Genomic DNA, 47,305 nt, shown 5'->3' on the forward strand with positions numbered 1-47,305 from the left:
CGCTTACGGCCTTGGGCCACCGTCCGCACCTTGCGGATCTGGAACTCCATCGCACCCCTTGGGCTGGGGTGTTGCGACGACTCCTAGAACTCAAGCAACGAGCCGGGGCCTTCGGTGTGTCAGCCCTTCCAGCAGCGTCTGACCCGGCCGTCGGCGACCTCGAAGTTCAGCCGTCCCTCGACGTACTCCATGGTGATGATCGTGCCCGGCGCCAGCGAGCGGACCGTGCTCCAGCCGCGTTCGCGGGCCAGCCGCTCGGCGCGGTGCGCCTCCATGCCTACGTATGCCTCCGGGGAGTCCTCGCGTCGGGCGTCCGGAGTGGGAATGGGTGCCATGGCGCCACGTTAGGCCGCGGGCCCTCGCCGGGGAAGTGCGGACCGTTCACCCCACAGGTCACTCATCCCTCTCCGGTCACGCTTCTGTCACAGAATCACGACACCCGTTTCGCCCCGGAACCGTCACACGTACGAGGGGTTCCGCATGCGCCACGCACCACTTCGAACGCAATTCGGATCCGGTTCCCGCACGCTCGGAAGAAGTTCGTAATAACCCGGCGGAAAGCATGGTCCGCAGTTCACTCCCGGCTCTTTCCATTCGGATTCGGGAATCGCGCGCATCAGCTGACTCCGCATAAGAAGCACACGGCTTCGGCACAGAATCCCCGCACGCGCGCGGTCGCAGCGTGGGCGGGGACGCGCGCCATGGCGTGAGCCCGCGTGGGCGCCGGGCCGCGGGGCCCGGCGGGCCCGGTACGCGAGGAGCGAGGGGCAGCGATGGGGACGGACACCGCACAGTCGGCCGCCGGGGCCCTGCGGACGACGCCGCGGCAACGACGGGGGCGGCGGGTGGTCGACTGGCTGACCACCACCGACCACAAGAAGATCGGCCACCTCTATCTGGTCACATCCTTCGCGTTCTTCCTGGTCGGCGGGGTCATGGCGCTGCTGATGCGGGCCGAACTGGCCCGGCCCGGGCTCCAGATCATGAGCGCGACCCAGTACAACCAGCTGTTCACGATGCACGGCACGATCATGCTGCTGCTGTTCGCGACCCCGACCTTCGCGGGCTTCGCGAACGAGATCATGCCGCTGCAGATCGGCTCCCCCGATGTGGCGTTCCCACGGCTGAACATGCTCTCGTTCTGGCTGTTCCTGTTCGGCGGGCTGATCGTGCTGGGCTCGCTGCTGACCCCGGAGGGCGCCGCCGACTTCGGATGGTTCGCCTACGCGCCGCTCAACGACCTGAACCACACTCCGGGCGTCGGCGCCGACATGTGGATCATGGGCCTCGCGATGGCGGGGTTCGGGACGATCCTCGGCGCGGTGAACTTCCTGACGACGATCGTCGGGATGCGCGCGCCGGGCATGACGATGTTCCGGATGCCGATCTTCACCTGGAACACGTTGTTCACGTCCATCCTCGTCCTGATGGCGTTCCCCGTGCTGGCCGCGGCGCTGCTGGTCCTGGAGGCGGACCGGCGGTTCGGCGCCCAGGTGTTCGAGGCGGCGAACGGCGGGGCGCTGCTGTGGCAGCACCTGTTCTGGTTCTTCGGTCATCCCGAGGTGTACATCATCGCGCTGCCGTTCTTCGGGATCATCACGGAGATCCTCCCGGTGTTCAGCCGCAAGCCGCTCTTCGGCTATCTGACGCTGGTGGGCGCGACGATGGCCATCACGGGGTTGTCGGTGGTCGTCTGGGCGCACCACATGTTCGCGACGGGCGCGGTGCTGCTGCCGTACTTCTCCTTCATGTCGTTCATGATCGCGGTGCCGACGGGCGTGAAGTTCTTCAACTGGGGCGGCACGATGCTCCGGGGCTCCCTGTCCTTCGAGACACCGATGCTGTGGGCGACCGGCTTCCTGGTGTCGTTCCTGTTCGGCGGGCTGACGGGGGTGATCCTGGCGTCGCCGCCGCTGGACTTCCATGTCACCGACACCTACTTCGTGGTCGCCCACTTCCACTACGTCGTCTTCGGCACGGTCGTCTTCGCGACCTTCGGCGGCTTCTACTTCTGGTGGCCCAAGTTCACCGGGAAGATGCTGGACGAACGCCTCGGCAAGATCCACTTCTGGACGCTGTTCGTCGGCTTCCATGTCACGTTCCTGGTGCAGCACTGGCTGGGCGCCGAGGGCATGCCGCGCCGGTACGCGGACTATCTGGCCGCCGACGGCTTCACCCCGCTCAACACGGTCTCCACGATCGGCGCGTTCCTGCTCGGCATGTCGACGCTGCCGTTCCTCTACAACGTCTGGCGGACCGCGGCCCACGGCACCAAGGTCCAGGTCGACGACCCCTGGGGGTTCGGCCGGTCCCTGGAGTGGGCGACGTCCTGCCCGCCGCCGCGGCACAACTTCGTCACTCTGCCCCGGATCCGCTCCGAGTCCCCCGCGTTCGATCTGCACCATCCCCGGATCGCCCGCCAGGCCCCTCAGCCCGAGCCAAAGCGGCATCAAGCCGGTCACGAGCCGTCCTGAGGGCGTCGACGAGTTCGGCCGGCTCCAGCACCTCGAACGGCAGCCCGGTCATCAGGATGTGAACGACCATCACATCGAGGCTCGGGGCGCCCGTGCGCAGCAGACAGCTGCCGTCGGTCTCCGCCTGGAGCACGCCCGCCGACGGTGAGATCCGCTCGGCCGCCTCGGTCAGCGGCACCAGCAGCCGCACCACGGCATGGGTGGGGTACACGACCGTGGAGACGCCCTGCGAGACATACGCGGCGAGGTCGTCCGCCGGGGGTGTGCGCGGGGTGAAGCGGGGGCCGTGCGGCGGTTTGGGGGTCATGCGGTCGACGCGGAAGGTGCGCCAGTCCTCCCGGTCGAGGTCCCACGCGACCAGGTACCAGCGCCGCTCGGTGCACACGAGGCGGTGCGGTTCGACCGTACGGCGGGTCAGGGAGCCGGTGGCGCTCTTCCCGCCCGGGCCGGCGCGGTCGCCGTACTCGAAGCGCAGCCGCTCCGCGTCCCGGCACAGATGCGCGAGTTCCGTGAGGACGGCCGGGTCGACGGTGGCGGCCCGGGGGCCGCGCAGCATGGGCACGGTGAACGCGTTGAGGGCGGACACCCGGCGGCGCAGCCGGTCCGGCAGCACCTGTTCGAGTTTGGCGAGGGCGCGTACGGAGGACTCGCCGATGCCCTCGATCCCCTGCCCGGCGGCCGTGCGCAGCCCCACCGCCACGGCCACCGCCTCGTCGTCGTCCAGCAGCAGCGGGGGCAGTTCGGCGCCCGCGCCGAGCCGGTAGCCGCCGCCGGTGCCCGGACCCGCGTTGACCGGGTAGCCCAGCTCGCGCAGCCGGTCCACGTCCCGGCGCACGGTGCGGGCGCTGACGCCGAGGCGCCCGGCGAGCTCCGCCCCGGACCACTCGCGGTGGGTCTGGAGCAGGGACAGCAGGCGCAGCAGTCGGGCCGAGGTCTCCAGCATGGTCCAAGTCTGGCAGCCCTTGCGGACAACGACTGGCCGCAAGGAGGCTCAGCCCGTCGCGCTCACGGTCACCGACAGATCGTTGTCGACCGTGTAGTACGGCCAGGCCTCGACCGCGCCGTGCGCCGCCCGCACGGCAGCCCTCGGATAGCGGAAGACCGGCTTCTTGTCCGCCACGTCGTCGAGCAGCCGGGCGATCCGCACCTGTGGCCCCTCGGCGCCGGCCGGGCGCAGCCACAGATCCCAGATGCCGGGGCCGAGCGGTGCGTAGGGCACGGTGAAGCCGAACTCCGCCTCCCGCACGGTGACGTCGGCGCGCACCACGGACCGCGGGCCGCCCCGCTCGCGGACCTCGGCGTAGGCCTCCGCTGCCAGCCCGGTGCCGTACACCCGGCCGCTCACCCCCAGCTGGTCCTCGCCGATGCGGAGGTCGCCCGCCTCGGCGTGCGGGGCGCGCAGCCAGCTGCGCACGGCGAGGGTGCCGTCCTCGGCGGTGTACGGGATGCGGACGGCGATCCGGTCCGCCGTGTCGCCGGGCGCACGGTCCACCAGGGAGCGCAGATCGCTGACGCCGGGTGAGAGGCGGCACGGCTCGCCGTCGCCGAACCGCGCGTAGGCGTCCCAGCGGCCCTCGGGCAGGTCGACGCCGCTGGGCAGGGCGGCGCGCAGCCGGCCGCTCTCGGCGGGGGCCAGCGGCAGCGCGGTCTCCTCGCCGTCGCGGCGGCGCAGCACCAGATGGGCGGGGTCGGTCCCCCCGGTGCCGGCGATGTCGAAGGTCAGTCCGCCCGCGGTGTCCGCGACACAGTCGGCGCGCAGGGGCGTGGCGGGGTGTTCGTGCCGGGTGCCCGGCGTCTCGGTCATCATGCGGGGCGCCCCCTTCTCAGTGCCCCGCGCCCGGCGGTGCGGACGGCCTGGGCACCGCCGAGCAGTGCCGCCCGGGTGCGGTGCAGCGAGCCGCGCAGCCGGCTGCCGTGCCGGGCGGTACCGGTGAACAGGGACACAGAGCGTTCGGCGATACGGGCCGGGTCGAGGCGTGCGGAGGCGTGCAGGGCCGCCGCCGTCCGCTGCCGCAGCGCGTCGTCGTTGATCAGTTCCGGCAGCCCGGCGGCGACCGCGCTGCCGGACTCGACGAGGGGTCCGTCGACGCCGTCGTGGATGATCTCACGGGGCCCGTGCGGGCAGTCGGTGGAGACCACGGGCAGTCCGCAGCGCATGGCCTCCACGATCGTCATGCCGAAGGACTCCGTGCGGGAGGTGACGGCGGCGAGGGAGCCCTTGGCACATTCGGGCTCGATGGGGTGGGCGGGGCCCATGAGATAGACGTGGTTGTAGAGGCCGAGGCGGTCGACGAGGGCGCGCAGCTCCTCCTTCCGCGGGCCACTGCCGTAGATGCGCAGCCGCCGGTCGGGCCGCTCGGCGCGTACCCGGCCGAAGGCGGTGACGAGCAGGTCGTAGCGCTTGACGGGGTCGAGCCGGCCGGCCGCCACGACCCAGTTGGCGGTGCCGTCGGCGGGGGCGACGGGCGGTGCGGGCACGGGGTCGGGCAGGGCCTCGATCCGGACGCCGGGCAGCCGCATCCGGGCACGGTAGGCGCCCGCGTCGGCCTCGGTGGTCGTGGTGAGGGCGTGCAGGCTGGGGCAGGCGCCGCGCAGGACCACGCGCAGGGCCTTGGAGCGGCTGTCCAGGGTGAGATGCTCCTGGCCGGTGCGGAGCGGGCCGCGGCGGGTCTGGCGGGCGAGGCGCACATCGAGGCCGGGGCGGATGGCGACCACGACGTCGGCCTCGGTGGCCGCGAGGTGCTCACCGACACGGCGGTCGGTGAGGAGGCTGTACTGCCGGTAGCGGCCCTCCGGGCGGGGGAAGACCCGCGCGGGCCGCGCCAGCTCGGGGCGGCCGTGGTCGGGGCCGTCCGCGCGCAGGTCGACCAGGTGGCGCAGCCGGACGCGGGGGTCGGGCGCGAAGACGGGCTCCTCGCGGTGGCGGAAGACCGAGACGATCTCCACGTCGTGGTGCTCGGCCAGGGCGCTCGCGAGGTTGTACGTCGTGCGGTTCGTCCCTCCGATCCCGTAGGCGTGGTGCATCAGGAAGGAAATGTGCATGCGTCCCTGGATTCCTCGTGCGTTCCCTGCCGTTTCGATTAGACACCTGAGGCACGGGGGCCCGCTGGACAGCATGGCCATGTTGTGCCGCAACGGCTGTCCCGTCGGTAGCCGGTGCCGGGAACCTCGGGGCCGGGCATCGCATCAGGGTTCGTACGCCGGACGGGGCCGGAACGCCGCGGGGCCCCGACGTCGCCCTAGGGGACGTCGGGGCCCGGGAGCCGAGCCGGTCAGAGAGCGAGTCGCTGTCCGGGCACGATCAGGTCGGGGTCACCGCCGATGACCGCCTTGTTGCGCGCGTAGATCCGCTGCCAGGTGGTGCCGTGCCGCTCGGCGATGCCGCTGAGGGTGTCGCCGCTGCGGACGGTGTAGTCGCCGCGGGACGTCCCGCGACCGGTGTGTCCCGTCGAGCGCTCCGGCGCCTTCGACGACTGCTCCGACGGGGCGGACTCGGTGGTGGCGGACTCCGAGACCGAGCGCGAGGCGTGCGCGGTCCCCGAGGACGAGTGTGTGGTCGTGGCGCCCGAGGCGGCGGGTGCGCCTCCGCTCGCTCCGGCACGCCCGGAGCAGACGGGCCATGCGCCCCAGCCCTGCGCCTGCTGAACCTTGGTGGCGACGGCGATCTGGGCCTCCCTGGAGGCCTGGTCGGCGCTCTGGGCGTAGGCCGTGCCGCCATACGCGCGCCAGGTGCCGGCGGAGAACTGGAGTCCTCCGTAGTAGCCGTTGCCGGTGTTGATGTGCCAGTTCCCGCCGCTCTCGCACTGGGCGATACGGTCCCACACTCCGCCGTCGGCCGCGGCGGCGTTGCCGGTCGCGGCGAGCAGTCCGAGCGGGGCGAGCAGGGCCGCTCCGGCGAGGACCGCCGTCGTACGGGTCGTACGGGTCTTACGGGTGTTGTCGGCACATTCAGACATGTAATTCCCTCTCCACGTACCCGAGGTCCCCCAAGGCGGAGCACGTCGGCCGCGCGTGGAACGCGGTCGTCGCGCGCCGCCCCGTCCACCGGAAGTGGTGCTGCGCGCCGGCTGTGCGGCGCGACCGGTGGACGTTCCCGGGCGGTGCTAGTTGCACACGGCGGAGGAATGTAAGGAGGTTGGGCGCCTCGGATCAACCAACTCCCTGTCATTCCAGGCCAGTTAACTGTTACCGGGGGTATCGCAGATTTCCGGCCAACCCATTCATTCGCTGATTTCAGGATTTTTCGACCACCGCCCTCCGACTGCTGTGACTTACTTCACGCAACCAACTCCCTTGACCAACCGGGCAGTTAACGGTGAGTAACGCATTCCGGCCGCGCCCTCACCGTGTGCGTCGGATGGTTCGATTCCGTTCGCGCTCGGGCGTGACTCCGGCCACAGATCGTCCGTTGTCTTCTTCATGAGCCGGGAACCCCCGGGCTCATGGGCCGGGAGCCACCCGGCACTGTCACGCACCGCATCCCGAGGGAGCCACCCGTGCCGCGCATGCTCGACGTCAGCGACGCCGTACGCGCCGAGATCGGCGACGAAGAAGCCGACCGGCTGCTCGCCGGAGAGAACGCCCCGGGCAGTTACGACTGCACCTCCTGCCGCACCCCGGGCGACTCCGAGCAGGAGCGCACCAGCACCGTTCTGTTCATCGGCGAGGAGACCGCCGTCCTCGCCTTCGCCCATGCCACCTGCCTGCCCTCCCAGGTCGTCCAGGTCACGGAGGAGCAGTTGCAGGGCGCCGTCCGCTCCATCACCGCCGAGACGGGAGGCGTCCAGGGCGCCCCCGAGCAGGCGGTGCTGGGCGTCACCAGCGGACTCGTCCTGATCGCCGGGGAGTTGCACCCGGCGCTCGTCGTGGAGCCGACCGCGCCCATCGTGCGCCCCGGCGGCACCGGAATCGGCGACGACTTCCTGCCCCTGCTCATCGAGCAGGGCTTCATGCCCCTCACCCAGATCCTCTCGGTGCCGCCCGTGCTGCACGGCTGGTCGGTGCTGCTCGCCGTGGGCCAGCTGCACGCGGTGCTGCAGCCCGGCGGCAACGCCGGCCAGCCGATCGCCTGGTGGCAGGCGCACCAGCCGCTCCAGGTCACCGACGGCTGGCGGGCGGCCGCCAACAAGCACCAGCAGGTGCTGATGTTCGCGGCGCCGGTGGGCTCGATCGGCCGCCAGCCGCGGGAGGACCTGCTGAGGGACGCGCTGGACAAGGCGGCGGCCAACGGGAAGCTCGTCGCCGCCGCCCTGCCGCTCGCGGGCACCTGAGGCGCGGGCCCGTCCACCGGGCGCGGGGCCGCCGCGGCACTCGCGCGGCACCCCGCGCCCGGCCCCGTCCCGCGCCCGGAGCGGCGCGCCGCCCCTCGGGAGACAGACAGTGACGAACCGGACCAATCGACCGCATCCCTTGAGCGGCGGGGTCGTTGGCACCTACGTGCACGCATACGACGTCCCCCGCCGCCAGTCCTATCAGCCGATCTCCTCCGGGCGAGCGGCCCAGGACCCTTCGGTCGCCGCCTCGATCACGCCCATCTACGACGAGCTCTGCGCCGAGTACGTCCGGGCCTTCCGGGCCTGCCCGGGCGACCGCAGTGGCGAGGAGGACCTGGGCTTCGTGGCCTTCTCCAGTTCCCCGCACGACACGGGCGCGTACGGCATCGGGACATACGGCACGGGGTCCTACGGCACCCGCCACGGCACCCCCCAGCACACCACCGGTCAGCTGGCGGCCCAGCACGGCCACTCGGCCGCGGCGGAGACCGTCTGGCAGCAGGTGGCCCGGCAGGCCCGGGGCATGCACCCCATGCCGGCGCTGCCGCCTGCGCCCCGCAGAGGGCTCTGAGCGGCGTTCGGGCGCTGTGCGTGAGGGGCGGCCCGAAGAGGGCCGCCCCTCACGCACAGCGCCGTACCGGCGTCACATCACTTCTTCTTGGTGCCGCGCTTCTCCCGGACGCGCACGGAGATGTGGATCGGCGCCCCTTCGAAGCCGAACTCCTCGCGCAGCCGGCGCTCGATGAACCGGCGGTAGCCCGCCTCGATGAAGCCGGAGGCGAAGAGCACGAACCGCGGGGGCTTGGTGCCCGCCTGCGTGCCGAAGAGGATGCGCGGCTGCTTGCCGCCGCGGACCGGGTGCGGGTGTGCGGCGACCAGCTCGCCGAGGAAGGCGTTGAGCCGGCCTGTGGGGACACGGGTCTCCCAGCCCGCGAGCGCGGTCTCGATCGCCGGGACCAGCTTCTCCATGTGCCGTCCGGTGCGCGCCGAGACGTTCACCCGCGGCGCCCAGGCGACCTGGCCCAGCTCGGTCTCGATCTCCCGCTCCAGGTAGTAGCGGCGCTCCTCGTCGAGGGTGTCCCACTTGTTGTAGGCGAGGACGAGCGCACGGCCCGCCTCCACCGCCATGGTGACGATGCGCTGGTCCTGAACCGAGATGCTCTCGGAGCCGTCGATCAGTACGACGGCGACCTCGGCCTTCTCGACCGCGGCGGCGGTGCGCAGCGAGGCGTAGTAGTCCGCGCCCTGCTGGAGGTGGACCCGCTTGCGGATACCGGCCGTGTCGACGAACTTCCAGGTCTTGCCGCCGAGTTCGATCAGCTCGTCGACCGGGTCGCGGGTGGTGCCGGCCAGCTCGTTGACCACCACGCGCTCCTCGCCCGCGACCTTGTTCAGCAGCGAGGACTTGCCGACGTTCGGACGGCCGATCAGGGCGATACGGCGCGGGCCGCCGAGCCCGCCGTTGCCGAAGGTCTGGGCGGGCGCCTCGGGCAGGGCCTCCAGGACGGCGTCCAGCATGTCGCCGGTGCCGCGGCCGTGGAGCGCGGAGACGGGGTGGGGCTCGCCGAGGCCGAGGTTCCACAGATACGCCGCGTCGGCCTCGCCGCTCTGGCCGTCGACCTTGTTGGCGCACAGCACCACGGGCTTGCCGGCCTTGCGCAGCAGCCGTACGACCGCCTCGTCGGTGTCGGTGGCGCCGACCTTGGCGTCGACGACGAAGACGACCGCGTCGGCGGCCTCGATCGCGTACTCCGCCTGGGCGGCCACGGAGGCGTCGATACCGAGGACGTCCTGCTCCCAGCCGCCGGTGTCGACGACCTTGAAGCGGCGGCCCGCCCACTCGGCCTCGTAGGTGACGCGGTCGCGCGTGACGCCGGGCTTGTCCTCCACCACCGCCTCACGACGGCCGATGATGCGGTTGACCAAGGTCGACTTGCCGACATTGGGGCGGCCGACCACGGCGAGCACGGGCAGCGGGCCGTGTCCCGCCTCCTCGATGGCGCCCTCGACGTCCTCGACGTCGAAGCCCTCCTCCGCGGCGAGCTCCATGAACTCCGCGTACTCGGCGTCGCCGAGCGCCCCGTGGTCGTACTCGTGCTCCGCCGAGCCCTCGGGCTGGATGTCGTCGTTCATGAAGTCCGTACCTCGTTCATCGTGGTGATCGGTGGACACCGCGCCTACGGTGATCCACTACTCAAGTGTCGCCTAGCGCCCGGTGAGGCGCCTGGCGTTTTCCAGGTGCTCGGTGAGCCGCTGCTGGATGCGCACGGTCGCCTCGTCCAGCGCCTTGCGCGTGCGCCGCCCACTGCCGTCGCCCGCCTCGAACGGGTCGCCGAAGACGACGTCGATCCGGCTGCGCAGCGGGGGCAGTGCCTTTATCAACCGTCCGCTCCGTTCCGCGCTTCCCAGCACGGCGACCGGCACGATCGGCGCCCCGCTGCGGACCGCGAAGTAGGCGAGTCCGGCGCGCAGCGAGGCGAAGTCGCCGTCGCCACGGGTGCCCTCCGGGAAGATACCGAGGACACCCCCGTTCTCGAGCACGCCGAGCGCCTGGGTGACGGCCGTGCGGTCGGTGGTCGTGCGGTCCACCTTCAGCTGGCCGATCCCGGTCAGGAACGGGTTCAGCGGCCCGACGAACGCCTCCTTCTTGATCAGGAAGTGCGTCGGCCGGGGCGCCACGCCCATGACCATGGGACCGTCGACGTTGTGCGAGTGGTTGACCGCGAAGATCGCCGGGCCGGTCGCGGGGACCTTCCAGGCGCCGAGGACCCGCGGCCTGAACAGCCCGTGCATCAGGGGGACGCCGATGCGCCGCCCCACTTCGGCGCCCCGCTCGGAGGGAGCCTTGGTCACTTCGCCGCCCGCTTCTCCTCGACCAGGGTCACGACGCACTCGATGACCTGCTGGAGGGTGAGCTCGGTGGTGTCCACCTCGACGGCGTCGTCCGCCTTGGCCAGCGGGGAGGTCTTGCGGCTGGAGTCGGCGGCGTCCCGCTTGATCAGCGCCTCACGGGTGGCGTGCAGGTCCGCGCCCTTCAGCTCGCCGCTGCGGCGGGCGGCACGCGCCTCCGGGGAGGCGGTGAGGAAGATCTTCAGGTCGGCGTCCGGCAGCACGGTGGTGCCGATGTCACGGCCCTCGACGACGATGCCGGCCGGCGCGGCCGCGGCGAGCGAGCGCTGCAGTTCGGTGATCCGGGAGCGCACCTCCGGCACCGCGCTGACCGCGCTGACCTTGGAGGTGACCTCCTGGGTGCGGATCGGGCCGGAGACGTCCGTGCCGTCCACGGTGATGCCGGGCGCCGAGGGGTCGGTGCCGGAGACGATCTCCGGCTTGCCCGCCACGGCCGCGACGGCGGTCGGGTCCGTTATGTCGATGCCGTTGTTGACCATCCACCACGTGATCGCCCGGTACTGGGCGCCGGTGTCCAGGTAGCTCAGCCCGAGCTGCGCGGCCACGGCCTTCGAGGTGCTGGACTTGCCCGTGCCGGAGGGGCCGTCGATGGCGACAATCACTGCCGGGGCGGTCCGGGCGGCGCCGTTTTCCACGGTGGGGACACCTTCCTGGTGCGGGGTGGTGGTGTGGGCGGGGCGCGAGGGCGCCCCGCACAAGGTTACTGGCTCGCCGGACCCGGTATGACTGACGGACGTCGGGGACCGCCCGTCCCCCTACTGGCGGATCGTCCAGCCCCGCTCCCGCAGCGCCGCGCTCAGCGCCGGGGCCGCCTTCTGCTCGACCATCAGCTGGACCAGGCCCGCCTGCTGCCCCGTCGCGTGCTCGATACGGACGTCCTCGATGTTGATGCCCGCCATGCCCGCGTCCGCGAAGATCCGGGCCAGCTGGCCGGGCTGGTCGGAGATGAGGACGGCGACGGTCTCGTACGCCCGCGGGGCGCTGCCGTGCTTGCCGGGCACCCGGGCCTGGCCCGCGTTGCCGCGGCGCAGCACGTCCTCGACGCCCTGGGCGCCCTCGCGCCGCTTCGCCGCGTCGGCGGCCTGCAGGGAGCGCAGCGCCCGTACGGTCTCGTCGAGGTCCGCGGCGACCTCCGAGAGCAGATCGGCCACCGGGCCCGGGTTCGCGGACAGGATGTCGATCCACATCCTCGGGTCGGAGGCCGCGATCCGGGTCACGTCCCGGATGCCCTGCCCGCACAGCCGTACGGCGGCCTCCTCCGCGTGCTCCAGGCGCGCGGCCACCATGCTGGAGACCAGGTGCGGCATGTGCGAGACCAGCGCGACGGCCCGGTCATGGGCGTCGGCGTCCATGACGACCGGCACGGCACGGCAGTGCGAGACCAGCTCCAGGGCGAGGTTCAGCACCTCGGTGTCGGTGTCGCGGGTCGGTGTGAGGACCCAGGGCCGGCCCTCGAAGAGGTCGCCGCTGGCCGCCAGCGGGCCGGACTTCTCCCGGCCGGACATGGGGTGGGTGCCGATGTAGCGCGCGAGGGCGGCCGGGCCGACGCCCAGGGCCTCCAGTTCGCGGCGCGGACCGCCCTTGACGCTGGCCACGTCGATGTAGCCGCGCCCCAGGCCGCGCCGCATGGCGTCGGCGAGCGCGGCGGCCACGTGCGCGGGCGGAGCCGCCACGATCACCAGGTCGACGGGGCCGTCGGGCGTCTCGTCGGTGCCGGCGCCGAGTGCGGCGGCCGTACGGGCCTGCTCGGGGTCGTGGTCGGCGAGGTGCACGGTGACCCCGCGCGCGACGAGCGCGAGCGCCGCCGAGGTGCCGATCAGGCCCGTACCGATGACGAGTGCGGTTCTCACTGGGCGATGTCCTTGCGGAGGGCGGCCGCGGCACCGAGGTAGACATGGGCGATGTCGGCGCGCGGGCGGTCGGACTCGATATGGGCGAGGATGCGGACTACCCGGGGCATCGCGCCCTCGATGTCCAGCTCCTGGGCGCAGATCAGCGGTACGTCGACGATGCCGAGCTTGCGGGCGGCGGCCGCCGGGAAGTCGCTGTGCAGATCGGGCGTCGCGGTGAACCAGATGCTGATCAGGTCGTCCGCGGTGAGGCCGTTGCGCTCCAGGACGGCGGTGAGCAGGGCCCCGACCCGCTCGTCCATGTGCCCGGCCTCGTCCCGTTCGAGTTGGACGGCGCCCCGGACCGCTCGTACCGGCACGGTGATGCTCCTTGCTGATGGTCGGCAACGTCTGGTCACCAGCGTAGTCAGCCCGTGACGCGGGGATGCGCGCCGCCCGCCCGGCGAGACGCCGCCGCGGGCCGCTCACAGGTCCCAGAGCGCCCCGAGCGTCCGGAGCTCGCCCCCGTACTCGACACGGTCCGCCCACGGTCGCGGCCACGCCTCGGCGCCCAGGTGGGCGCCGGCGAAGGCGCCCGTGAGGCAGGCGATCGAGTCGGAGTCCCCGGAGGTGCAGGCGGCCCGGCGCAGGGCGGTGACGGGCTCCTCGGGGAAGAGCAGGAAGCACAGCAGTCCGGTGGCCAGGGCCTCCTCCGCGATCCATCCCGCGCCGGTCGCGAGGCACGGGTCGTCCTCGGGCGACACGGTCCCTACGGCGGCCTGGAGGCGTTCGAGGATCTCCAGGCACTCGTCCCAGCCGCGCGCGATGAAGTGCTCCGGGGTGGGGTCCTGGGCGCGGGTCCACAGATCGCCGAGCCATGCCGCGTGGTAGCGGCCGCGGTTCTCCCGCGCGTACGCCCGCAGCAGTGCCACCAGCTCTCCCGGCCCGGTGCCCTGCACCAGCAGGCGGACCGCGTGGGCGGTCAGGTCCGAGGCGGCCAGCGCCGTGGGGTGGCCGTGGGTGAGCGCGGCCTGCAACTGGGCGGCGCCGGCGCGCTGTTCCTCGCTCAGCCCCGGTATGAGCCCGACGGGCGCCACCCGCATATTGGCCCCGCAGCCCTTGGAGTCGATCTGACTCGCCTGCTGCCAGGGCCGGTTCTCGTCGTCCAGGAGCCGGCAGGCGACCAGACAGGTCCGGCCGGGTGCCCGGTTGTTCTCCGGGGAGTGGTACCAGTCGACGAACTCCTCGCGCACCGGCCGTTCCATCCGCTTCGGCGCCAGGACCCCGCGGTCCATGGCCGTGCGCAGCCCGCGCCCGAGCGCCAGGGTCATCTGGGTGTCGTCGGTGACGATCGCCGGCCTCGGCAGCTCCATCTCCCGCCACGGCCCGCACTTGGCGAGGATCGACGGCACATCGCTGAACTCGGTCGGGAAGCCGAGCGCGTCGCCGAGGGCGAGTCCGAGCAGGGACCCGGTGGCGGCAGTCCTGACGGGGGTTGTGGTGGTCATGCGGGCCGTCCTTCCGTGGCGGGGCGGAGCAGGGGCGGGTGCAGGGCGGTGGCGCCGCCCGCGCGGTAGAGCGCCGCGGGCTTGCCACGGCCGCCGGTCAGCCGGGCCGCGCCCGGGACCGGTTCGACGAAACCGGGCGTGGCGAGGACCTTGCGGCGGAAGTTGGGCCGGTCCAGGGCGGTGCCCCAGACGGTCTCGTAGACCTGCTGCAGCTCGCCGAGGGTGAACTCGGGCGGACAGAAGGCGGTGGCGAGACAGGTGTACTCCAGCTTGGCGCCGACGCGGTCGTGGGCGTCGGCGAGGATCCGGTCGTGGTCGAAGGCGAGCGGTCCGACGCCGGGGTACGGCAGCCAGCGCGCCTGTGCCGCGTCGCCGCCGCCGTGCGGCTCGGGAGGGTCGGGCAGCAGGGCGGCGAAGGCCACGGAGACGACCCGCATCCGGGGGTCGCGGCCGGGGTCGCTGTAGGTGCGCAGCTGCTCCAGGTGGAGCCCCGTGACGTCCGCCAGGCCGGTCTCCTCGGCGAGTTCCCGCCGGGCCGCGTCCTCCGCGGACTCCTCGGGCCGTACGAAACCGCCGGGAAGCGCCCAGCGGCCCGCGTAGGGCTCCTGTCCGCGCTCGACGAGAAGGGCGTGCAGCGCGCCCGCGCGCAGGGTGAGGACGGCGAGGTCGACGGTGACGGCGAAGGGCTCGTGGGCGTACTTGTCGTAGCCCTGCACGGCCCCCCCTTTAATAGTCGTCATGACTATAAACAGGGGAGGCGGCGGGGCACAAGGAAGCGGCCGGTTCCCGCACAACGGGAACCGGCCGCTCCGGTGTTCTTCGCGCTCAAGGCGCTCCGGGCGTCACGAGCGCCTAGAGGTCGACTTCCTGCATCAGCATGCCGACCTCGGTGTTCGACAGGCGGCGCAGCCAGCCCGACTTCTGGTCGCCGAGGGTGATCGGCCCGAAGGCGGTGCGCACCAGCTTGTCGACGGGGAAGCCGGCCTCGGCGAGCATCCGGCGCACGATGTGCTTGCGGCCCTCGTGCAGGGTCACCTCGACCAGGTAGTTCTTGCCGGTCTGCTCGACCACCCGGAAGTGGTCCGCGCGCGCGTACCCGTCCTCCAGCTGGATGCCGTCCTTGAGCTTCTTGCCCAGGTCGCGCGGGATCGGGCCCACGATGTGCGCGAGGTAGGTCTTCTTGACGCCGTACTTGGGGTGGGTCAGCCGGTGCGCCAGCTCGCCGTGGTTGGTGAGCAGGATGACACCCTCGGTCTCGGTGTCGAGCCGGCCGACGTGGAAGAGCCGGGTCTCGCGGTTGGTGACGTAGTCCCCGAGGCACTGGCGCCCCTCCGGGTCCTCCATGGTGGAGACGACACCCGCCGGCTTGTTCAGCGAGAAGAACTGGTACGACTGCGTGGCCACGGTCAGCCCGTCGACCCTGATCTCGTCCTTCTCGGGGTCGACCCGCAGACCCTGCTCGGTGACGATCTCGCCGTTGACCTCGACCCTGGCCTGCTCGATCAGCTCCTCGCAGGCCCGGCGGGAGCCGTAGCCGGCGCGCGCGAGGACCTTCTGCAGCCGCTCGCCCTCCTGCTCGGCGCCGGGGAAGGTCTTGGGCGGCTTGATGTCCTTCTTGCCCGCGTACCGCTCGCGGTTGCGCTCCTCGGCCCGCACGTCGTACTCACGGGAGCGCCCGGGAGCCGTACGGCCGCCGTGCTGCTGGGACTGCTTGGGGCCGCCCTTGGCACCGCCGCGCGCCGCGCCGCCGCGCCCGGACTTGGGGCCGTCCTGGGTCGCGCCGGGGCCCACGTCGTAGCGGCGCTCCTCCGGGCGGGGCTTGCGAGGACGGCCCTGACCCTGCCTGTCGTCCCTGTCGTTGCCGGCACCGCGGTAGTTGCCGCGCCCGCCGTTCCTGCCGCTGCCGCTGCTTCGCATCAAAGTTCCGTCGTCGTGTTCGTCGTGTGATCGTCGTCCGCGTCCGGAGCGTCCGGGTCGAACGACGGAACGCCCTCCTGGGTCTCGGCCTCGATCGCCTCCGCCTCCGGGAGGAAGGGCGCGAGCTCCGGAAGCTCGTCCAGGCCGCGCAGGCCCATCCGCTCCAGGAAGTAGTTCGTCGTCCTGTACAGGATCGCACCTGTTTCGGGTTCCGTGCCCCCCTCCTCGACCAGACCGCGTTGGAGCAGGGTCCGCATGACCCCGTCACAGTTCACTCCGCGGACCGCGGAGACCCTGCTGCGGCTGACCGGCTGGCGGTACGCGACCACCGCCAGGGTCTCCAGGGCGGCCTGGGTGAGCCGGGCCTGCTGGCCGTCGAGCACGAAGCGCTCCACGGCGGGGGCGAAGCCGGCCCGGGTGTAGAAGCGCCAGCCCCCCGCCACGAACCGCAGCTCGAACCCGCGCCCCTGCACGGTGTACTCGTCGGCGAGCTCCCGCAGCGCGTCGGCGATCTGCCGCCGGGGCCGCTCCAGGATCTTCGCCAGGTGCTCCTCGGTGGCGGGCTCGTCCACGACCATGAGCACGGCCTCCAGGGCGGGCTTGAGGTCGAGCTCCGCCACCGCGCTCAGGCCGGCGGGAGCCTCCGCGATGTCCTCGCTCACGCCTTCCTCTCCTCCTCGGGCACCTCGGGCGCCCGGTCGAACTCGTCCGTGACCACCGGTGTCTCGTCCCCTTCCCCGCCGGTCCAGCGCACCACCAGATCACCGAGGGCGGTCTCCTGGTCCAGCGCCACGGCCTTCTCCCGGTACAGCTCCAGCAGCGCGAGGAAGCGGGCGACGACCGTGAGGGTGTCGTCGGTGTCCTCGACGAGCACACGGAAGCTGGCCTCCCCCAGTTCCCGCAGGCGCGCCACGACGATCCCGGCCTGCTCCTGCACGCTGACGAGCGGGGCGTGGATGTGGTCGACGTACACCTGGGGCTTGGGCTTGGGCTGCATCGCCTTGACCGCGAGCCTGGCGAACCCCTCGGCTCCGATGCTGATGACCACCTCGGGCAGCAGCTCGGCATGGTGGGGTTCGAGGCCGACGGTGCGGGGATAGCGCCGGGCCTCCTCCTCGGTGCGGCCGTGGAAGATCTCGGCGATCTGTTTGTAGGCGCGGTACTGCAGGAGCCGCGCGAACAGCAGGTCCCGGGCTTCGAGCAGCGCGAGGTCCGCCTCGTCCTCGACCTCGGCGGCGGGCAGCAGACGTGCCGCCTTGAGATCGAGCAGGGTCGCGGCGACGACGAGGAACTCGGTCGTCTGGTCGAGGTCCCAGTCCGGCCCCATGGCCCGGATGTGCGCCATGAACTCGTCGGTCACCTTCGACAGCGCGACCTCGGTGACGTCGAGCTTGTGCCTGGAGATCAGCTGGAGGAGAAGGTCGAAGGGCCCTTCGAAGTTGACCAGCCGCACCTTGAAGACGCCGTCGGCGGCCTCCGGGGGCGTGTCACTCCCGGACGGCGATGTGGCCACCGCCGCCACCACGGGGACCAGGGAGGTCTCCGCCCCGGCGAGGGCCGCCTCGGGCTCTTCGACTTCTTCTTCGGGTTCTCCGGCCGGGCGCGACGGCTCTCCAGCGGGCTCCGGGGCCCGCTCGGGCTCATCCGCGCCCACGACGGTCTCTTGTCCCCCCACCCCGTCGAGCGCGTCCTCCTGGCCGGTCTCGGGCACGCTCTCGGGCTCGGTGGCGACCGCGGGCGGTATCGTCCCGGCCTGCTGGACCGGTGCGGACCATTCGCTCTCGTCGTGCGCGGGCCGTTCCGTCCGCGCGGTGCCCGGTCCGCGCCCCAGTGCACGCCGACGGCCACCGGAGCCGGAGGAGCCGGAAGCGGGAGCGGAGCCGTCGTACGAGGTCATAGCCGTCGCAGGCTACCTGCTCAGCGCCCCCGGAGCCGACGTACGAGGATGCTCGCGTCTCCGCGGGACTCCAGATCGGCCAGCACCACGGCGACCGCCTCGCGCACGATCCGCCCGCGGTCGACCGCGAGTCCGTGCTCGCCCCGGAGCACGAGACGGGCGTGCTCGAGGTCCATCAGCTCCTCGGCGGACACATACACGGTGATCTTCTCGTCGTGCCGTTCCCGGCCGCTGGGCCGCCGCCCGCTCGCACGCCCCCGCTTGCGCGGCTGGGCCGCGGCGGCACCGGCAGAACCTTCCTGCGCGGGCTGCCGCCGTACGGGCCGCTCCGAGGTCGCCGAGCGGGTACGCGACTCCCCGGCCTCCGCCTCCGTGACATCCGCCGCGACGTGCTCGTCGCCCTCCCCGTCGCCGCCCTGCACGGGCACCGCCGACGGTGCGTCCTCCGCCGCGGCCGTCGCGTCGCTCTCGCCCGCGGGAGCCGGCACCCGGGCCTCGCCGTTGGCCTGGCGCCTGGGGGTGGACGCCTGGAGCGCCATTCCCCCGGTGGTACGGAACAGTTCGTCGGCCCCCGGCAGACTCACTCGGCGTGACACCGGGCGAGCACCTCCCTGGCGAGCTGGCGATAGGCGGCGGCGCCGACGGAGTTGGAGGCGTACGTGGTGATCGGCTCACCGGCGACCGTGGTCTCCGGGAAGCGCACGGTCCGGCCGATCACCGTGTGGTACACGTGGTCGTCGAACGCCTCGACGACCCGGGCCAGGACCTCACGGCTGTGCACGGTCCGGGAGTCGTACATCGTGGCGAGGATGCCGTCGAGCTCCAGCTCGGGGTTGAGCCGCTCCTGGACCTTCTCGATGGTCTCGGTGAGCAGCGCGACACCGCGCAGCGCGAAGAACTCGCACTCGAGCGGCACGATCACCTTGTGCGCGGCGGTGAGCGCGTTGACGGTGAGCAGGCCGAGCGAGGGCTGACAGTCGATCACGATGTAGTCATAGTCGGCCATCAGGGGCTTCAGGGCCCGCTGGAGCGTCGACTCGCGCGCGACCTCGGACACGAGCTGGACCTCGGCCGCCGACAGGTCGATGTTGCTCGGCAGCAGGTCCATGTTGGGGACGGCGGTCTTCAGCAGGACCTCGTCCGCGGACATGCCCCGCTCCATGAGCAGGTTGTAGACCGTGAGGTCGAGCTCCATGGGGTTGACGCCGAGACCCACGGACAGCGCGCCCTGCGGGTCGAAGTCGACGAGGAGCACCCGGCGCCCGTACTCCGCGAGCGCGGCACCCAGGTTGATGGTCGACGTCGTCTTGCCGACGCCGCCCTTCTGGTTGCACATCGCGATGATCTTCGCGGGACCGTGGTCGGTCAGCGGGCCCGGGATCGGGAAGTACGGCAGCGGGCGGCCGGTCGGGCCGATGCGCTCGCGGCGCTGGCGGGCCGCGTCGGGCGCGAGCGTGGCCGCGTACTCGGGGTCGGGCTCGTACTCGGCGTCGGGGTCGTAGAAGTGCCCTTCGGGCAGTTCGTCGTAGTCGGCGAAGTGGTTGTGGACCTCGCCGCGAGGGCCGCCGGCCATGGCGTTCACGTGTGGGCCATCCATGCTCTGGTGTGCTGTCGGAGCCAAGTGGGGGTTCTGGCTCTGGTGGGCTGCGAAGGTACGGACAGCGACGGAGCCGACAGCCTCGAGCCCCGTGGGGACCGTACCCCGCGCAGGCATTCCTGGTTGACCACCCCCGGGAGTAAATGTCGACTCATTCACAAGTCGTCTTACCTCCTTGGTGACCAGGAAACTTCTAGATAGGTCAGCGTGGCACCATGCCGACGGTTGGCGACTCTATGGCGTGTCGGCGGTCCGCAGCAACACAATCCGCCGGACCCGGCCCGATGTGTCGGCAATGAAACATCCCGCTGTCAAGGGTGTCCGGGCACCGTTCGCCAGGTTTCACCGGTGTGCGAAACGGTCGAAGAGTTGCGTTCGAGGCGAGTTGAACGAGTGTCGCAAAGTGACCATACACACATCCGGCCGGACCTTGTCGGGCAAGGTCCGGCCGGATGCGCGGTGTTGACGAGGTGAGTTGACCGATCGCCTTGGGGCGCGGGGAAATCGAACCCGCGCCGCGGTCCGACCTCAGTCGAGCAGGGAGGACAGCTCCACGTGCTCGAGGCCGTGCGCCTCGGCGACCTCCTTGTAAATCACCTTGCCGTCATGCGTGTTGAGGCCCTTGGCCAGCGCGGCGTCACGGCGCAGCGCCTCGACCCAGCCGCGGTTGGCCAGCTCCACGATGTACGGCAGCGTGGCGTTGGTCAGCGCGTAGGTGGAGGTGTTGGGGACCGCGCCGGGCATGTTGGCGACGCAGTAGAAGACCGACTCGTGGACCCGGAAGGTCGGCTCGGCGTGCGTGGTCGGACGGGAGTCCTCGAAGCAGCCGCCCTGGTCGATCGCAATGTCGACAAGGACACTTCCGGCCTTCATCCGGGACACCAGCTCGTTGGTGACCAGCTTCGGGGCCTTGGCGCCCGGGATGAGGACGGCGCCGATGACGAGGTCGGCGTCGACGCAGGCCTTCTCCAGCTCGAAGGCGTTGGAGACGACGGTCTGGATCTTCGTACCGAAGATCTTGTCGGCCTCCTTGAGCTTGTTGATGTCCTTGTCGAGCAGGGTCACATGGAAGCCCAGACCGATGGCGATCTGCGCGGCGTTCCAGCCGGAGACACCGCCGCCGATGATGACGGCCTTGCCCGCGGGCACACCGGGGACACCGCCGGGCAGCACACCGCGACCGCCGTTCGCGGCCATCAGGTGGTAGGCACCGACCTGCGGGGCCAGCCGACCCGCGACCTCGGACATGGGGGCGAGCAGCGGCAGGGCGCGGTTCGGCAGCTCGACCGTCTCATAGGCGATGGCCGTGGTGCCGGACTCCAGGAGGGCGTCCGTGCACTCCTTGGAGGCCGCCAGGTGCAGATAGGTGAAGAGGATCTGGTCCTTGCGGAGGCGGTGGTACTCCTCGGCGACGGGCTCCTTGACCTTCAGCAGCAGGTCGGCGGTGGCCCAGACCTCGTCGGCGGTCTCCAGGATCTGCGCGCCTGCGGCGATGTACTCGTCGTCCGGGATCGAGGAGCCGACACCGGCGTTGCGCTCGACGACGACCTGGTGGCCGTGGCGCACCAGCTCGTGCACGCCGGCGGGGGTGATGGCCACCCGGAACTCGTTGTTCTTGACCTCGCGGGGGATGCCGACCTTCACGTCGATCACGGTCCTTGGCTCAGGGAATGTGGGGCATTGCAAGACATACCCGGACGCACAGGGGCACACCGGGGGACACCGCAGGAGAACGTGCGGTAGAGCCAGTTTAATGAAGGTGTTCCCGCTGTCTAGCCTTTCATTGCATCAATCTTCACCAGATGTACTACGGATTTCGCAGGCGTTGGCATCGTGTATCGGCGCCGAGGGGTCCTCCCGGTGCTCCTCACCCAGCATGCGCTCCGCGGCACCGCGGTGCAGACGCGCCGCCGCCGGGTCGCCGAGCCGCTCCAGGGTGTCGGCCAGCCTGAGCCGAAGCGCCGCCAGCAGTCGCGCGTCCTCGGCGCGCCGCGCCCACTCGACCGCCTCGTGGCAGGTGCGCAGCGACTCCTCGGGCCGTCCCGCGTACTCCTGGACGCGGGCCAGCTCGCTCAACGCCCGTGCGTGGGCGGCCACATCGCCGCTCCTTCGGTGCGCCGCGATCGCCGCCCGCCAGTTGCGCTGCGCCTCGCCGTAGCGGCCCGCGTAGGTGTGGACGGTGGCGATGCGGCCGTAGAGCCGGGCGGCGTCCGTGCGCTCGTCGCGGGCGAGCCGCTGGGCGAGCGCCCGGCCGTACCAGTCGGCGGCCCGGGCGTGGTCCCCGAGCTCCTGGTGGGCGCCGCCTACGGATTCCATCGCGCGGCCCGTCGCATACGGGTCGTTCGCGGCCCGCCCGGCGTCCAGCGCGGCCCGGTAGCGGGTCAGCGCTTTGTCCGTACGGCCCGTCCGGGCGTCCAGGTCGGCGAGGTTCAGCAGGGCCGCGGCCTGCTCCCGGGGTAGCGCGCGGCGCTCGGCGACATCGAGGACGAGCTGGTGGATGCCGTACAGCTCGGGCGCGGCGGCCTCGGTGCCGACATGCGCGACCAGGGCCCTGACCAGCGCGGCCATCAGCCGGCGGGCCAGCGTGTCCAGCTCGCCGTCGGCGACCGCGAGCCGGGCGGCGGCCAGCAGCGAGGGCTCCCTGACCCGCAGCCACTCCTCGGCGGCCCCGGGCGTCGGGAAGCGCAGCACCCGCGGCAGCGCGGCGTGCTTCTCCCGGGCCTGCGGACTGTCGGTCTCGGTGATCAGCCGGCACGACTGCAGCAGCCGTACGGTCCGCTCCAGCATCCGGGCGCGGGCCAGCTGCAGTTCGGCCGGGCGGTCCTGGGTCTCCGTGAGCGCGCGGAGCAGCGGCTGCAGACAGCCGGGGACGTCGTACTGCGGCACGGGCGAGCGCACGGCGTGCAGAAAGCCGAGAGCGGTGACGTCGTCGAGGGCGGTGCGGGCGGTCTCCACCGCGCAGCCGGCCAGCGCGGAGGCGGTGTGCGCGTCGACACGGCCGCCGGGCGCGAGGGAGAGCAGCCGCAGCATCCGCTGGGCGGCGGCGGGCAGTGCCGCGTAGGACAGCCGGAAGACACGGGCCAGGGGTGATCCGTCCTCCCCCGCCGTGTGCAACTGCTTGGCGAGGTCGGCGACGGCGGCCTTGGGGTGGGCGGCGAGCCAGCCGCCGGCCAGGACGAGCGCGGCGGGATGGCCCGCGCACTCCTCGACGAGCCGCTCGGCGGCGCTCGGGTCGACGGTGATCCGGACGGAGCCGGCGTACCGGGTGAGCAGTTCCAGGGCCGACTTGGTGTCCAGTCCGCCGAGGGTGCACGGACGTACATCGGCGATGCCGGTCAGCGGGCCCGCGGAGACGGCCACGACCAGACACTCGGGAGAGTCGGGCAGGAGCGGGTCGACCTGCTGGGCGGCGACCGCGTCGTCCAGCAGGAGCAGGACCCGGCGGTCGGCGAGGGCGTCGCGCACCGCCTGGCCCAGCTCGTCCTCGTCGCCGCCGGCCGGGGTCGGCAGACCGAGGCCGGTGAGCAGTTCGCGGGCCGTGCGCTCGGTCGGTACGGGGGTGCCGTCGGGTTCGCTGAGGCGGGCGCGCAGCACGCCGTCGCGGTAACGGTGCGCGACCTGGCGGACCAGTTCCTCGGCGAGTGCGGTACGCCCGTAGCCGGGTCGCCCGGCGATGAGCAGCACCCGGGCCCGGGGGGCCTTGCGGCCGGAGATCGTGTCGAGTCCGGTGCGCTCGATGTCGAGGTGGAGTTCCTTCAACTCCCGTGCGCGACCGAGGAACTGACCTTCCGTGGCGGCGGGACGCCGAGCGTCCTCGGACAGCTCGCCGCCGTCGGCCGCCACCGCCTGATCCGTCACGGGCCACGCTCCCGTCCCACTGCGCACACGGGCCCGCCGGATCCTGGGGCGGGTCGTCCCTCAGAGCCTAGTTCACGCTCTGCGACGATCCATGCGGAGCAGGGCTGACTCATCCCCCGATCGGATCAGGCGATGGTACGACCGGCGTCAGGCCTCGAACGGGCGGGCCGGCCAGGGCGCCTCGGCCGGCCGCAGGGCGTCCAGGCCCTCGCCGCCGCGCGCCGCGACCAGGGAGAGCACACCGACGACGAGGCAGTTGTTGTGGAGGTCACCGGCCAGCACACCGCGGACGAGGTCGTCCACCGGGATGCGGGCCAGCTCCATGTCGGCCTCCTCGTCCTCGACCTCGAAGCGCTGCCCGTCGGCCTCGGACAGATCGCGGGCCAGGAAGATCCGCACGGCCTCGTCGCAGCCGCCCGGCGTGGTGTAGACGTCGGTCAGCACCCGCCAGTCCTCGGCCTTGACGTGCGCCTCCTCGTACAGCTCACGCTGGGCGGCGTGCAGCGGGTTCTCCCCCGGAATGTCCAGCAGGCCGGCCGGGATCTCCCACAGCTTGTGGCGCACGGGGTGGCGGTACTGCCGGATCACCAGCACACGGTCCTGGTCGTCGACGGCGAGGACGGCCACCGATCCCGGGTGGACCTGGTAGTCGCGGCGGACTACCGCCCCGCTCGGCATGACCACGTCGTCGGCGCGGACGGAGGTCTTCTTTCCGACGAACGGGGTCTCACTCGCCCGGATCTCCCACTCCTCGGGGGTGTCCTTGATCGTCATGTCGCCCTGTTCCTCCCACGCCTTGCACGAAACCGGGGTACGCCTCCCGTGGGACGCGCACCCCGGCCACCGTACAGCCTGTGTCACTCGCCGCTCTTGCGTGCGGTCTCCTGCCGCTGCCGCTCCACGGCAGCCTTCACCAGCCCGGCGAACAGCGGGTGCGGCCGGGTCGGGCGGGAGCGCAGCTCGGGGTGGGCCTGGGTGGCCACCAGGTAAGGGTGCACATCGCGCGCGTACTCGACGTACTCCACGAGCTTGCCGTCCGGGGAAGTGCCGGAGAACACGATGCCGGCCTTCTTCTCCAGCTCGGCCCGGTAGGCGTTGTTCACCTCGTAGCGGTGGCGGTGGCGCTCCTCGACGTACTCCTTGCCGTCGTACACCTCGCGCACGATCGACCCCTCGGCCAGCTTGGCCGGGTACATGCCGAGCCGCATGGTGCCGCCCATGTCGCCCTCGCCGGCGACGATGTCCATCTGCTCGGCCATCGTGGAGATGACCGGGTGACCGGTGGCCGAGTCGAACTCGGTGGAGTTCGCGTCGGGGATGTCGGCGAGGTTGCGCGCGGCCTCGATCACGATGCACTGCAGACCGAGGCAGAGGCCCAGCAGCGGGATCTTGTTCTCGCGGGCGTAGCGGATGGCGCCGACCTTGCCGAGCACACCGCGGTCGCCGAAGCCGCCGGGGATGCAGATGCCGTCCACGTCGGCGAGCTGCGCCTTGGCACCGGCCGGGGTCTTGCAGTCGTCGGAGGTGACCCACTTGATCTTCACGCGCGCCTTGTTGGCGAAGCCGCCCGCGCGCAGCGCCTCGGTCACCGACAGATAGGCGTCGGGCAGGTCGATGTACTTGCCGACCAGGGCGAGGGTGATCTCGTCCACGGGGTTGTGGACGCGGTCGAGCAGATCGTCCCAGGTCGTCCAGTCCACGTCACGGAAGGGCAGGTCCAGCTTGCGGACGACATAGGCGTCCAGGCCCTCGGAGTGGACGACCTTCGGGATGTCGTAGATCGAACGGGCGTCCGGGCAGGCGACCACGGCGGCCTCGTCGACGTCGCACATCAGCGAGATCTTGCGCTTGATGGCGGTCGGGACCTCGCGGTCGCAGCGCAGCACGATCGCGTCCGGCTGGATGCCGATGTTGCGCAGCGCGGCCACCGAGTGCTGGGTCGGCTTGGTCTTCAGCTCGCCGGAGGGGCCGATGTAGGGCAGCAGCGAGATGTGCACCACGAAGACGTTGTCGCGGCCGACCTCGTGGCGGACCTGACGGACGGTCTCCAGGAACGGCAGCGACTCGATGTCGCCCACGGTGCCGCCGACCTCGGTGATCACGACGTCCACCTCGTCGGTGGCCATGCGCCGGATGCGGTGCTTGATCTCGTTGGTGATGTGCGGGATGACCTGGACCGTGTCGCCCAGGTACTCGCCGCGCCGCTCCTTGGCGATCACCGTCGAGTACACCTGGCCCGTGGTGACATTGGCGGAGCCGTCGAGGTCACGGTCGAGGAACCGCTCGTAGTGGCCGATGTCCAGGTCGGTCTCGGCACCGTCGTTGGTGACGAACACCTCACCGTGCTGGAAGGGGTTCATCGTGCCCGGGTCGACGTTCAGGTACGGGTCGAGCTTCTGCATCACGACGCGCAGGCCCCGTGCCTTGAGCAGCATGCCCAGGCTGGAGGCCGTCAGGCCCTTGCCGAGCGAGGAGGCGACACCCCCGGTGACGAAGATGTGCTTGGTCGTCGTGGCTGTGCTGTTTCGGAAAGCAGCGGGCGGCATGGCCAAGAGGGGGCTCCCGTGGTCGCGGTCTGAAGTGCGGTGCGGCTCGCCTCCGAAGGATGTCCGGCGGTGCCGTCGCTGCGGTTCGGGGGTTTCGTGCCCACCGGTCCACGGGCTACCAGCGTATCAGCGCCCGGAGGGGCCTGCTTCCGGGCACGCTTCGCGCACATGTGAGCACCGCCCCACCACAGTCGCTCCCACCTCACTCGTTCGGAGCCGTACCGTTGGCCGGACAGGCACGCGGACCCTCCACGTGCGTCGTATCCTGCTCGGACATCGCTGCCGAGCACTTCCGGCAAACGGCACCACCCCCGGCCGTCACCGGAACTACAACAGCTCGTCAGTTCGTTGAACATCGACTGCTTCATTTTCGAATGAGTCGGTGAACAACATCTGTCTCACCGACCCCCTGACCGCAGAGCAACCGCCCCACCTGGGGCGACGTGGCCGTTCGACTGGAGTTGCATTGGCCGGGCGCATCGAAGACTACGCACTCATTGGAGACATGCAGACCGCGGCGCTGGTCTGCCGGGACGGCACCGTGGATTGGCTGTGCCTGCCCCGATTCGACTCCCATGCCGTCTTCGCGGGACTGCTCGGCACAGAGGAACACGGCTTCTGGCGGCTCGGCCCGGCGCACGCGGCGGATGTCGCGCCGCCGCCCGCCACCCGGCGCTCCTACCGCGGTGAGTCGCTGATCCTGGAGTCCGAGTGGGACACCCCGCGCGGCACGGTCCGGGTGATCGACTTCATGCCGCCGCGTGACGGCGCGCCCCAGGTGATCCGGATCGTGGAGGGCGTCACGGGCCGGGTGCCCATGCGCTCGGCGCTGCGGATGCGGTTCTCCTACGGACGAGTGGTGCCCTGGGTGCACAAGCACGAGGGGCGCACGGTGGCCGTGGCCGGGCCCGACTCCGTGTGGTTCGACACCCATGCCGAGACCTACGGCAAGGGACTGACGACGTACGCGGACTTCACGGTCGCCCCGGGTGACCGGATCGCGTTCACCATCTCGTGGCAGCCCTCGCACCGGGAGCCGCCGTCGCTGCCCGAGCCCGAGCAGGCCCTGGAGGCGACCGAGGACTTCTGGTGCGAGTGGGTGGAGCAGTGTACGTACCACGGCCCCTACCGCGAGGCCGTGGTCCGCTCGCTGATCACGCTCAAGGCCCTGACCTACGCCCCGACGGGCGGCATCGTGGCCGCGCCCACGACCTCGCTGCCCGAGGAGATCGGCGGCGTCCGCAACTGGGACTACCGCTACACCTGGCTCCGCGACGCGGCGATCACCCTGTCCTCCCTGCTGCGTACCGGCTATCGCGAGGAGGCGCGGGCCTGGCGCGAGTGGCTGCTGCGCGCCGTGGCGGGCGACCCCGAGAACCTGCAGATCATGTACGGCATCGCGGGCGAACGGGAACTGGGCGAGGCCGAGCTGGACTGGCTGCCCGGCTACGCGAACTCCGCGCCGGTGCGCGTCGGCAACGGCGCCGCGCACCAGTTGCAGCTGGATGTGTACGGAGAGGTCACCGAGGCCCTGCACCTGGCCCATATGACGGGCCTGGCGCGCAACGACTACGCCTCCCTGCTCCAGCTGAAGCTGATCCGCTATCTGGAGCAGCACTGGGACGAGCCGGACGAGGGCATCTGGGAGGTGCGCGGCCCCCGCCGCCACTTCGTGCACTCCAAGGTCATGGCCTGGGTCGCGGTGGACCGCACGATCAAGCTGATCGAGTCCGGGGACGCGGACGGCCCGCTGGAGAAGTGGCGCGAGCTGCGCGACGACATCCACCGGGACGTGTGCGAGAAGGGCTACGACAAGGAGCGCAACACCTTCACCCAGTCCTACGGCTCCAGGGAGCTGGACGCCTCGCTGCTGCTCATCCCGCAGATGGGCTTCCTGCCGCCGGACGACAAGCGGGTGATCGGCACGATCGAGGCGATCCAGCGCGAGCTGTCCACGCCCGACGGCTTCATCCTGCGCTACCCGACCGCGGGCGAGGAGGAGGGCGTGGACGGGCTGCCGGGTGACGAGGGCGCCTTCCTCGCCTGCTCGTTCTGGCTCGCCGACGACCTGGCGATGATCGGCCGCGTGGACGAGGCCCGCAAGCTCTTCGAGAAGCTGCTCGCCCTGCGCAACGACCTGGGCCTGCTCGCCGAGGAGTGGGACCCCCGCCTGGAGCGCCAGGTAGGGAACTTCCCGCAGGCCTTCAGCCATGTGCCGCTGATCGACACGGCACTGCGGCTGACGGCGTCCGGGGCGTACGGGGGCTGAGTACGGCCACCGGGCCCCGAGGCCGCCGCCCCGAGCGGCATCCCTCTTGAGGTCCCCCTCAGCGCACTGCTGAGGGGGACCTCGTGCGTCGGACCGACGTGGCCGCTCAGGCGGGCGCGGGCGGCCAGGCCTGGGGGGAGAGCACGCCGTTGACGTAGGCGCGCGCCACCAGTGCCGTTCTGTTGGTGACGTTCCAGCGCCGGGACAGGCGTGCGAAGTGGTAGTTGATCCCGTCCGCCGTCAGGCCCACCTCGGTGGCGATTCGGGTGCTCGTGAAGCCCGCCGCCGCCAGGGCCAGGATGCGCGCCTCGATGTCGCTGGCCTGTCCGGACGCCCGGGTCTGCGGGGCCGGCGGCTCGGCGGGTGCCTCGAAGGCGCGCAGGACCAGGAGCAGACGGAGGGGACCGTCGGGGGCGTTGCCGACCACCACGTCGATGGTCATCTCGCCCCGGCGTTCCTCGCCGGCGGCCGGGCGCCAGCTCACCTCGACCGGATACCGCGCCCGACGGCGCAGCCGCAGCGCTTCCGAGAGGGGATCGAGCCGCCGCTCCGCCGTCGGACGGAACAGGTCCAGGGCGCGGCGCCCGACGAGGCGGCCGGCGAGTGTGCCCCACTCCGAGGCCATGGCGCGGTTGGCGGAGAGGATGACGCCCTCCGCGTCGCAGAAGGCGACGGGCAGCGAAATCCGGTCGAACAGTGCTGTGGCCTGGTTGCGCCAGTAGACCGCCTGGTCGGCGTCCGGCGCCGGCAGGGTGCCGGACCCGCCCGGCTCGCTCGGCTCGTCGCCCGTTCGGCGCTCAGGGGTGTCCATCTTTCGATCCCGCCGCCGGCTACCTCAGGTGTGGAGGGATGGCAACCTCCAGCACACCGATACCTCTACAAGACTTTGTAGCACCGGCACGGCGACCCGCACCCCGACGGCCGCACGGTGGATGAGTGACGCTACGGACGCCCAGGAGTGACGCCTCCGGCCGATCGCCGTACGTCGAGCAGTTGATCCGCCTCGTCTCCACCGGCCGCCTCGACCTCGCACCCTCCATCACCGCCCCGGCTGGAACGCAAGGAGGGGGACCCGATCCGCCTCGTACTCGTCCCCTGAGCCGCACCCGCACTTCTCCCAGTCCGCACCGCACCACGACCTCTGCCTGCTAGGAAACGACCTCCATGCACCACAAGCGCGCCGGCCGCCATATGGGCCACCTGATCATCCCGCACCCCACCGTCCGCGCCGTGACAGTCCACCTGCTCACCCCGGTGCTGATGTGCCTCGGTATGGGCCTGGCCTACATCGGCGCCTTCCATGCGCCGCAGGACCACGCGCACGGGCTGAAGGTCGCCGTGGTCGGCGCCTCGGCACGCGACCGGCTGCTGGCCCAGGCGGTCAAGGACAAGGCGGGCGACACGGTGGACGTCACCACCCTGCCCGACCGGGCCACGGCCAGACACCAGATCATGCACCGGGACCTGGTCGGCGCGTACGTGCCCAGCGCCAAGCACCCCGAACTGATCGTCGCCGACGCCAACTCCAGCTCCTCCGCCACCGCGGCACAGGACCTCTTCACCACGGTGGCCGCCCAGCAGGGCGAACCGCTGAAGGTCACGGACCTGTCCCGGCTGCCCAGCGGCGACCCCGGCAATCAGGGCCTGTTCTACGTGATGATCGCGCTGACCATCGGGGCCAACATCTCCGCCATCACCATCAGCGCGGCCGGTGCCACGCTCTCCGTGTGGCTCCGGGCCGCCCTCGGCGTCGGCACCGCGCTGGTGGTGAGCGTCATCGGGGCGGTGCTGGCAGGTCCGGTCTTCCACATCGTCGATCACGACCTGTGGGGGGTGTGGGCCATGGCCTGGCTGTACACGACGGGCACCCTCGTCATCGGCATCGGACTCCACACGTTCCTCAAGCGCTTCACGATGCTGGCCCTCATGGGGCTGTTCATCATGCTCAACTTCACCAGCAGCGGCGGCGTCTTCGAACCCGAGCTGCAGAGCGGCTTCTTCGGCGCGCTGCACGCCTTCTGGAACGGCGCCGGCTTCGTCGAGGGCGCCCGCAGCCTGCTCTACTTCCCCTCGGCGGCCCTGGGCGGCCGGATCCTCTCCCTCGTGCTCTGGCTGGTCGCGGGCCTGCTGCTCCTGGCCGCCGCCGCGGCAGTCGAACGGCGCGGCACCCCTGCCCCGGCGCACCTCCCCGCGCCGGAGACGAGCGCCGAGGAGGAGATGAGCGGGGCCCTCGCGGTGTGAACACCCGGGCGGCCGCCCGCCGTCAGGTCGGAGCGCGGGCTGTCCCGGAGCCGGCCGAGCAGGACCGGCGCGCCGGCCCCGCCTAGGCTGAAGGCAGTTCTGTTCTGTCCCCTGCGGGAAGGGGGCCCGCCGTCATGGCTCCCCTTTCGAAGGCGGGCGCGGCGCTCGCCGCTCTTCGCGCGGGTCTGGAGGGAGAGGTCCTCGCTCCGGGAGATCATGGCTACGACGAGGCCCGCACCGTCTTCAACGCGATGATCGACCGCCGCCCGGCCGTCATCGCACAGTGCGCGGACGAGGCCGATGTCATCCGGGCGGTGCGGTTCGCCATGGACCTCGATCTGAAGATCGCGGTCCATGGCGGCGGCCACAGCGTGGCGGGCATGGCGGTCAACGACAACGGGCTGGTGGTGGACCTGCGCCGGATGAGCAGGGTCACGGTCCACCCCGGATCCGCGTCGGTACGGGTCGAGGGCGGCGCCCTGATGAGCCACCTCGACCGCGCCACCCAGCCGCACGGTCTCGCGACCACGGGCGGCCGGATCTCCACGACCGGTGTCGGCGGCTTTGTGCTCGGTGGCGGAACCGGCTGGCTGGACCGGGTCTTCGGGCTCGCCGTCGACAATCTGCTCGGCGTGGAGCTGGTGACCTCGGACGGCACCCCGGTCCTCGCGACCGCCGAGGAGCACCCCGAGCTGTTCTGGGCGCTGCACGGCGGCGGCGGGAACTTCGGCGTCGCCACCGCGCTCACCCTCAGGCTGCACGAGCTGCCCGCGTTCTCGATCGCCCTGCTGATGTTCCTGCCGGAGAGGGGGCCCGAGGTGGTCCGCGCCTACCGCGACCTCCTCGACACCGGCCCGCCGGAAGTGGGGGGCGCCGTGCAGTACGTGACCGGGCCGCCCGCCCCGTTCGTCCCCGAGCACCTGGTGGGGACGCTGCTGTGCGGTGCGCTGGTCACCTACGTCGGCGACGAGGACGGGCTGCGCAAGCTCGCCGGGCCGCTGCTGGCCCTGCCGCACGAGTCCGAGGTCGTCGCCACGATGCCGTACGCCGACGCGCAGTGCCTGCTCGACGTTCCGCCCGGGCTGCGCAACCACTGGTCGGTCGAGTACGTGCACGCCCTGCCGGACGAACTGGTCGACGCGTTCTGCGCCCGCGCCCCCTCGATGCCCGTCCCCTCGGCCTGTCAGCAGGTGCTGTTCCCGCAGGGCGGCGCGATCGCCGCCGGTCCCGCCGACTATCCGGTCCCCTACCGGGACGCGCGCTGGGCCGTGCACCCGTTCGGCGTCTGGGCGGACCCGACGGACGACGAGCGGGCCCTGCGCTGGGTGCGGGACGTGCGCGCCGACGCCCGGCCCTGGAGCACCGGGGCGGTCTATCTCAACTTCATCGGGGACGAGGGCAGGGACCGGGTGGTGGCCGGCCTCGGCACCGAGCACCTCAACCGCCTGGCGCGGGTCAAACGCCAGTACGACCCGGACAACGTGTTCCGCTACAACCACAACATCCGGCCCCTCTGACCGGGCGCACGGCCGCCCGACCGGGCCCCCGGTGCGCCCGGGGTGTCCGCGCGGGTAGCGTCACCGCATGGACAGCCGTTTCGACCCCCAGGGGCCCCAGGGCGCCGGAATCACCGTGCAGCGGGCGCTGGAGCTGCCCGGGCTGCGCAGCGGACTGCCGGAGGTGCTCGCCGGCGCCGACCGGCTGCACCGTACGGTGCGCTGGGTGCACGCGGGCGAGGTCCCGAACATCGCCTCACTGCTGAAGGGCGGCGAGCTCCTGCTGACCACGGGCTACGGCCTCGGCACCCGCCCCGCCGACCAGCGCGCGTTCGTCCGCACCCTGGCCGAGCGCGGTATCGCGGCCCTGGTGGTGGAGCTGGGCCCGCGCTTCACCCGGCTGCCCGCCGCCCTGGTGGAGACGGCCCGCACCGCCGGGCTGCCGCTCGTCCAACTGCATCGCGAGGTGCCGTTCGTGACGGTCACCGAGGAGATCCACACCGAGATCGTCAACGGGCACTACGCAGTGCTCCAGCGGGCCGAGGAGGTGCACCGCCGGTGCACCGAGGCGCTGCTCTGCGGGGGCGGGGTACCGCAGGTCCTGCAGATCCTGGCCGACTTCGGCGGCAACCCGGTGTTCCTGGAGACGGCCGACGGCAGGCTGCTGTACGCCGCCGGGAACGGGCCCGCGGACACGGATCCGCTCCAGGTGTGGGAGGGGCTGCGCGGACAGCACAAGGACACTCCCCCGGCCGGCACCGTCATCGTGGACGTGCCGGGGGGCGGACCGGGCACGGGCTCGGTACGGGCCCGGCTGGTGCTGCTGCCGGTCGCCGCGCCGGTGGCGCCGGTGCACCGGATCGCCGCCGAACGGGCCGCGGGCATCCTCGCGGTGGTGCTGATGCAGGCCCGGCAGGAGGAGGAGCTCGCGGCGCGCGGGCGCGGCGACTTCCTCACCGACCTCGCCGAGGGCCGGATCACCGCCGAGGACGCGCCCGCCCAGGCCCGGGTGCTCGGCTTCAAGCCGGGCGGCGGCCCGCTGCTGCCGGTGGTGATGCGGCTGGCGGACGGCCCCGCGCCGGGCGGCGGGGGCTGGGCGGTGCTGGCGCGGGCGGTCGCGGAGGAGCTGGGGTCGGTGGGCGTGCCGGTCCTGCTCGGCGTGCGGCCGGTGGAGGGCCGGGTGCCGCTGTTGCTGGGACTGCGCTCGGAGTCGGAGCGTTCCGCGGTCGCCGACCGGGTGGCCGCGGCGCTGCGGGCCGGGGTGGAGCGGGCCGGTATGCAGCGGCCGGGCGCCCGGCCGCCGGTCGTGGTGGTCGGGGTCGCGGGCGGCTGGGCCGCGGCGTCGGCCGGACTGCGGCACGCGGCGGAGACCGCGGCGGCGGCGCAGGGACTGCCGGAGCGTCCCTGGCACGACGCCCGGCGCCTCGACATCGACCTGCTGCTGTGGCGGCTGCGGGACCATCCGGACCTGGCGGCCTTCGTGGACCGCGCGATCGGTCCGCTGCGCGACCACGACCACCGCTCCCGGCCGCCGCTGCTTCCCACGCTGGAGACGTATCTCGCGCACGCGGGCCGCAAGGCGGAGACGGCCCGCGAGCTGCATCTGAACCGGCAGACCCTCTACAACCGGCTGGCCCGGATCGGGGAGTTGCTGGGCACGGACCTCGACGACCCGCAGACGGTGCTGGCCCTGAGCCTGGCCCTGCAGGCGCGCCGGCACGTTCCTCAGGGGTAGGCCCGGGCCTCACGGATAGGGCCGGACCTGCGTCAACTCGTCGTAGACGCTCAGCACCTGGGCCACGGTCTCGTCCTCGGTGGGCCAGGCCGCGGCCTGCCGGACGCCCCTCTCCCGCAGCAGCTCACGGCGCGCCGGGTCGTCGAGGAGCCGTACGACGGCGGTGGCGAGCGCCTCCGCGTCGCCGTAGGGGACGAGTTCGGCCGCGTCGCCGACGAGTTCGCGAACACCCCCGACGGCGGTGGCGACGAGCGGCACGCGCGCGTGCAACGCCTCCTGCGCGAGCACGGACCGGGACTCCCAACTGCTGGGCAGCAGGGCCAGATCGGCGGCGGCGAGCAGTTCGCCGACGTCCTCACGCCGCCCGACCAGCCGCACCGGCAGCTCCTCGTCGTCGATGCGCCGCTGCAGCACCGTCCGCAGCGGCCCCTCCCCCGCGACGACGACCAGGGGCACCGGGTCGAGGCGGCGCCAGGTGCGGGAGGCGTCGAGCAGCACATCGTATCCGCGGTACCGCTCCAGGGAGCCGACCGCCATCAGCAACGGCCGGTCCGTCGCGCCCAGTTCGGCCAGGGTCTTGGAGCGCAGCCGTTCCGGGTCGTCGTCCTCGGGGGACATACGGGCCGCCGGCAGGGCGACGGCGGCGAGCCGGGCGTCCCGCGCGCCGCGGCGGCGGGCCCGGTCGACCAGGTCCGAGGACGTCCCGAGGACGACGGTCGCGGCCCTGGCCACCCGCCGCTCCAGCAGGCGCCTGAGATGGGCGCGAGCGCCTTCGGCGTGCGCCCGCGTGTGCCAGGTGACCACGAAGGGGGTGCGCCGCCCGCCCAGCGCGAGCGCGGCGCGCAGGCCCGCGTGCAGTCCGTGCGCGTGCACCAGGTCCGCATCGGCGCAGACGCCGCGAAGTGCGGTGAGGGAGGCGGGATCCGTACTGCGGGGTACGGGGACGTGCTGGGCGCCGACGCCGCTGAAGTCGTAGGTGCGCTCGGCCTCAAAGGGGGCGCACACGGTCACGTGCACGCCCCTGGCGACGAGCCCCGCGGCCAGGGACCGCACATGCGCACTACTGCCGGCACTGCCCCCGCCGAGCACCTGCACGGTGCGCAGCGGTGTCCGGCCGTGCGCTGAGTGGCTGCTCGCGAGGCTCACGTGGCCGGGGCTCCTGGTTCGGCATCGGGCGGTCACGAAGAAACGTACAGAAGGATCGCGCGGTGGGCGTGGACCGCGCGAGATGCTCCGCGGATGGCTCAAGCATGCCAGGGAGCGGGGGTGGTGCGGCACCGGCGGAGGACCGCGACGACGGCGGACCGAGCGAAGGGGGGCGCGCCCGGTCACTCCCCCGAGTGAGGGCGCGTGGCGGGCTCAGGTGGTGTGTGCGGGCGCTATGGACGTGGTGAGCCGGGGTGAGCCGGTTCCCCAGGTCCGTGCCGCCTCGGTCACCTTGTCCCCGAACGCGGCCGCGGCGACGAACGCAGCCGCGTGGGCGAGGAGCCCGGCCCGGCCGCCCGGCCGCTCGACGCCGTTCAGGCGGGGCGATCCCCAGCCGGCGGCCACGGCGGCCCCGAGGGCGGCGCCCAGCGCATGGGCCCCGGTGTCCCCGAGCATCGCCCGCTCGCCCAGATCGTCGGGCAGCACCGCGGCGGCGGCCCCCGCCACGGCGGCGCACAGCTCCCCGCCCGCTCCCGCGCGCAGCAGCCCCGGAGCCCCGAGGGCGAGGACGGTCCCGGCGGCCCGGCCCGGCCGCACGTCCACGAGGTTGACGAAGTGCGCGGCCCCCGCGATCACCACACCCGCGAGCGCCTTGTCCAGCGGCCGCCGCTGCAGTACGGCCCCCGCGGCGAGCGCCGCCGCGGAGATCCCGAACAGCTTCACCGCGCCGCTGGTGACCTCGCGGTCCCGCAGGGCCGACAGATGCGCCCGGAACCCGCGCCGGGGATCCCCGGCACCGGCGACGTCGTCGTAGGCGCCACAGGCACCGGCGGCGAGCACCGCGAGTCCGGCGGCCGGACGGACCCGCCCGGCGCCGAGCGCGACGGCCACGGCCGAGGCGGGCCCCGCGTACAGCTCGACGGTCCGCCCCGCGTGATTCGTCCGCTCCCAGCGGCCGGGCCCGCCCGGCGCCAGGGCGCGCAGGGCGGTGGTGGCGGCGCGGGTGACGGCCGCGGCGCGGACGAACGAGACGGTCCTGCGAGAGCGCATGATCATCCCGTCACCCTACGGGAGCCGGCCGGCAGCGCTTCCTGCCAGGGAGCGTTTCGAAAGCAGCGTCGTCCGCCCGAAGGGCGGGCCCCGCGGCGTCCGGTGCGGCGCGTCGCAAGACGGAGGGTCGTCCGCCCGAAGGGCGGGCCCCGCGGCGTCCGGTGCGGCGCGTCGCAAGGCGGAGGGTCGTCCGCCCGAAGGGCTGGCCCCGCGGCGTCCGGTGCGGCGCGTCGCAAGGCGGAGGGTCGTCCGCGTACTGGGTGTACGCGGCCGATCCCGACAACGCGGCGAGGCCCCGTACCGGACGCCGCGGGCCGGACGGGACTTTCGAAACAGCCCTAGCCGTCCGCCCGCGCCGTCGCCAAGAGCTCTTCCGCGTGCGCCCGGGCGGTCTCCGAGTCCTCCTGGCCCGCCAGCATCCGGGACAGCTCGCGGACGCGGTCCTCGCCCTCCAGCACCTTCACGCCCGACCGGGTCACCGACCCGTCGTTCGTCTTCTCCACCAGCAGCTGCCGGTCGGCGAACGCCGCGACCTGCGGCAGATGGGTGACGACCACGACCTGCGCGGTCTTTGCGAGGCGGGCCAGACGCCGCCCGATCTCGACCGCCGCCTTGCCGCCGACGCCCGCGTCGACCTCGTCGAAGAGGTAGGTGGGCACGGGGTCCGTCCCCGCGAACACGACCTCGACCGCGAGCATCACCCGGGACAGCTCACCGCCCGAGGCGCCCTTGGCGATGGGCCGCGGCGGCGCGCCCGGGTGGGGCGCGAGCAGCAGCTCGACCTCGTCGACGCCCGACGGCCCGTACGCGACCGTACGCCCGCCGACCTCGACGCCGTCCGGGTCGTCCGTCTGCCGGAGCTCGAACGACACGCGCGCGTGCGGCATGGCGAGCGAGGCCAGTTCGGCGGTGACGGCGGCGGCGAACCGCTCGGCGGCCTCCGTCCGCGCATCGGTCAGCGCCTGGGCGAGCGCGCCCAGTTCGGTGCGCAGCCCGTCCCGTTCGGCGGTCAGCTCCTCGATCCGGTCGTCGTCGCCGTCGAGTTCGGTCAGCCGCGCGGCGCTCTGCTCGGCCCAGGCGAGCACGGCGCCCACGTCCTGGCCGTACTTCCGGGTCAGCGCGGTGAGGGCGGCCCGCCGCTCCTCCACGGCCGCCAGCCGCAGCGGATCGGCGTCGAGGTCGTCGGCGTACCCGGCCAGCTCCCCCGCCACATCGCCCAGCAGGATCCCGATCTCCCCGATCCGGTCGGCGAGCCCCGCCAGCGCCGGATCGTGCGACCGCACCGCCTCCAGGGCCCGGTGCGCGCCCGCGACCAGGGTGGCCGCGTCGACGCCCTCGGGGTCCTCGGGATTGCCGGCGAGCGCCGCGTGTGCGGCGGTCGCCGCCGACGCGAGCGCCTCCGCGTGCCCGAGCCGCTCGGCCTCCTCGGCCAGCTCCGCGTCCTCGCCGGCCCGCGGCTCCACGGCCGCGATCTCGTCGAGCCCGAAGCGCAGCATGTCGGCTTCCTGGGCCCGTTCCCGGGCCCGCGTGGTGATCTCCTCCAGCTCGAGGGAGACAGCTCGCAGCCGCCGGTAGGCCTCGCCGTACTTGGCGAGGGGCGTGGCGACGGCGTCACCGGCGTACCGGTCGAGCGCCTGCCGCTGCCGGGACAGTTTCAGCAGGCCCTGCTGGTCGGTCTGCCCGTGCACGGCGATCAGCTCGTCGGCCAGCTCCGCCAGTACCCCGACGGGCACGGAGCGGCCGCCGAGGTGGGCCCGCGAGCGTCCCTCGGCGGACACGGTGCGGCTGATCAGCAGCGCCCCGTCGTCCAGCTCGGCCCCGGCCTCTTCGGCGCGTACGGCGGCGGAGGCGCCCGGGGACAGGGTGATCCGTCCCTCGACGACCGCGTTCTTCGCGCCGATCCGCACGAGCGCCGGGTCCGCGCGCCCGCCGAGCAGCAGACCGAGGCTGGTGACGACCATGGTCTTGCCCGCGCCCGTCTCACCGGTCACGGCGGTGAAGCCGGGTGACAGCTCGACGACCGCGTCGTCGATGACTCCGAGCGACCGTATCCGCATCTCCTCCAACACGGAGAAGACCATACGAGGTCGGGCTGGGGATGTGCGAGCGGCCCTGTCACCCCGGAGGGGGACACCGCGCTCCCGCATACCCAGCCCGCACCCTTCAGTGGGGCTAGTGGGGCGCTCCCCGCCACCCGGACACCGGCAGGGCGAACTTGGCCACGAGGCGGTCGGTGAACGAGGCGTGGTGCAGCCGGGCCAGCCGTACCGGCACCGCTCCCCGCCGCACCTCGACCCGCGCGCCCTGGGGCAGCTCCACCGTGCGCCGTCCGTCGCACCACAGCACCCCGTGCGGGGTGTCCGGCTGCACCTCCACGGCGAGCACGGAGTTGGGCGAGGTCACCAGCGGCTTGGCGAACAGCGCGTGCGCGCTGATCGGCACCATGAGCAGGGCCTCCACCTCGGGCCACACCACGGGCCCGCCCGCGGAGAAGGCGTACGCGGTGGATCCGGTCGGGGTGGCGCACACGATGCCGTCGCAGCCGAACCCGGTCACGGGCCGACCGTCGATCTCCAGGACGACCTCCAGGAGCTTCTCGGCGGAGACCTTCTGCACGGCCGCCTCGTTGAGCGCCCAGTCGGTGTGCACGATGTCGCCGTTCTTGTGCACGACGACGTCGACGGTCATGCGCTCCTCGACCTCGTACGCCTTCATCACCACCCGGTCGACGACCCGGTCGAGGTCGTCGCGCTCGGCCTCGGCGAGGAAGCCGACCCGGCCCAGGTTGATGCCGAGCATCGGCACCCCGGAGGCGCGGGCGAACTCGGCGCCGCGCAGCAGGGTTCCGTCACCGCCGAGCACGATGAGCAGTTCGCACCCGTCGAGGCACTGCGGAGTGGCCTCCTTGACCAGCTCCACCTCCTCCGGCAGCGGCAGGTCGGCCGCCTCCGCCTCCAGGACCCGTACGCCGATCCCGCACCGCACGAGACCCTTGACCACCAGCTCGGCGCTGCGAATGGCCGCAGGCCGCCCGGTGTGGGCGAGCAGGAAAACAGTACGAGCTGAGTTCTGTGTCAACGCGGCCCCTCCGCCACTGCACGGTCAACATCGGCCGGGTCCAGAGCGGGTGCCCCGGCTCGCAGCCACAGAAAGTACTCGACGTTGCCCGAGGGTCCGGGCAGGGGACTGGCCGTCACGCCCTTCACGCCGAGTCCCAGCTCCCCGGCCCGCTCGGCCACCCCGCGCACGGCCTCGGCACGCAGCTCGGGGCTGCGCACCACACCTCCGCTGCCGAGCCGTTCCTTCCCCACCTCGAACTGAGGCTTGACCATCATCACCAGGTCGGCATCCGGCTTCGTGCACCGCACCAGGGCGGGCAGCACCAGTCCGAGCGGGATGAAGGACAGATCCCCCACGACAAGATCCACAGGTTCCCCATCGATCGCTTCGAGCGTCAACTCCCGTACGTTCGTACGGTCCTTGACGGTGACGCGTTCATCGCTCCGGAGCGACCAGGCCAATTGTCCGTACCCGACGTCCACGGCGACGACCTGGGCGGCGCCCGCGCGCAGCAGGACGTCGGTGAAGCCTCCGGTGGACGCGCCGGCGTCCAGCGCGCGCCGCCCCTCGACCGTCAGGCCCTCGGGCACGAAGGCCTTCAGCGCGCCTGCCAGCTTGTGGCCGCCCCGGGACACGTACTCGGGATCGCTGTCGTCCTGCACGACGACGATGGCGGCGGCGGTCTCCACCTGGGTGGCGGGCTTGGTCGCGACGGTCTTGCCGACGGTGACCCGGCCCGCGGCGATCAGCTGGCTCGCGTGCTCGCGCGAGCGCGCGAGCTTCCGGCGGACCAGCTCCGCGTCCAGACGGCGGCGTGCCACTCCTGCCACGTTCGGTTCAGCTCCTGTTCTCGTACGGTCATCTGACTGGTGCGACCCGAAGGGTCTCATTGAGGGGTGGTGGTCGGGTGACGGGCGGGGGCCGGGGGCCCCGGGCGGGCGTCGAGTGCGGTGAGCACGTCACGCAGCCCCTGGTGTACATCCTCGTACACCTCGACATGGCCGTCCGTGGCGAGGTGGTCGGCGTCGGCCAGCCGCTCCAGCCGGGCGTCGACCTCGGCGTTGCCGGTCGGGGTCCGGTCCACGTGCAGCGGGGCCGGGGCGGCCGGGTCGTGCTCGGGTTCGGCCGCAGGTTCCACCGAGGACGCGGGGTCGGCCTGCGCCGCTGCCGCCTCCGCCGCGGTCACAGAGTCGCTCATGCCCCGACGCTACCTCGTGGCGCTGAGGTACCGTCGCTCACGATGGCCACCATTGAGGAGTGCCGCAGGGCACTCGAAAAGTTTTCGGACACCCTGGCGGGCGCCGACGGGGACGTGCGGGCGGCCGCGGCCCTGGACCGCTCGCTCAGCTGCCGTATCACCGATCTGGACGTCACCTTCGTCGGCCGCCTCCAGGACGGCCGGATCCGCGTGCTCGACACGCTCCAGGGGCCGCCGCCCGACAAGGCACAGATCAGGCTCGCGATGACCGGCGACGACCTGCTGGAGATGGTCGACGGCCGGCTGCACTTCGCGAAGGCGTGGGCCTCGGGCCGGGTGAAACTGGAGGCGGCCCTGCTGGACCTGCTGCGCCTCAGAAAGCTCCTCTAGCCACTCCGGCGGCGAGCCGCCTCCCCGGCCCCCGTGGCGGCTCAGGCCGCCTCCTCCGCCGCGACGCGCGTACGTGCCCTGCGGGCCGCCGGGACCACCAGCGGGGTGCCGGTCTCCGGGTCGTCGATGACCTGGCAGCGCAGCCCGAAGACCTTCTCGACGAGCTCCGCCGTGACGATGTCCTTCGGCGCCCCCTCGGCGACGACCTCGCCGTCGCGCAGGGCGATGAGATGGGTGGCGTACCGCGCCGCGTGGTTGAGGTCGTGCAGCACCGCGACCAGCGTCCGTCCCTGTGTCTCGTGCAGTTCGGCACACAGGTCGAGTACGTCGATCTGGTGCTGGATGTCGAGATAGGTGGTCGGCTCGTCGAGCAGCAGCAGGGGGGTCTGCTGGGCGAGCGCCATGGCGATCCACACCCGCTGCCGCTGGCCCCCGGAGAGTTCGTCGACGTAGCGGTCGGCGAGTTCGTCGACCCCGGTCTGCGTCATCGACTCCCGGACGACCCGCTCGTCCTCGCCGGACCACTGGCGCAGGATCCCCTGGTGCGGATAGCGCCCCCGGGCCACCAGGTCTCCGACGGTGATCCCGTCCGGCGCGATCGAGGACTGCGGCAGCAGGCCCAGGGTCCGTGCGACCTTCTTCGCCGGCATCGACTGGATGACCTGGCCGTCCAGCAGCACCCGCCCCTGGGACGGCTTGAGCATCCGGGACAACGCCCTCAGCAGGGTGGACTTGCCGCAGGCGTTGGGCCCGACGATCACGGTGAAGGAGTTGTCGGGGATCTCCACGGACAACCGCTCGGCGATCACGCGCCGGTCGTACGCGAGGGTGACGTCGTCGGCGGAGAGGCGGTTCACGGTGCTCCTTGTGTCGTTCGTTTCGGGTCCGTCCAGGGCGCTCGGGGCACTCATACGCGGCCCGCCCGGCGCTCGGTGACCAGCAGCCACAGCAGATAGAGACCGCCCAGGACCCCGGTGACCACGCCCACGGGCAGCTGGTCGGCGCCGAAGGCCCGCTGCGCGGTCCAGTCCGCGACGATCAGCAGGGTGGCGCCCATGACCATGGAGGCCACGAGGTTCGGCCCGGGCGAGCGGGTCAGCCGGCGGGCGAGCTGCGGCGCGGTGAGCGCCACGAATCCGACCGGGCCCGCGGCGGCGGTGGCTCCCGCGGTGAGCAGCACGGCGGACACCATCAGCAGCACCCGTACGCGCTGGACGCGCACCCCGAGGGCGTATGCGACGTCGTCGCCCATCTCCGTCATCCGCAGCCCCCGGGACTGGCCGAGGACGAGCGGTACGAGGACCGCGCAGAGCGCGAGCAGCGGCCACACCTGGTCCCAGTCGCGCCCGTTGAGGGAGCCGGTCATCCAGACGACCGCGCGGGCCGCGTCGACGAGGTCGGCCTTGGTGAGCAGATAGCCGTTGACCGCGGTGACGACGGCGCTGACGCCGATGCCGACCAGGACCAGCCGGTAGCCGTGCACGCCCTGCTTCCAGGCCAGCAGATAGATGGCGAACCCGGTGGCCAGTCCGCCGACGAGCGCGCCGAGGGCGACCTGGGTCGCGCTGCCGGAGAACAGCACGATCACCACGAGCGCCCCGGCCGTCGAGCCCTGCCCGAGGCCGAGTACGTCCGGACTGCCCAGCGGATTGCGGGAGATGGACTGGAACAGGGCCCCGCCGAGCCCCAGTGAGGCACCGACCAGCAGGCCGATGAGCACCCGGGGCAGCCTGAGTTCGGTGACGATGAACTCCTGGCCCGGGTTGCCGCCCCCGAACGGCGTTCTGAGGACGTCGCCGGCCGGGATCGAGAAGTCGCCGGTGCCGATCAGCAGGACGCTCGCGGTGAGTGCGGCGGCCAGCAGCAGGACGACGACGGAGAACGCCCGGAGGTCGAGGCGCGCGGAGAGCCCGCCCGGGGTGCGCAGGGCACGGGTGGTCTTCACAGCTGCGCCGTCCTGCGTCGTCGTACGAGGAAGATGAAGACCGGGCCGCCGATGATCGCGGTCACGATGCCGACCTGGAGCTCGGCGGGCCGGGCGACGACACGGCCGATGACGTCGGAGCCGAGCAGCAGCACAGGCGACAGCACGGTCGCGTACGGCAGGATCCAGCGCAGGTCCGGGCCGGTGAAGGACCGTACGGCGTGCGGGACCATCAACCCGACGAACACGATCGGGCCGCAGGCCGCGGTCGCCGCACCGCACAGCACGGTGGCGGCGGCCATGGCGAGGGCGCGGGTGCGGTTGAGGCCGGCGCCGAGGGCGCGGGCGGTGTCGTCGCCCATCGCCACGGCGTTCAGCGGCCGGGCGAGACCCAGCGCGAGGACCGTGCCGGCCACGAGGAAGGGCAGGACCTGCCGGATGGTCGAGTCGGTGGCCGAGGCCAGCGAACCGACCGTCCAGAAGCGCATCTTGCCGAGCGCCGCGTCGTCCGTGATCATCACGGCCTGGAGATAGCCGTAGAGCGCCGCGCTGATCGCGGTCCCGGCGAGCGCGAGCCGCACCGGGGTGGCGCCCCGGCTGCCGCCGAGGAACCACACCAGGGCCCCGACGGCGGCCGCGCCGAAGAAGGCGAACCAGACATAGCCGCTCAGGCTGGTGACGCCGAAGTAGGTGATGGCGGTGACGACCGCCGCGGACGCGCCCGCGTTGATGCCGAGCAGTCCCGGGTCGGCCAGCGGATTGCGGGTGAGCGCCTGGAGAACGGCACCGGACAGGCCGAGGGCGGCGCCGGCGAGCAGTCCCAGCACCGTCCGCGACAGCCGGTCGCCGACGACCACGTCGGCATAAGTGCCCGAGTTGTGGAACAGACCGTGCCAGACCTGCTGCGGCGAGAGCCCCTTCGCCCCGACCGCGATGCTCGCCAGCACGACGAGCGCCAGGATCACCAGCGAGAGGAGGAGCCCAAAGGACCGTATCGCCCGGCGGGTTGGGGGCGCGGGGGCGGTCTCCGCGCGAGGTTCGGGAGGACTGTCGACCAACACGAGGTTAGGTTAGCCTACCCTCGCTAGTCGCTGGAGGGCCGCCCTCCCGGCTCACAGGCCCAGTCGCGCCAGCGCCTTCCCCCCGTCCAGCTCGCAGACGCCGTCGCCGGCCGCGGTCCAGGCCGCCGCGCACAGCGCCCGCAGCCCGTCCAGGGCCTCGCCCTCGCCCGTCAGTTCCAGCTGTTCCCGGCCCGCCGTCGCCGTCCAGCCGCCGCAGCGGAAGCCGTCGCCCGCCGGCTCCACCTCCGGCTGACCGGTCAGCAGCCCCCGCAGATCAGCGTCCACATAGGTCGGCCGGTGGTGCACGGGAGCGGCCAGCAGCTGGGCGCCGTCGGTCACCCCGGTCAGCACGAGCAGCGAGTCCACCTCGCCGTTGAACGCGCCCTCGATGTCCGTGTCGAGCCGGTCCCCGACCACCAGCGGCCGCCGGGCACCGGTCCGCAGGATCGTCTCCCGGTGCATCGGAGGCAGCGGCTTGCCCGCCACCTGCGGTTCGGCACCGGTCGCGATCCTGACGACCTCCACGGCCGCCCCGTTGCCCGGTGCGATGCCGCGCGCGCTCGGGATCGTGAGATCGGTGTTGGACGCGAACCAGGGCAGCCCGCGCGCGATGGCGTAGCACGCCTCGGCGAACCGCCCCCAGGCCAGCTCGGGCCCACCGTATCCCTGCACCACGGCTACCGGATCGTCGTCGGCCGATTCCACGGGCTCGAGCCCGCGCTCCCGCAGCGCGACGCGCAGCCCCTCACCGCCGATCACCAGCACCCGCGACCCGCCGGGCACCTGCTCACTGATCAGCCGGGCGACCGCCTGCGCCGAGGTGACCACGTCCGACGCCTCGGCCGGTATCCCCAGCTCGGTGAGGTGCACGGCCACCGCGTCCGGCGTGCGCAGCGCGTTGTTCGTCACGTACGCCAGATGCATGCCGCCCGATCGAGCGGTCCCGAGCGACTCCACGGCGTGCACGATCGCCCGGCCGCCCGCGTACACCACCCCGTCCAGGTCGAGCAGCGCCGTGTCGTACGCCTCGCTCAGGGGGCGCGCACTGCCCTCGGGCCGCGTCCTGACGGTCTGGCTCATTGCACATCGCTCCTCGTTCGCTCGTTTCCCCGATCATCCCCCACGGCACTGACACACTTACGATGCATCAATGAACACTGCAGGTCCCAGGGACGTACCGGCGGGCAAGGGCCTTGAACTGACCCCTTTCCGGGGCCTGCGCTACGACCCCGACCGGGTCGGCAGCCTCGCCGCGGTCACCTCGCCGCCGTACGACGTCGTCGTACGCCCGGACGGGCTGCTGCACCTCGAATCGGCGGATCCGCACAACATCGTCCGTCTGATCCTGCCCCAGGCGGCCACCCCGGCGGCACGCAACAAGCAGGCGGCCCACACCCTGCGCCGCTGGCTCGACGAGGGCGTCCTCAGGGCCGACGCCGAACCCGGTCTCTACATCTACGAACAGCGCGGCAACGGGCTGCTCCAGCGCGGAGTGATCGGCGCGCTGCGTGTGTCGCAGCCCTCGGACGGTGTGGTCCTCCCCCATGAGGACGTGATGCCGCATGTGATCGCCGACCGTGCGGCCCTGATGCGCGCGACATCGGCCAACCTCGAACCCCTGCTGCTGACCTACCGGGGCAGCGGAGACGCGACCGGCGCGGGGGCCGTCATCGAACGCACCGCCGAACGTTCACCGCTGCTGCGCACCACCACGGAGGACGGTTTCAGCCATCGTCTGTGGGCGGTCACGGATCCGGCCGAGGTCGCCGAGATCCAGTCGGAGCTGGCCCAGCACCAGGCCCTCATCGCCGACGGCCACCATCGCTGGGCGACGTATCTGCGTCTACGCGCGGAGCACGGCTCCCCCAGCCCCTGGGACTACGGACTGGTCCTCCTCGTGGACACCGCCCGATACCCCCTCCGGGTGCGCGCGATCCACCGTCTTCTGCACCGCCTCCCGGTGGCCGACGCACTGTCCGCCCTCACCGGCCTGTTCCGCGTCCGCGACCTGGCCGTCCCCCTGCCCGAGGCCCTGGACGCGCTGGCGGAGGCGGCCGGCCACGGCAACGCCTATCTGCTGGCGGGCGACGGCACCTTCCATCTCGTGGACCGGCCGTCCCCTGAACTGCTGGCCCGTACGGTGCCCGCGGACCCGCCGGAGGCCTGGCGCACCCTGGACGCGACCGTCCTGCACCGGACGCTGCTGGAACACCTGTGGCGCATCCCCGAGGACTCGCCGGAGCACATCGCCTACATCCATGACACGGCCGCCACGGTCGAGAAGGCCGAGCGCATCGGCGGCACGGCCGTGCTGATGCACCCGGTCCGCGAGGAGGTCGTACGCGAGCTGGCCCGCCAAGGCGTGACGATGCCCCGCAAGTCGACGTCGTTCGGTCCGAAGCCGGCGTCGGGGCTGGTCCTGCGGACCCTGACCCTGACCTCCTGAGGCACCCCGGAGACACGAAGGGGCGGGATCCCTGTCGGATCCCGCCCCTTTCGGTGTGCGAGGGTCAGTCCCGGTCCCCGGCGCCGCGCTCGGTGCCGTCCTCGGCGTCCTCGACGTCCTCGACGTCCGCGGTGTCCGCGGTGTCCGCGGTGTCCGCGGTGTCCGCGGTGTCCGCGCTCGACGGCTCGGAGGAGGACCCGTCGCCGTCGTCCCCGCCGAGGCCGGCCTCGTTCTTGTCCGCGTCGTCCGCCGTCTCGTCGAGCGCGTCGACGAACTCCACGCCGTCCAGCTCGGCGAGCCGGTCGGAGGCGTCCGTGCTGCCGTCCTTGTCGGACTCGACGGCCTTGGCGAACCAGTCACGCGCCTCGTTCTCCCGCCCGGCGGCGAGGAGGGCGTCGGCGTACGCGTACCGCAGTCGCGCGGTCCACGGCTGCACGGAGTTGGACGCCAGCTCCGGGCTCTGCAGCGTCACGATGGCGGCGTCGAGCTGCCCCATGTCACGGCGCGCCCCGGCGGCGACGAGCCGCATCTCGACCTGACCGGCCTTGTCGAGCTTGTGCACCTCGGGCGCACCGGCCATGTCCAGCGCCTTCTCCGGCCGGCCGAGGCCGCGCTCGCAGTCCGCCATGAGAGGCCACAGATCGATGTTCCCGGTCATCCGCCGGGCCGCCCGGAACTCGGCGAGCGCCTCGCCGTACTTCTGGTTGGCGTACGCGGCGAAGCCACCGGCCTCGCGCACGGCGGCGACACGGGACGCGAGCCGCAGCGCGACCTTCGAGTAGGCGTACGCGCCCTCGGGGTCCTCGTCGATGAGCCTGGCCACCATCACCAGGTTCCTGGCGACGTCCTCCGCGAGGGTCTTGGGCAGGCTCTGCAGCTCCTGCCGTACGTCCTTGTCGATCTCGTCACCCGTGACGTCCTCGGGGATCGGCAGCCGCTTGATCGGCTCCCGGTCACGATCCCGCTCGTCACGGAACCGGCCGCCACCGCGACGGTCATCGCGCCGGTCGTCACGACGGTCGTCACGGCCTCGGAAGCCACCGGGACGGCCGCCTCGGTCGTCGCGGCGGGGGCCGCGCGCACCGCGGTCGTCACGGCGAGGGTAGCCGCCGCGGTCGTCACGGCGGGGGTAGCCGCCGCGCTCGTCTCGCCTGTCGTCGCGGCGGTCATCACGCCTGTCGCCACGCTCGACGCCACGGTGGTCATCGCGCCGGTCGTCACGGCGGCCGTAGCCACCCCGGTCGTCACGGCGCTCGTCGCGCCTGTCGTCACGGCGGTCATCGCGACGGAAGCCACTCCGGTCGCCACGGTCCTCGCCACGCCGGTCGTCACGGCGGTCGTCCCGGCGACCGAAGCCACCGCGCTGATCGTCACGGCGGAAGCCGGGACGGTCACCACCGTCACGGCGGAACCCGCCACGGTCGTCGTCACGGCGGAAGCCCGGACGGTCACCACCGTCACGGCGGAACCCGCCACGGTC

Annotated in this window: 43 protein-coding genes; 10 read left to right on the forward strand and 33 right to left on the reverse strand. The window is 72.4% G+C overall.

The window, feature by feature from the left end; translation table 11 throughout:
- Nucleotides 1-119 precede the first annotated feature (119 nt).
- Nucleotides 120-335 carry an I78 family peptidase inhibitor gene (locus tag ACFY2Z_RS38035; protein WP_390748568.1) on the reverse strand — a complete coding sequence of 72 codons (216 nt, stop codon included), beginning with the start codon at nucleotides 333-335 and terminating at the stop codon, nucleotides 120-122.
- Between the two features lie 438 nt (nucleotides 336-773).
- Between ACFY2Z_RS38035 and ctaD the strand changes: the two genes are divergently transcribed.
- The gene (gene ctaD / locus ACFY2Z_RS38040; RefSeq protein ID WP_390748569.1) at nucleotides 774-2,474 is read left to right on the forward strand and encodes a cytochrome c oxidase subunit I; all 1,701 of its coding nucleotides are present in this window, start codon (nucleotides 774-776) and stop codon (nucleotides 2,472-2,474) included.
- Here the strand turns inward: ctaD and ACFY2Z_RS38045 are convergent.
- The 4 genes from ACFY2Z_RS38045 to ACFY2Z_RS38060 form a co-directional block, all read right to left on the reverse strand.
- Nucleotides 2,356-3,417 carry a helix-turn-helix transcriptional regulator gene (locus ACFY2Z_RS38045; protein ID WP_390748570.1) on the reverse strand — a complete coding sequence of 354 codons (1,062 nt, stop codon included), beginning with the start codon at nucleotides 3,415-3,417 and terminating at the stop codon, nucleotides 2,356-2,358. The two genes, ctaD and ACFY2Z_RS38045, sit on opposite strands and share 119 nt — an antisense overlap.
- Before the next feature lie 48 nt (nucleotides 3,418-3,465).
- Entirely contained in the window at nucleotides 3,466-4,281 is an 816-nt protein-coding gene (locus ACFY2Z_RS38050; RefSeq protein ID WP_390748571.1) for a hypothetical protein, read from the reverse strand.
- Nucleotides 4,278-5,516 (reverse strand): glycosyltransferase, encoded by a 1,239-nt coding sequence (locus ACFY2Z_RS38055; protein ID WP_390748572.1) that lies wholly within the window; start codon nucleotides 5,514-5,516, stop codon nucleotides 4,278-4,280. Before ACFY2Z_RS38055 ends, ACFY2Z_RS38050 begins: the two co-directional genes overlap by 4 nt.
- A gap of 230 nt (nucleotides 5,517-5,746) precedes the next feature.
- Complete coding sequence (locus ACFY2Z_RS38060; protein WP_390748573.1) at nucleotides 5,747-6,430, reverse strand: transglycosylase family protein; 684 nt, start codon at nucleotides 6,428-6,430, stop codon at nucleotides 5,747-5,749.
- Between the two features lie 540 nt (nucleotides 6,431-6,970).
- Between ACFY2Z_RS38060 and ACFY2Z_RS38065 the strand changes: the two genes are divergently transcribed.
- Nucleotides 6,971-7,744, forward strand: a complete 774-nt coding sequence (locus ACFY2Z_RS38065) for a hypothetical protein (RefSeq protein ID WP_390748574.1) — start codon at nucleotides 6,971-6,973, stop codon at nucleotides 7,742-7,744.
- Nucleotides 7,745-7,883: 139 nt separating this feature from the next.
- The gene (locus ACFY2Z_RS38070; RefSeq protein ID WP_390748575.1) at nucleotides 7,884-8,318 is read left to right on the forward strand and encodes a hypothetical protein; all 435 of its coding nucleotides are present in this window, start codon (nucleotides 7,884-7,886) and stop codon (nucleotides 8,316-8,318) included.
- Nucleotides 8,319-8,395: 77 nt separating this feature from the next.
- Here ACFY2Z_RS38070 and der read toward each other — a convergent pair whose 3' ends face one another.
- The 16 genes from der to ACFY2Z_RS38150 form a co-directional block, all read right to left on the reverse strand.
- Nucleotides 8,396-9,880 carry a ribosome biogenesis GTPase Der gene (der, locus tag ACFY2Z_RS38075; RefSeq protein WP_390748576.1) on the reverse strand — a complete coding sequence of 495 codons (1,485 nt, stop codon included), beginning with the start codon at nucleotides 9,878-9,880 and terminating at the stop codon, nucleotides 8,396-8,398.
- A 72-nt stretch (nucleotides 9,881-9,952) separates the two neighbouring features.
- The gene (locus ACFY2Z_RS38080; RefSeq protein ID WP_390748577.1) at nucleotides 9,953-10,600 is read right to left on the reverse strand and encodes a lysophospholipid acyltransferase family protein; all 648 of its coding nucleotides are present in this window, start codon (nucleotides 10,598-10,600) and stop codon (nucleotides 9,953-9,955) included.
- On the reverse strand, nucleotides 10,597-11,292 hold the full coding sequence (gene cmk, locus ACFY2Z_RS38085) for a (d)CMP kinase (protein WP_390748578.1): 696 nt from the start codon (nucleotides 11,290-11,292) through the stop codon (nucleotides 10,597-10,599). The genes ACFY2Z_RS38080 and cmk overlap by 4 nt, the downstream gene beginning before the upstream one ends.
- Nucleotides 11,293-11,412: 120 nt before the next feature.
- Entirely contained in the window at nucleotides 11,413-12,507 is a 1,095-nt protein-coding gene (locus ACFY2Z_RS38090) for a prephenate dehydrogenase (RefSeq protein ID WP_390748579.1), read from the reverse strand.
- Nucleotides 12,504-12,866, reverse strand: a complete 363-nt coding sequence (aroH, locus tag ACFY2Z_RS38095) for a chorismate mutase (RefSeq protein WP_390748580.1) — start codon at nucleotides 12,864-12,866, stop codon at nucleotides 12,504-12,506. The genes ACFY2Z_RS38090 and aroH overlap by 4 nt, the downstream gene beginning before the upstream one ends.
- A gap of 105 nt (nucleotides 12,867-12,971) precedes the next feature.
- A complete protein-coding gene (locus tag ACFY2Z_RS38100; protein WP_390748581.1) occupies nucleotides 12,972-13,994 on the reverse strand; it encodes an ADP-ribosylglycohydrolase family protein in 1,023 nt (340 codons plus the stop codon).
- The gene (locus ACFY2Z_RS38105) at nucleotides 13,991-14,734 is read right to left on the reverse strand and encodes an NUDIX domain-containing protein (RefSeq protein ID WP_390748582.1); all 744 of its coding nucleotides are present in this window, start codon (nucleotides 14,732-14,734) and stop codon (nucleotides 13,991-13,993) included. The genes ACFY2Z_RS38100 and ACFY2Z_RS38105 overlap by 4 nt, the downstream gene beginning before the upstream one ends.
- Before the next feature lie 112 nt (nucleotides 14,735-14,846).
- A complete protein-coding gene (locus tag ACFY2Z_RS38110) occupies nucleotides 14,847-15,911 on the reverse strand; it encodes a pseudouridine synthase (RefSeq protein WP_390748583.1) in 1,065 nt (354 codons plus the stop codon).
- Entirely contained in the window at nucleotides 15,911-16,573 is a 663-nt protein-coding gene (gene scpB / locus ACFY2Z_RS38115; protein WP_390748584.1) for an SMC-Scp complex subunit ScpB, read from the reverse strand. Before scpB ends, ACFY2Z_RS38110 begins: the two co-directional genes overlap by 1 nt.
- Nucleotides 16,570-17,808, reverse strand: coding sequence for a segregation and condensation protein A (locus ACFY2Z_RS38120; protein WP_390748585.1), 1,239 nt, complete (start codon nucleotides 17,806-17,808; stop codon nucleotides 16,570-16,572). Before ACFY2Z_RS38120 ends, scpB begins: the two co-directional genes overlap by 4 nt.
- A gap of 20 nt (nucleotides 17,809-17,828) precedes the next feature.
- Nucleotides 17,829-18,404, reverse strand: a complete 576-nt coding sequence (locus ACFY2Z_RS38125; protein ID WP_390748586.1) for a hypothetical protein — start codon at nucleotides 18,402-18,404, stop codon at nucleotides 17,829-17,831.
- Nucleotides 18,389-19,522, reverse strand: a complete 1,134-nt coding sequence (locus ACFY2Z_RS38130; RefSeq protein WP_311696682.1) for a ParA family protein — start codon at nucleotides 19,520-19,522, stop codon at nucleotides 18,389-18,391. Before ACFY2Z_RS38130 ends, ACFY2Z_RS38125 begins: the two co-directional genes overlap by 16 nt.
- Before the next feature lie 411 nt (nucleotides 19,523-19,933).
- On the reverse strand, nucleotides 19,934-21,058 hold the full coding sequence (ald, locus tag ACFY2Z_RS38135; RefSeq protein WP_390748587.1) for an alanine dehydrogenase: 1,125 nt from the start codon (nucleotides 21,056-21,058) through the stop codon (nucleotides 19,934-19,936).
- 135 nt (nucleotides 21,059-21,193) lie between these two features.
- On the reverse strand, nucleotides 21,194-23,263 hold the full coding sequence (locus ACFY2Z_RS38140; RefSeq protein WP_390748588.1) for a tetratricopeptide repeat protein: 2,070 nt from the start codon (nucleotides 23,261-23,263) through the stop codon (nucleotides 21,194-21,196).
- 147 nt (nucleotides 23,264-23,410) lie between these two features.
- The gene (locus tag ACFY2Z_RS38145; protein WP_390748589.1) at nucleotides 23,411-24,037 is read right to left on the reverse strand and encodes an NUDIX domain-containing protein; all 627 of its coding nucleotides are present in this window, start codon (nucleotides 24,035-24,037) and stop codon (nucleotides 23,411-23,413) included.
- Between the two features lie 83 nt (nucleotides 24,038-24,120).
- Nucleotides 24,121-25,809 carry a CTP synthase gene (locus ACFY2Z_RS38150; RefSeq protein ID WP_390748590.1) on the reverse strand — a complete coding sequence of 563 codons (1,689 nt, stop codon included), beginning with the start codon at nucleotides 25,807-25,809 and terminating at the stop codon, nucleotides 24,121-24,123.
- Between the two features lie 466 nt (nucleotides 25,810-26,275).
- Here ACFY2Z_RS38150 and ACFY2Z_RS38155 point away from each other — a divergent pair, with 466 nt between their 5' ends.
- Nucleotides 26,276-28,078, forward strand: a complete 1,803-nt coding sequence (locus ACFY2Z_RS38155; RefSeq protein WP_390748591.1) for a glycoside hydrolase family 15 protein — start codon at nucleotides 26,276-26,278, stop codon at nucleotides 28,076-28,078.
- 106 nt (nucleotides 28,079-28,184) lie between these two features.
- Here the strand turns inward: ACFY2Z_RS38155 and ACFY2Z_RS38160 are convergent, their stop codons facing one another.
- On the reverse strand, nucleotides 28,185-28,889 hold the full coding sequence (locus tag ACFY2Z_RS38160; RefSeq protein WP_390748592.1) for a helix-turn-helix transcriptional regulator: 705 nt from the start codon (nucleotides 28,887-28,889) through the stop codon (nucleotides 28,185-28,187).
- A gap of 353 nt (nucleotides 28,890-29,242) precedes the next feature.
- On the opposite strand from ACFY2Z_RS38160, the gene ACFY2Z_RS38165 reads away from it, so the two are divergent.
- The 3 genes from ACFY2Z_RS38165 (at nucleotide 29,243) to ACFY2Z_RS38175 (ending at nucleotide 33,550) form a co-directional block, all read left to right on the forward strand.
- Entirely contained in the window at nucleotides 29,243-30,319 is a 1,077-nt protein-coding gene (locus tag ACFY2Z_RS38165) for a hypothetical protein (protein WP_390748593.1), read from the forward strand.
- A 134-nt stretch (nucleotides 30,320-30,453) separates the two neighbouring features.
- Complete coding sequence (locus tag ACFY2Z_RS38170; protein WP_390748594.1) at nucleotides 30,454-31,836, forward strand: FAD-binding oxidoreductase; 1,383 nt, start codon at nucleotides 30,454-30,456, stop codon at nucleotides 31,834-31,836.
- A gap of 67 nt (nucleotides 31,837-31,903) precedes the next feature.
- Nucleotides 31,904-33,550, forward strand: a complete 1,647-nt coding sequence (locus tag ACFY2Z_RS38175; protein WP_390748595.1) for a PucR family transcriptional regulator — start codon at nucleotides 31,904-31,906, stop codon at nucleotides 33,548-33,550.
- A gap of 9 nt (nucleotides 33,551-33,559) precedes the next feature.
- Here ACFY2Z_RS38175 and ACFY2Z_RS38180 read toward each other — a convergent pair whose 3' ends face one another.
- From ACFY2Z_RS38180 to ACFY2Z_RS38205, 6 genes are all read right to left on the reverse strand, one after another.
- Nucleotides 33,560-34,696 (reverse strand): glycosyltransferase family 4 protein, encoded by a 1,137-nt coding sequence (locus ACFY2Z_RS38180; protein ID WP_390748596.1) that lies wholly within the window; start codon nucleotides 34,694-34,696, stop codon nucleotides 33,560-33,562.
- A gap of 213 nt (nucleotides 34,697-34,909) precedes the next feature.
- The gene (locus ACFY2Z_RS38185) at nucleotides 34,910-35,752 is read right to left on the reverse strand and encodes a hypothetical protein (RefSeq protein WP_390748597.1); all 843 of its coding nucleotides are present in this window, start codon (nucleotides 35,750-35,752) and stop codon (nucleotides 34,910-34,912) included.
- A gap of 332 nt (nucleotides 35,753-36,084) precedes the next feature.
- Nucleotides 36,085-37,827, reverse strand: a complete 1,743-nt coding sequence (gene recN, locus ACFY2Z_RS38190) for a DNA repair protein RecN (protein WP_390748598.1) — start codon at nucleotides 37,825-37,827, stop codon at nucleotides 36,085-36,087.
- A 91-nt stretch (nucleotides 37,828-37,918) separates the two neighbouring features.
- Nucleotides 37,919-38,824, reverse strand: a complete 906-nt coding sequence (locus ACFY2Z_RS38195) for an NAD kinase (protein ID WP_355924172.1) — start codon at nucleotides 38,822-38,824, stop codon at nucleotides 37,919-37,921.
- Nucleotides 38,821-39,636 (reverse strand): TlyA family RNA methyltransferase, encoded by an 816-nt coding sequence (locus ACFY2Z_RS38200; protein WP_390748599.1) that lies wholly within the window; start codon nucleotides 39,634-39,636, stop codon nucleotides 38,821-38,823. The genes ACFY2Z_RS38195 and ACFY2Z_RS38200 overlap by 4 nt, the downstream gene beginning before the upstream one ends.
- Before the next feature lie 56 nt (nucleotides 39,637-39,692).
- The gene (locus ACFY2Z_RS38205; protein WP_390748600.1) at nucleotides 39,693-40,004 is read right to left on the reverse strand and encodes a hypothetical protein; all 312 of its coding nucleotides are present in this window, start codon (nucleotides 40,002-40,004) and stop codon (nucleotides 39,693-39,695) included.
- Between the two features lie 42 nt (nucleotides 40,005-40,046).
- On the opposite strand from ACFY2Z_RS38205, the gene ACFY2Z_RS38210 reads away from it, so the two are divergent.
- Nucleotides 40,047-40,394 (forward strand): SCP2 sterol-binding domain-containing protein, encoded by a 348-nt coding sequence (locus ACFY2Z_RS38210; RefSeq protein WP_390748601.1) that lies wholly within the window; start codon nucleotides 40,047-40,049, stop codon nucleotides 40,392-40,394.
- Between the two features lie 41 nt (nucleotides 40,395-40,435).
- Here ACFY2Z_RS38210 and ACFY2Z_RS38215 read toward each other — a convergent pair whose 3' ends face one another.
- The 4 genes from ACFY2Z_RS38215 to ACFY2Z_RS38230 are packed head-to-tail and all read right to left on the reverse strand — an operon-like array spanning nucleotide 40,436 to nucleotide 44,459.
- A complete protein-coding gene (locus tag ACFY2Z_RS38215; RefSeq protein WP_390748602.1) occupies nucleotides 40,436-41,305 on the reverse strand; it encodes an ABC transporter ATP-binding protein in 870 nt (289 codons plus the stop codon).
- Nucleotides 41,302-42,339: a FecCD family ABC transporter permease gene (locus ACFY2Z_RS38220; protein ID WP_390748603.1), complete on the reverse strand. Its 1,038-nt coding sequence runs from the start codon at nucleotides 42,337-42,339 to the stop codon at nucleotides 41,302-41,304. The genes ACFY2Z_RS38215 and ACFY2Z_RS38220 overlap by 4 nt, the downstream gene beginning before the upstream one ends.
- Nucleotides 42,336-43,379: a FecCD family ABC transporter permease gene (locus ACFY2Z_RS38225; RefSeq protein WP_390748604.1), complete on the reverse strand. Its 1,044-nt coding sequence runs from the start codon at nucleotides 43,377-43,379 to the stop codon at nucleotides 42,336-42,338. The genes ACFY2Z_RS38220 and ACFY2Z_RS38225 overlap by 4 nt, the downstream gene beginning before the upstream one ends.
- A 51-nt stretch (nucleotides 43,380-43,430) precedes the next feature.
- Nucleotides 43,431-44,459 carry an HAD hydrolase-like protein gene (locus ACFY2Z_RS38230; protein ID WP_390748605.1) on the reverse strand — a complete coding sequence of 343 codons (1,029 nt, stop codon included), beginning with the start codon at nucleotides 44,457-44,459 and terminating at the stop codon, nucleotides 43,431-43,433.
- A gap of 70 nt (nucleotides 44,460-44,529) precedes the next feature.
- Between ACFY2Z_RS38230 and ACFY2Z_RS38235 the strand changes: the two genes are divergently transcribed.
- Complete coding sequence (locus tag ACFY2Z_RS38235) at nucleotides 44,530-45,825, forward strand: DUF1015 domain-containing protein (protein ID WP_390748606.1); 1,296 nt, start codon at nucleotides 44,530-44,532, stop codon at nucleotides 45,823-45,825.
- A gap of 64 nt (nucleotides 45,826-45,889) precedes the next feature.
- Here ACFY2Z_RS38235 and ACFY2Z_RS38240 read toward each other — a convergent pair whose 3' ends face one another.
- A complete protein-coding gene (locus ACFY2Z_RS38240; protein WP_390748607.1) occupies nucleotides 45,890-46,759 on the reverse strand; it encodes a hypothetical protein in 870 nt (289 codons plus the stop codon).
- Between the two features lie 264 nt (nucleotides 46,760-47,023).
- Between ACFY2Z_RS38240 and ACFY2Z_RS38245 the strand changes: the two genes are divergently transcribed.
- Nucleotides 47,024-47,305 (forward strand): hypothetical protein (locus tag ACFY2Z_RS38245; RefSeq protein WP_390748608.1); only part of this gene is annotated, 282 nt, incomplete at its 3' end.

This window comes from Streptomyces sp. NPDC001222, assembly GCF_042896945.1.
In the GTDB taxonomy this organism is placed as follows: domain Bacteria; phylum Actinomycetota; class Actinomycetes; order Streptomycetales; family Streptomycetaceae; genus Streptomyces; species Streptomyces gibsoniae.

Excerpts from the sequence above, each read along its gene's own strand:
- ACFY2Z_RS38120 (WP_390748585.1), bottom strand. The coding sequence starts at position 17,808 with ATGACCTCGTACGACGGCTCCGCTCCCGCTTCCGGCTCCTCCGGCTCC.
- ACFY2Z_RS38045 (WP_390748570.1), bottom strand. The coding sequence starts at position 3,417 with ATGCTGGAGACCTCGGCCCGACTGCTGCGCCTGCTGTCCCTGCTCCAG.
- ACFY2Z_RS38050 (WP_390748571.1), bottom strand. The coding sequence starts at position 4,281 with ATGATGACCGAGACGCCGGGCACCCGGCACGAACACCCCGCCACGCCC.
- ACFY2Z_RS38150 (WP_390748590.1), bottom strand. The coding sequence starts at position 25,809 with ATGCCGCCCGCTGCTTTCCGAAACAGCACAGCCACGACGACCAAGCAC.
- ACFY2Z_RS38160 (WP_390748592.1), bottom strand. The coding sequence starts at position 28,889 with ATGGACACCCCTGAGCGCCGAACGGGCGACGAGCCGAGCGAGCCGGGC.
- ACFY2Z_RS38110 (WP_390748583.1), bottom strand. The coding sequence starts at position 15,911 with ATGCGAAGCAGCGGCAGCGGCAGGAACGGCGGGCGCGGCAACTACCGC.
- ACFY2Z_RS38205 (WP_390748600.1), bottom strand. The coding sequence starts at position 40,004 with ATGAGCGACTCTGTGACCGCGGCGGAGGCGGCAGCGGCGCAGGCCGAC.
- ACFY2Z_RS38165 (WP_390748593.1), top strand. The coding sequence starts at position 29,243 with ATGCACCACAAGCGCGCCGGCCGCCATATGGGCCACCTGATCATCCCG.
- ACFY2Z_RS38230 (WP_390748605.1), bottom strand. The coding sequence starts at position 44,459 with ATGAGCCAGACCGTCAGGACGCGGCCCGAGGGCAGTGCGCGCCCCCTG.
- ACFY2Z_RS38105 (WP_390748582.1), bottom strand. The coding sequence starts at position 14,734 with ATGACGACTATTAAAGGGGGGGCCGTGCAGGGCTACGACAAGTACGCC.
- recN (WP_390748598.1), bottom strand. The coding sequence starts at position 37,827 with ATGGTCTTCTCCGTGTTGGAGGAGATGCGGATACGGTCGCTCGGAGTC.
- ACFY2Z_RS38185 (WP_390748597.1), bottom strand. The coding sequence starts at position 35,752 with ATGATCATGCGCTCTCGCAGGACCGTCTCGTTCGTCCGCGCCGCGGCC.
- ACFY2Z_RS38100 (WP_390748581.1), bottom strand. The coding sequence starts at position 13,994 with ATGACCACCACAACCCCCGTCAGGACTGCCGCCACCGGGTCCCTGCTC.
- ACFY2Z_RS38035 (WP_390748568.1), bottom strand. The coding sequence starts at position 335 with ATGGCACCCATTCCCACTCCGGACGCCCGACGCGAGGACTCCCCGGAG.
- ACFY2Z_RS38060 (WP_390748573.1), bottom strand. The coding sequence starts at position 6,430 with ATGTCTGAATGTGCCGACAACACCCGTAAGACCCGTACGACCCGTACG.
- ACFY2Z_RS38210 (WP_390748601.1), top strand. The coding sequence starts at position 40,047 with ATGGCCACCATTGAGGAGTGCCGCAGGGCACTCGAAAAGTTTTCGGAC.
- ACFY2Z_RS38145 (WP_390748589.1), bottom strand. The coding sequence starts at position 24,037 with ATGACGATCAAGGACACCCCCGAGGAGTGGGAGATCCGGGCGAGTGAG.
- ACFY2Z_RS38175 (WP_390748595.1), top strand. The coding sequence starts at position 31,904 with ATGGACAGCCGTTTCGACCCCCAGGGGCCCCAGGGCGCCGGAATCACC.
- ACFY2Z_RS38235 (WP_390748606.1), top strand. The coding sequence starts at position 44,530 with ATGAACACTGCAGGTCCCAGGGACGTACCGGCGGGCAAGGGCCTTGAA.
- ACFY2Z_RS38130 (WP_311696682.1), bottom strand. The coding sequence starts at position 19,522 with ATGCCTGCGCGGGGTACGGTCCCCACGGGGCTCGAGGCTGTCGGCTCC.
- ACFY2Z_RS38215 (WP_390748602.1), bottom strand. The coding sequence starts at position 41,305 with ATGAGTGCCCCGAGCGCCCTGGACGGACCCGAAACGAACGACACAAGG.
- der (WP_390748576.1), bottom strand. The coding sequence starts at position 9,880 with ATGAACGACGACATCCAGCCCGAGGGCTCGGCGGAGCACGAGTACGAC.
- ACFY2Z_RS38170 (WP_390748594.1), top strand. The coding sequence starts at position 30,454 with ATGGCTCCCCTTTCGAAGGCGGGCGCGGCGCTCGCCGCTCTTCGCGCG.
- ACFY2Z_RS38055 (WP_390748572.1), bottom strand. The coding sequence starts at position 5,516 with ATGCACATTTCCTTCCTGATGCACCACGCCTACGGGATCGGAGGGACG.
- ctaD (WP_390748569.1), top strand. The coding sequence starts at position 774 with ATGGGGACGGACACCGCACAGTCGGCCGCCGGGGCCCTGCGGACGACG.